Here is a 57,671-nt window from a genome sequence, read left to right as displayed (position 1 = left end):
GCAGTAAGCGCTGAGAAAGGCATCAGCCGCTCGTATTGTTCCTCGGCAGCTTTCAATTGATTGTTCAGGCTTTCAATCAACTCCGGATTTGATGTTTCTGGCAGAATTTCTTTCCTGATGAAAAACTGTAACTCTTCAAGGTAATGGGAATTTAACAGGTCATTCGCCCCTACCAAATTAACTCCTTCAAAGCGATTTAACCCGTCATTGTATTTGCTCACTACACCAATGAGCACCTTATCCCCTCCGCGAACTACAAAGCAGCCACTACCAGAAAAACCTTTTACTAGGTCCTCAGGCAAACATATTGGGCTGGATTTGGTACGGTTACTACTACCTTTAATCGTCCGCCCAGACGGGGTTTGCAGAATTCCGTCATCTTCTTCCGGTTCCAACGCGTTGACAGCTTGCGGGAAACCCCGAAAAAAATACGGTTCACCTTGGGCATACTCGAGACTCATAGTGATAAAGGGAATCTTTCGGTCTGTGATCAGCGCCGATATTTCCAGAATGGATAAATCGGCGACAGGGTCGTCAATTCTCTTTATCCCATCATTTAATTTATATTTGGTAAAGCCTTTAAGCTCAGGAGTGTACATTTCAACTGCCAGGTCAGCGATTGATTTTATGTCTTTTAAGCAGTGGGTAGCGGTAAAAAGGTAAACCAGTTCGCTTGTCTCGCTTGGTTTGACCAAAACGCAGCTTCCAACCGGATGGCCATTGTTACTCAGCCGGGCACAAAGGCTGTCGATGTTCGATGAACTTACTGATTCCATGTGTATTGGATTTGATTTTCTCGCTGGGCAGGGTAGTGACAGGTGATATTATGGTCGGCTAGCTCTTGGCTTGTGAATATATTTCTTAGAACTGGGTCGTCATAATTGAAATGAAAATTGACGGTACTACCTTCTCTGGCCTTGACAATCCTGGCCAGAGTTTCCTTATGAGGGAAATTGTGGGTGTTCTGGGAATTACTGCTGATTCCATAATGAGCACAGTCAAGCATCTGCAACAACTCGTCGCTGGTATTTGCCTTCGATCCGTGATGTGCGACTTTCATGAAATCTAGCTTCAATTTTTTTTCTTGGCTGTACCCTAATTTTTCCAAAGAAGCGATAATGACCGATGGGACACTGTCTCCTGTGAACAAACCCGTGAACCCATTAAATTCTAAGAGAAAGGCCATGCTACTACGATTACTTAGCGACTTATCCTCGGCAAATTTTTGATTACTGAGATCATTAATACTCTCGTGGTCGTTACGACCTTGGCCTGTGCCTATATCACTACCTGACTTTTCAGACAGTCTAGTCTCTTCCTTGTGCCATTTCTTTGTGAAGCCCTCGAATTGCTCCTCGTCTGGTGACAGGATGGTCAGTGCTACCCCATTGACTTCGTAGGCCTGGCCAGCCAAAATATTATTTCCAGAGGCTTTTCCCTCTCCAATCAGAAAGTCTCGTAGTATGATTCCTTCCTTGATGCTGATCTCTCCGTTTGATTCACTCAAGCGTACTGGGTTGGGTGACCAGTTGAACCAAAATTGCTTTACTGGCAGGTGACCAAACTCTTTAAGAAATGGTAAGATTCCAGAAATATGATCGCTGTCGGTGTGCGTCACCACAAATAAATCGATTGGTTTTTGCGAATCATTAATGCTCAATACCTCAGGTCTTAATGTCCTGAAGTAAGTCCTAACGAAACCTGCATCTATAAATATACAAGCGGCTTGATCTCTCGATTCATCAAAGCACTCAATCGAAATACAATCGCCTTGAAGCACTTGAAATAGCTTGATTAGAACTGTCGCCATAAGTGTGTGTAAATTTAGTTCAAATAGGAACCTTCCATTTTTTATTTCGGTTCCATGATAATATAATTTATTTTTTCTTACATTTGTTCATGCTTATACCCTTGGATCATATTGTGGACATTCAAATTGGCATGGCTTTACGCCCGGCCAAGACAGGTGAGCCTATCATCTTCTTTAATCCGGGCGATTTTGATGAGTATGGGAGGTTATTGTCGATGGAACCGCCAACCCGGCTTAGTCCCGTTAGTGATATAATGGAACGCGCAAGGATTAGGCCGGATGACATTTTATTGATGGGAAAGGGAAGTCGGCATTCGGCTATTTTCTATCGTGAAAAATATCCCAGAGCGGTTGCGTCGGCAGCCTTTTATATTCTTCGGGTAAACGAGCCCGATGTAGTTTTACCTGAATTTCTGGCCTGTTACCTGAATCAGCCCGGAACACAGACACTGCTTGATCGTCGCGTTAGCTCATCCGCAACGGTACCCACTTTGAATAAGAAAGATTTACTCGATCTGCCCATTCCGATCCCTTCAATGGATACTCAAAGGCGCTTAATAAACCTGTACAATACATTTCTAACGATCCAGGGCCTGCACCAACAGATCACGGATCACCACCAAAACCTGATTACTGAATGCTTTTCGACGACCCTATCTCCACTGCTGCCAAGGGAGACCGCCTGATCTCGGCCGACGCCATTAATGCAGCCGTATGGCGGGCCTGTGATACTTTTCGGGGCGTTATCGACCCGGCGCAGTACAAGGACTATATTCTCACCTTTCTATTTTTGAAGTACCTCTCTGACCTGTGGAAGGACCGAGAAAACTTTTACCTGGACAAATACGATGAGACGCCCGATAATTGTCCACGTACTCAACGCGCGCTTGAGCAGTTCGAACGGTTCCGCCTCCCGGAGGAATGCCGCTACGATTACCTCTACGAGCAGCGTAACGCCACTAATATTGGTGAACTGGTGGACATGGCCCTCGACCACCTGGAAGAAGCCAATCGCCTGAAGCTCGACGGCGTCTTCGGCGACATCAGCTTCAATTCCGAGAAGCAGCTTGGCTCTACTCGCGACCGTAACCGCCGTATAAAGAACTTGATCGAGGATTTCAAGAGCATTGACCTCACGCCCTCGCACCTCGAAAGCCAGGACGTTATCGGTGATGTGTATGAGTTTCTGATCGACCGCTTTGCCTCGAACGCGGGCAAAAAGGCAGGGGAGTTCTACACACCTTCGTCGGTTTCTTTACTACTGGCGCGTCTTATGAATCCACGGCCCGGTAGTCGCATCAGTGACCCTACTTGCGGCTCGGGCTCGCTGCTAATTAAGGTAGGGCAGCAAGTGGGTTCGCGCAATTTTGCCCTCTATGGCCAGGAAATTAACCGCAGTACTTTTGCACTGGCCCGCATGAATATGTTCCTGCATGGGTTTGATGACGCGGTAATCCGCTGGGGCGACACCCTCAATAACCCGTTGCTTTTGGAGAATGACAGGCTAATGAAGTTTGACATCGTAGTGGCTAATCCGCCTTTCTCGCTCGACAAATGGGGTGCCGACATAGCCGCTACCGACCGCTTCGCCCGCTTCCACCGGGGCGTACCGCCTAAGTCCAAGGGTGATTTCGCCTTTATCTCTCACATGATAGAAACTACCTACGAGGGTAGCGGCCGGGTGGGCGTGATCGTGCCGCACGGTGTGCTGTTCCGGGGAAGTTCGGAAGGGTTGATCCGGCGGAAACTGATCGAGGAGAATTTGCTGGAAGCCGTAATCGGTCTGCCCGCTAATCTGTTCTTTGGCACGGGCATTCCCACGGCCATCCTGCTGTTCAACCGCGCGCGTACCGATGCTACCAACACCGATGTCCTGTTTGTGGACGCCAGCCAGTCGTACGACGACGGCCGCAACCAGAGTATGCTCAAAAAGAAACACCTCGACCAAATTGTCGAGCTGGTCGCCTCTTTCCGCAACGAACCTCAGGGTACCACCGGCGTCGTGGTCGACAAGTTTGCCTACCGCGCTACCCGCGACGAAATTCGCGAGAACGACTACAACCTCAATATTCCCCGCTACGTAGACACCTTCGAGGAGGAGGAACCGATCGACATCGCCGCCACCCAACAGCAGATTGCCCGGTTGGAAGGTGAATTGGCCGAGGCTAAAAAACGCATGAGTCAATATCTGAGTGAGTTGGGCTTCTGAATTTATTCTGGCCGATTGAATCTAAGCCAAGATTTGGAGTACCGAAAGAATGATGAGAACGAGGTTAACCCCATCGGAAAATAATGGAACCAAAGACAGTTAATAAAGACAAAAAACTAAACTCAAGGAATGGATTCATTGGAGTCCTACCAGAGAAATGGCAGGTAAATCCTTTGGATCAAGTAGCTGAGGTTAAGCAAGGAGTTTCCAAAGGGCGTAATTTCAAAGAGAAAAAAATATTGGAAGTCCCGTATCTAAGGGTGGCTAATGTTTTGGATGGGGAATTTAACCTCAATGAAATCAAAACTATTGAAGTACTGGAATCAGAATTCGCTCTATACAATCTTAAAACCAACGATATTCTCATTACAGAAGGTGGCGATCCTGACAAGTTAGGAAGGGGAAGCATCTGGAAGGACCAGATTCAGGGTGTGGTTTATCAAAATCACCTCTTTAGAATCAGGTGCATAGGGAAGAGCTTATCAGCAGAATTTCTGGCGCAATATATTCAAGGCAGAGCGGCCAAGAATTATTTCTTGTCTTGTGCAAAGCAAACGACAGGAATCGCCTCCATCAATTTGTCGCAGATAAGAACAACCCCGATTCCCGTTCCTCCCTTACCTGAACAGAACAAAATTGCTGCCGTCCTCTCAGCCTGGGACGAAGCCATTCAAACCGCCCGCCAACTGCTGGAAGCCCGGCAGCTCCGTAAAAGTGCTTTAATGCAGCAGCTGCTTACTGGAGAGACCCGCCTGCCGGGTTTTATTGAGGCTTGGCAAGACGTGAAGTTAAACCAGGTATTCAGGAGACTAATGCGTCGAAATGATCAAGGCAATACGAATGTATTAACCATCTCAGCCAAATACGGCTTGATTAGCCAAACTGAATATTTCAATAAGGTGGTGGCTAGTGAAGAAGTTCGAAACTATTATTTATTAAATAGAGGAGAGTTTGCATACAATAAAAGTTCTTCAGCAGGTTATGATTTCGGGGCTATCAAGAGGCTGGATTTATACGAAAGAGGAATCCTCTCCCCATTGTATATATGCCTAGAAATCACGGAAGGAGATAGCGATTTCTATACCCATTTCTTCGAGGCTGGACAGTTAAATCATGGAATCTACAAAATTGCTCAAGAAGGCGCGCGAAACCACGGCCTGCTGAATATCAGTGTCATTGACTTTTTTCAAATAACATTCAAAACCCCATCCTTGTCAGAACAACGCGCGATCGCTACCGTCCTCAACGCAGCCGACGAAGAAATCCGGCTATCCACCGCGGAGATTGAGGTCTTGAAAGAACAGAAAAGCGGACTGATGCAGCAGTTGTTGACAGGGAAGATGCGGGTGCGTATTGAGGAGAAGGAGACCGCTTAAAAGTAACAAAGAGTATATGGCAGAAGAAAACGAGCAAAAACCATTTCGCATCCTGTCCATAGATGGCGGCGGGATACGGGGCATCATTCCCGCTCGCTTTCTCTGTGAGTTAGAATCTCAGGTGGGTAAGCAAAAAGGAGAGCAGGTCCGCATGTGTGACTACTTTGATCTCATTTGTGGAACTTCCACAGGCGGAATTATCGCCATCGGACTTGCCTTGGGAATGCCGGCGAGCGACATTCTCGACCTATACCGTAAGAATGCTCAGCGAATATTCGGACAATCCAACATCGTTTTCAACCTAATGCGTGGGATAAGAATGCTTACCCACGCGAAGCACTCAAACAAAGGTTTAGTAGAAGTGCTTGAAGAAGCTTTCGCTCCCTACTCTTCCGACGGCGTCACCCGACTCGGTCACGCCAAAACACGATTAGTTGTTCCCGCTTATTCGGCCGCTCAGGGAAAACCAGTTGTCTTTAAAACATCGCACCACCCGGAATTGACTCGCGATTACCAGGTACCAGCTTACAGCGTAGCATTAGCGACCAGCGCCGCTCCTACCTATTTTTCTGCCCAAACCTTTTCTTATTCTGACGTTATCACGGGCCGGAACTCTACGATGACCAATTTGGTAGATGGTGGCGTTTTCGCAAACAATCCCGCGTTGATTGGCCTGACGGAAGCCCTAAGCATCGGGATAGAGCTTCCGCAGATAAAGCTCCTCTCGATAGGGACGGGTTCGGAGAATTTTAAAGAGCCTTACGCTCACTACCCTTTGAAAATCAAAAGAGCGTGGGGTGCGGCATCGTACTGGCTAAACCCGCTGTCGGGAATGCCCCTGATCGAGATGATGATGCAGGGTAACTCCGAAATAGTTAACAATACCTTGAAAATACTGAGTGGCGGTTTGGGTCACGCTCAGCAAAATAATTTTCAATACGACAGGCTTCAGGTAAGCTTCGACGGAAAAACCAGGGTCGGGCTAGACACGACAGTCGAAAGAAAGCTAAAAGCATTAGATGAGCAGGGTAGCGAACTATACACCCGCGAAGGCTCTCGCATCGTCAGTTCTTATTTTGAGCGCAAAAGCGCTCCGTACACACCTTCATTTTCACTCTAAATAACAATAATCATGGCCAACTGCCACACACTATTTACCTCGTTCAACGATGATGAACTGAAACTCACCTCAACGAAGGAAGGCCGAATGCGGACCTCCCGTGAAGAGGGGCGTAAACTGATCAGAAAGCACTTCGCGGCCCACCATCCTGAATATAAGCCAAGGTTTTACATTCAGGGTTCGAGCAAAATGCGAACCGTCATCAGGACAGAAGAGGACACGTGCGACATGGATGATGGAGTCTATTTCTTTCCTAAACCTACGGAAAATGCCACGACCATGCAGCAGTGGGTGCTGGATGCGGTTAAAGACGCCACAGACACTCCGCCCAAACACCGTGACAAATGCATCCGGGTGATCTACAAGGGAGATTACCATATCGACCTGCCCGTATATTACCGTGACTCTTCCCTAGGCGACGAGTCGCCTTACCTGGCCGTAAAAAATGTAGGTTGGGACAAAAGTGATCCTAAGAAATTTTGGGAGTGGTACCAGCAAGAAAAGAAAGGTGAGCAGCAAGTGGTCAGCCTGATCAGGTACTTGAAAGCATGGGCAGATTACAAGAGTAAATCATTGAAAATGCCGAAGGGGGTTGCGTTGACGGTGCTTTGCACAAGCCACCGTGTTCTGAATATTCGAAACGACAAGGCTATGTATGAGACGTTGAGAGCCATTCGGGATCGCCTGCAGCGCTTTGAATGCCTGATGCCCGTCACGCCATTTGACGATCTTCTGGCCGACTTCAACGACATTCAGAGCAGTGCATTCCTGGCTGAGCTGGACTCCTTTATTGACGATGCAAATAGAGCGTTAGATGAACCCAATCAATTGAAAGCCAGTAAACTGTGGCGAAAGCATTTAGGCAATCGCTTTCCCGTAGGAGAAGATGCCGATGTTGAAGCGCGGGAAAAAGCACTGTGGGAGAAAGCCGCCCTTATCACATCGGGTGCGGCATATACATCCAAAACGGGTGTAATTACCAGTTCCTCAATCGGTTCAACCAAGAATCTCGATCATAAATTTTATGGGAACTAAAACATTAAAGGGAATAAGGGTCTCCGGCTGGCGTAAGCTGACCGTGGAAAAGGGTATGATAGAAAGTCGGTTTCCCTGTATGAAGTGTAATGAGGTCAATTTACGAACCACGAAGTTGGTATGCTTTGGCCAAATGAAGCCAACCGATGACTCTCCCATATATCGGCTTAGGCTTGAATATTCCGTTTGGGGTAAGCCTGCCATGTATATTGAGGAGCCCGAAATTATCCCCTCGGCTCTGATTCATATTTACAAAGAAGGAAATCTATGCCTTTACTATCCAAAGGAGACTCCCTGGAAAGACCATTTTCACATGAAGGACACGATGCTTCCCTGGACTGCGGAATGGCTGGTGTTTTATGAACTGTACAAGTTATATGGTGTGTGGCTTGGAAAAAGTGCCTCCCACGAAGACCAGGAAAAATCAGAATCAGATGGCCGATTGTCATAAGCTGTTTTTGGAGTTCAACGAAGCACTGAACATTTCACCAACGGTGAAGAAGAAACTTGGAAGTGCCAATAAATCCGTTCGCCAGCACATTAAGAAGCTATGCGCGGAGAAGAGGTATCCTTTCAAGCGCTTCAAGGTACAAGGTTCAAAGCAGCTAGGCACTCTGATTCGCAAATACGGGGAGGAGAGCGATATTGATATAGGGGTTTATTTCTATCCCAAGCCAGATATACTACCAAGGAGTCTAATGGCCGCCATGCATACCATTTTCGTTAATGGGCATCAAAGCCGGACTCAGCCTGAACACAAGAAAAAATGTATCAGAATCCCCTACGCAGGCAAATTTCATATTGACCTTCCCATCTATTATCTGGAAAGTTCGCGTGGTAGGGGTAAATCATTCTTAGCCACCAAGAATGGATGGGTGAAGAGCGATCCGAGGGAATTTGAAGACTGGTTCAACGAGAAAGGGGGAAACGATAAAGAGCAATTGGTTCGACTTGTTCGATATTTAAAGGCTTGGTGCCATCATATTGCAGACGACAGAAGAGTTCCCCAGGGTGTAGCCCTGACCACAATGGCGGGAACGTTCTACAGGCCCATGCTCAGAGACGACCAAGCACTGTTACATATTTTAAAGGGGATTAGCAGGAAACTGTCTAGAGAGTGGTCATGCAAAATGCCTGTTCTTCCAAAGGATGAATTGTTGCATAAATTCTCGGTGTCTGATAGAGCGTACTTCATGCAACAAATCAAGCTTTTTATTACGGATGCAGAGAGTGCTGTGAAAATGCGAAGTGTAGAGCGGGCTTCCACCATCTGGAGAAGTTACCTGGGACGTTATTTTGAAAAGTCAAATTAAACCATGAACATCAAGCGCTACCAAATCTATTGCGACGAGAGTCACCACCTGGAAAACGACCATTCTCCGGTCATGGTGATCGGCTATATAAAAGTCGAAGAGGAGCAGTACGACCGAATTCGGGAAGATCTGGAAGCCATCAAACTCCGTCATCACACGCCCGCTGAGATTAAATGGTCGAAGGTGTCGGCCTCAAGGCAAGCGCTATACGCTGAGTTGATTGCCTATTTCTTTGCCAATCCTCTTTGGTTTCGGTGTGTTCTGGTAAAATACAAAGACAAGCTGGACCACGACCAATTCAACGGCGGTTCACACGATAACTTCTATTACAAGCTGGTCTATTTCCTGCTACGTCCCAATCATGATCAGGATTGTTGCTACCGGGTTTTTCTGGATGTAAAGGATACCAGGGGCCGGGAGAAGTTGCGTAAGATTCGGGAAGTTTTTCACAATCACCACCAAGGCAACTCTCCTTTTGAGACTTTCCAACACCTGCGCTCCCACGATAGCCCGCTGCTCGAATTGACGGATCTGTTTATTGGAGCCATCGCTTACAAAGCCCTTGGAAATCATGAGAAACCGGGGGCTAATACCGCCAAAGTAGCCCTAATCCAACAAATAGAGCGGCTTTCGGGCTATTTTCTGCACTTAGGTACCGAACCATGGGAGCAGAAATTCAATATTTTTGACCATCAGCCCAAACAAAGTTCAAATGACTGATATGGGCAGACTATACGATGAGCCAGACGAGCTGGACGACTTGGAAGAAGCGGAATGGGTTTGGGACCTTCCGGAGGAGGAATGCGTAAAGGATCTTTACGATTATTTTAAGCAGGAATGGGAAAAAACCACCTTTCATTTCAAAGGAAAGCGCGTGAAAGTCAATTTGAACCGTTCCAGGGTGTATGGCTATCTCAACTACCCCGATGCTTTTGTGCATTTGATAACGCGGGAGAGTAAAATGAAGCAACGCCGGGAATTCGATCTCCCTCGGGCCTGCCGACTGCATTGGATCAAGACTATACTCAGGCATTCGGAAGATCCGCTGGTTTGGTATTACGAACACACTGAAGGGGATGGCACCCTCAAACAGTATTATTGGTATGAGCGGCGCGACTACCTGGTAATATTAAAGCCAATTGCCCCTGATCTGCTTTTGGTGACCGCTTTTTGTGTAGATAAGCATGAGAAGATCTTCCATCGGAAGCGCCATCAGCAGTATCGGGATGGGCTTAAAAAATAAAACCGCACTCGGGGTGCGGTACGCAACTTTCGGTATTGCGATTGCGTGGATAAACCACTGACCAAGTCCTTCGCCCTTTGGGAGATGACTTTGCAAAAGTAACATGTTTTGCTTGATATTTCAAGCATTTTTTTTAAAAATCTGTTTATCAAACAGTTATCCTGATGTCTGAATGCATTTTTGCGAATTTTTGATAATTCCAGGACAAGAGAAATTACCGCTATGACCAACCCATCCTTCCGCGAAAACGACGCCAGCCAGGTTCCCGCCCTGCTACTTTTGCAGGCGATGGGCTACACCTACCTGTCCCCCGAGGAAGCCACGCGGCTGCGTGGGAACGACCCCGTCACCAGGCATTCGGGCCAGGTGGTACTGGAACCAGTGCTGCGCGACCAACTGCGGAAGTTGAATAGCTTTTCGCTGAAGGGCGAGGAATACACCTTTTCGGAAGTAAGCCTGACCAACGCCATCTACGCCCTACTCGACTACCCCGTGCAACAAGGGTACCTGGAAGCCAACCGCTACGTCTTCGACCTGCTTACCCTCGGTAAGAGCTTCGAAGAGCAGATCGGGCCAGATAAAAAGAGTTTTTCGCTCCACTATATCGACTGGGAAAACCCGGAACGGAACGTCTTGCATGTGACAGAGGAACTGAGGGTGTCGCGTACAGGTCACGCTCAATCAGCGGGCCGCGACTATTCCTACCGTCCCGATATCGTGTTGTATGTCAACGGCATTCCGCTGGTAGTGATCGAGTGCAAAAGGCCCGATATGGATAAGCCCCTGTCGCAGGCCATCAGCCAACACCTCCGCAATCAGCAGAACGACGGCATCCGGCCTTTATACATCCTTAGCCAGCTACTGATGGCCATCTGCGGCAGCGAGGGGCGTTACGCCACCAACCAAACCAAAGAGGAGTTCTGGCAGCTCTGGCGGGAACGGGAGAACGACGAAAATGCCCTCCCGCTGCAAACGGTAAAGGACAGGAGCCGCAACGACCGCACCTTTGGACAGGCATTGCGTACCAACCCTGACCGCCGCGATCAACAGGAACCAATAAGTGGTACGGCCACCTGGACAGTGACCCCGCAGGATGAACTTCTGTACGCCCTCTGTCGTCCCGCCCGGCTGCTGGATATTCTTTATAATTTCATCGTTTTCGATGCCGGAGAAAAGATCGTGGCCCGCTACCAGCAATACTTCGGTGTAAGGCGTACCCTGGAACGGGTCCGGCGCGAACCCGACATCACAGGCCGACGCCAGGGTGGTGTAATCTGGCACACCCAGGGAAGCGGCAAGTCGTACACGATGGTGATGCTGGCGCAGTTGCTGGCCACCGACGACAAGATCCTGAACCCTAAGATCGTCCTGGTCACCGACCGCGTCGAATTGGACGACCAGATTTACCAGACTTTTAAGCGTTGCGGGCGCGAAGTAGTGCAGGCTACCACGGGGCGACGGCTGGTCGAGTACCTGGAAGATGATAGCGACGCCGTGCTGGCCACACTGGTCCACAAGTTCGACGCGGCCATCAAAGGGTTGCAGCACCCTATCACCCGCCCAAACGTTTTCGTGCTGATCGACGAGGCCCACCGCACCCAGTACGGTACCCTCAACGTCAAGATGCAGCAGGTGTTCCCTACGGCCTGTTTCATCGGCTTCACGGGTACGCCCCTGATGCGCCGTGAGAAGAACACCGCCAATAGGTTCGGCGGCATTATCGACACCTACACCGTGAGAGACGCCGTGGAGGACGGTGCGGTGGTGCCGCTGCTCTTCGAGGGGCGCGCCCCGTTGTTCGAGGTCAACGAGCGGCCCATCGACAACTATTTCAACCGCATCGCCGAACCGCTGAACGACTACCAGCGCGCTGACTTGAAAAAGAAGTTCAGCCGCCGGGACACGCTGACCCAGGGTGAGCAAATCATCTACGCCAAGGCCTGGGACATCAGCACCCATTTTGCCAACACCTGGAAAGGTACCGGATTCAAGGGCCAATTGGTGGCACCCGGCAAAAAGGCGGCGGTACGCTTCAAGCGTTTTATGGATGAAATCGGACTGATTACCACTGAGGTGCTAATTTCGCCACCCGACGACCGGGAGGGGAACGAAGACGCCTACGGCCAGACCAGCAGTGAAGTACAGACGTTCTGGAACCATATGATGGATCGCTTCGGCAGTCCCAAACAATACGACGAAACCCTGCGCCAGTTGTTCAAGCAGAGCGACACTGCCCCCGATGTCATCATCGTGGTCAACAAGCTGCTGACGGGATTCGATAACCCGATTAACGTGGTGCTGTACCTCTGCGCCAAGCTGCATGAACACACGCTTTTCCAGGCTATTACCAGGGTAAACCGAAAAGCACCCGGCAAGGACTTCGGCTACATCATCGACTACGATGGCGTTATCGCCGAACTCGCCAGGGTGCTGGAAATTTACGCCGACCACTTCGAGGACTTCGAGACAGCTGACCTGGAAGGCACGGTATCAGATATGCGTAGGGAACTGGCCCGCTTGCCCCAGGTTCATTCGGAAGTCTGGGATGTGTTTAAGAGAGTCACTAACCGACACGACTTGCCTGCCTACCAGAACATCTTGGCTGATGAGGCTGTGCGGGAAATCTTCTTCGAGCGGCTGTCGGCATTTAGTCGCCTGTTAAAAATGGCTTTCTCCAACCACGAATTTGTAACAACTATCCCAGAGCCCAAGCAACTTCGCTACCGGGACGATCTTATTTTCTTTCAGAACCTACGGCGAGCAGTAATCAATATCTACGCCCTGGAAATTGATTACGGTCAGTACGAACCCCAAATACAGAAGCTCATCGATACGCACGTCGTGTCCGACGAGATTGTACAACTGACCGAACAGGTTAACATATTCGACCGTGAACGGTTCGAGGAAGAAGTTGCCCGTATCGAGGGGACGGCTTCGCGGGCGCATGCCATCGCCGCCCGCACCGATCGTACGCTCACCGAGCGGATGGGGGAAGACCCGGCCTTCTACCGCCGTTTCTCTGAAATGATTCGTGAGACCTTAATGCTATACCGGGAGGAGCGCATCAGCGAAACCGAGCTATTGAAGTCCATGATTTCCATCCGCGATCAAGTGATCAACCGTCCCGTTGACAACCTGCCTCCGACTGTGCGCAACCGTCCTACCGCTACTGCTATCTACGGAATACTGCGGGATAGTTTAGGAAACAAGGGGGAAAATGGGGCCACTTCGGTTCTAGATGCCGAAGCAGCGGGAGAATGGTCAGTGCGTGCCGAAGAGGTGTTGCTATCCAATTTAGTGCAGGATGAATGCGTAGTGGTCGATTGGGTGAACCGGTCGGAAATTGTCAACCAACTTCGTTTTGCCCTTGATGACTGGGTTTGGCAACTGGACGATGAGCTGTCGGCTCACCTCACATTCGACCAAGCCGATGAGTTGATTGGAAAAATTGTGCAATTAGCTAAAGCCCGATACTAATGTCATTCGCCTTAAAAACAAATCTCGTCGAAACAAGTGAAGAAGAAATCCGCTACGGCTCCGTGGTCGTCCGCTTCGCTGTGGCTCGTAGTCCACGGAAAACCCTTTCCATTACCGTAGATACTTCGGGGGACGTAGTGGTCAAAGCTCCATTGGATGCCTTGACGGAGCAAATCAAGATAAGGGTAAGGAGCCGGGCAGGCTGGATCATCCGGCAGCAGGAACGTTTTCGCCAGCTCAACGCCCACACCACACCTCCACGTCGATACGTATCGGGCGAAACACATTATTATTTGGGCCGACAGTACCGTCTTAAAGTGGAAGAACAAACAGTTAAATCTGTTGTATTTCTTTCGGGAAGGATTGTGATTACTACGCCAGACAAAACCGATAAAAAGTTAATTTCCTTACAGTTGGGCGAATGGTATCGACAGCGGGCACGCCTTTTTATTGTCCCCCTTTTCAATCGCTGTTTGGCTAAACTTCCCATCGAGGAATACCAAAAAAAACGGGTGCAAGTAAAGCTGGTTCGAATGGAAAAACGTTGGGGAAGTTGCAGTTCTCAAAGCATTATCCGGCTAAACCCGGATTTGATCCGTGCCTCCAAGGGCTGCATTGAATACATTATTTGGCACGAATTGGCACATATTCTAAACCCATACCATCGAAAGCCCTTTTATGAGTTGCAAGATCGCTTGATGCCGGACTGGCGCGTGTGGGAAGATCGGCTTCGGCAGTTTAGACCTGACTGAGATAAAACGATTCATTGAACATATCCCTTTTTCAGTTCTTCGAGGATCGGTCCTATTTTCCGGTTACGCCAGGCCACCTTTCCAGACACCTTTTCTTGCGGTCCGCTGCCGCGGGATGAACTCGACTTTCCCCAGATTTTTCTCGTTGGCCAGGTGTAGAATGTCAGCTTTGTTTTTTTCCAGGTCCTTGTCCAGAGTGGAGACACGTAGATAGACAATATTCTGGGGCATTTTGTAGTGATTAGATGAAAACCTTATTTAAAGATTTATTTATAATAATAACGATGTAATATCAAAAGGTTTTCATCTAATTATCTATATGGTTTATATGACTGTTTATTCTATAATATTTTTGCTGTGACTTGTCCTGAAAAGTGTTGACTATTTGTTGTTAATATATATTGACCAACCCTATATCAAGGATGTATATAAGCCCACCCTTCCTGTTGTCTAATGATCAACTCTCCATTCCCACTGGGGACGTAGCTAACGAATGAATAAAGATCCTCTCTTTTGATATCTCGTTCACGCATTGTATTCTCGCACATAGCCAGGATTACCTTTTGCTGCTTTAGTTGGCGCAATAGTTCTTCGTAAGGACTTCCTATTTTAAATGCCGCTAGCCCCTTTCCGTGTACAACCAGTTCTACGTCTAGTTTATTAATTAGTCGAGAATCACTAAGAGCATTCCTGATATTCTTCAAAGTAGCTTTAATGTGAGCGTCTTCATCGGAATTAAGCTGGTAAACTACCTGATACCTTGTTTTAGTAGCTAATGCCCCATGAAAAGGAACCGTGTTCACTGTGGTCTGGGCATGTATGAACGCATTAGCAATAATAACCAGGTATAACGCGAGAAAAAGAGCCTTTTTGATCATGGTATTAAGTTCTTGTTAATAATGCATTACTTATGAAGGGAGCTTAAGTACTGGCGAAAATCATCCGTATTGTAATTAGCCATACCCTCAATACGTTGAACGATTTTCCCATCGGTATCCAGAATTAGGGTAGTAGGAATCGCCTGAGACATAAAATCCTGAGGAAAAGGACCTGCTGGAACATATACGGGAAATGAAAACTCTTCCTGCTTCACATATCGCTCTGCCTTGGTAGGGTCATCATCTAATGATAGCATGACAAAAGCTACTTTATCCTTATCCATTAATTGATATAGCTTTTCGATAGCAGGCATTTCCGCTCGGCAGGGGGGACACCAGGTAGCCCACTGATTGAGAAAAATAACCTTACCCTTTAATGATTCCATCGTTACTATTTTTCCATCAAGTGTAGTCATTGTAAAATCGTAGCCACTATGCGGATTAGCTGCGTTCGCTTTACCTGCAGCTGAGCCTTCTGTTGTCTCCCCATGATTGACTTGGCCAATATCAGGATTCATAAGACCAGTAGCTAAGATAAGCCGCTGCATCTGTCCGATTACCTGCGTATGTAAACCTGTTATGTATAGAAATCCAAAAACAAGTAAGGTGATCACCCAACCAGGTATTTTGTTCATTAGACTCATCAATTTGTTCATAAATGCTTTTGTTTGGGATATACTGGCCTCAGTACTCTGTAAATTTAAGAAGCTAAAATTTCCCTATTTGTGACTTTTGTCACAGGTAAGAGTAGAATAAGAGAGTAGCAGCCCTGGCTGCTCAGAAAAATACATATTGATTATTAGGGATTATGGAGCTACAGTTTGGTTATTCTATCAACCAGTTCCGCAAGCCTTTTCTGATTAACATCTTAGCTTTGTGTTATATAATATACCATTTCTGTCTACATGCAGCTTGGTATAAATGATGGTAAAAACCTTTTTAGAATTTTACTCTACCTACTGTATCTGTAACTTAAATCACTGAAAGTAGCTACACGTCAACCTAGTTTTGTATCGGATATTTTTTCTGAAAAACTATGTTGAACTACCTAAAAATTCCTTTATGGGCAATCCTGCTGAGTTTTATTGATGCTTCAGTAGAGGCTCAGGTGCACAGCAGCCAGCAATTTACCCATAAGGCAGAAATACCTGACTCCACGGCTGACTTACACCACTTTTTTCAGCGGGGGCACTTTCATGGCCATGCCAGGTCTTACTGGATGGGCACCGATAATAAAAAAGGTCTCAGCGACGCCTATGCCTGGGGAGTTGGGGCTGGCATTGGTTATCAGACGCCACGTATTGCCAGACACGTTGAGTTGGGGCTAAGCGGGTTTTTCATGTTCAATGTACTTTCATCGGATCTTTCCCGTCCTGACCCCAAGACAGGGTTACCTAACCGGTATGAAGTGGGTTTGTTCAATCTAAAAGACCCTAAGGATCATGAAGATCTGGATCGGCTGGAGGAGTTGTATCTTAGGTACCATTTTGGTAAAAGGTCAAAAGTCACCTTAGGCCGCCAGATCCCGCACAGTCCGTTCATCAACCCCCAGGATGGCAGGATGCGGCCTACCCTTACCGAAGGTCTGGCACTGGAATGGCGAGAACTACCTAATACCGTAGTTCAAGCTGAGTACCTATTCCGGATCTCGCCTCGTTCTACGGTAGAGTGGTATGGCGTAGGAGAGAGCATGGGACTTTATCCGGTTGGCATTGACTCCAAAGGAAATCCCTCCCAATACAGTGGACATACGGAGACAAAGGGAGTATTTCAACTAGGTGTTTCCCAGAAAATGGGTCATCTGCATGTACATATTTGGGACAACTACGTAGGGAATGTGTTTAATACCGCCTATGCTAAAGCCGAACTTACTTCACCCATTCGTAATGGGTACCAGTGGCACGTGGGTCTTCAGGCGGGACAGCAACAGGCGCTTGGAAACGGTGGAAATCCTGTTCCGGAAAAGGCCTACTTTCCCCTAAATGTCAACTCCTTATTCTTTTCGGGCCGGATCAGTTATAAAGCTCCACAAGGGTCAATTGCTCTTAATGCGACCAGAATAACAGCCCATGGTCGTTACCTGATGCCCCGTGAGTGGGGCAGAGAACCTTTTTATACGTTTCTTCCCCGTGAACGGAACGAAGGAATGGGTGATGTTACAGCTGGGAGTATAAATGTTTTTTATACTCCCTCATCTCACTGGAAATGGGAGCTTAGCTCAGGAATATACAGTCTACCCAAGCAAAATAACTTTAGGTTGAATAAGTATGGAATGCCCAGCTACAGGCAGTTGAATCTAGGCATGAGTTATCATTTTACTGGGCTATTGAAAGGTTTGGATGCCCAGCTGCTGGTCGTACGGAAAGATCGCCTACGTAAGGCTGATATACTTTATGATAGAGCTGTTTTTAATAAAGTCGACATGAACCACTACAATCTCATCATTAACTATCACTACTAATAGGTGTAATAAAAGGCTGAGGTTTTGTCTTCCTTTTGCATGGTAGAATCATATGAATCTAGAACTGCCAGACTGGAAGATGACATTTTCCAACTTATCGGAAAGGATCATTCTTTGTCTTCGGCAGGAATGTTACAAGCCTTCTCCTAGATGTCATGGGGCGCTTGGTGGATCTATTTTGCTTCAACATATCATTTAAAATGATTTACGTATAGAGGGTATCGTTCATTTGTTGACCAAAATATTTAAAATCCATGTTCAAAGCTCAAATTCTCCTCAAGGCTCTTCTGATAGGTAGTCTTACACTGGGGCTAGCTCCTTTTTTCCTGAGCCTCATATCGTGGGGAAGATACGGTGGATAGCAGGGGGAGCCCGTGGTATGCAAAGGGTTGATTGGCTGGATTTCGCTTTTCATGGAGCACCCTGGCTGGGGCTGATGGTAGTTATGTTGTACTGGCTGAAAAAGCCCAACTCCAAAATATAAACAATTAACTTTCATTCTCTTTTATTTTCAATGGCACAGGAAGACTCTTTTAAGAAGACCATCCGGTCCTTACAGCAGGCATTACTCACATTGGCAGGCCTGGTGTCTACAGCAGTTGTTATTGTCATATGGGGCGCCGGTTTACAGCTGGGTTGGTTTAGCCACTTTACTCAAAAGACGAACATGAATACTGAAATTACAGGAAGACGCACCCCACTTGCAGCAGATTCATTGTGGCGTCCACCTGCCCAGTCACTCATGAATACGGCTCAGGAAGCGGATTTGATCAAGTATGGTCAGGACCTAATTGTGAATACTGCTAAATATTTAGGCCCCAAGGGAAATGTGGTGTATAGTTCGAATGGTATGAATTGCCAGAACTGTCATTTAGAAGCAGGAGGAAAGCCCTGGGGCAATAATTATGGGGCCGTAGCCTCTACTTTTCCAAAATACCGGGAGCGCTCCGGGACCGTTGAGAATACCTCAAAGCGTGTCAATGACTGTTTTGAACGAAGCTTGAATGGCAAAGCCCTAGACACCAACAGCCGTGAAATAAAAGCTATTGTTGCTTATCTACACTTTGTGGGACGAGATGTTCCCAAAGGTAAGACGCCTCGTGGTACAGGAATCTGGCATGTTCCATATATGGACCGTGCGGCGGATCCGGAAAAGGGTAAATTGGTTTATCAGCAGAAATGTGCCTACTGCCATGGATCTGACGGTCAGGGAGTAGGAAAAGCTGGTGGGACTGGCTATGTGTATCCTCCTCTCTGGGGAAAGAACAGCTATAATAAGGGTGCTGGCTTGTATCGTATTTCACGATTGGCGGGTTACATCAAAACCAGCATGCCCTTGGGAGCGAGCTGGGACAAACCGCAGTTAAGCGATGAAGAATCCTGGGATATTGCTGCGTATATTAATTCCAGACCCCGTCCCGCCAAAGATCTTAGCCGGGACTGGCCTTCTATAGCTGGAAAACCGATAGATCATCCTTTTGGTCCCTATACAGACCCATTTAGTGAGAAACAACATAAGTTTGGTCCTTTCAAACCCATCAAACAATGGCAGGACCAGCATACATTAGCCAGAAAGAAATAACTCCAACTGAACCAATTGGTTTTTCCTGATGCTTAACCTCGCCCTTACATATTGCGAATCCTATGTGTTTGTGTGACAAACATCACTGTAGGGCCTCTGGCAGGATTGTAACTTTGTATCATCAAAAGCTGATCACCCGAATAAGTTCTTGATCATCTCATCTCATTTTAAACATTATTACTCGATTCGTTATGATAGTTAAGCAATTTGAAGATAAAGGATTAGCTCATTTTTCCTACGCCATTCTGAGCGAGTGTCAGAAAGAGGTCGTATTAATTGATCCGGCCCGGGATCCGCAGCCTTATTATGACTTTGCTGAAAGTCAAGGAGCTAAAATTGTAGGGGTGATTGAAACCCATCCCCATGCGGACTTTATAAGCTCACACGTGGAAATCTACCAGAAGACAGGTGCAACCATCTACGCACATAGTCTGGTAGGGGCTGATTACCCCCACCAGCCTTTTGATGAGGGAGCTGTACTGCAGGTAGGAAAGATCCGGCTGAAGTCCCTGCATACCCCCGGACACTCGCCGGACGGGATCAGTATTGTACTGGAACATAAAGGACAGGATAAAGCCGTGTTTACCGGAGATACTCTTTTTATCGGAGATGTAGGACGGCCCGATCTGCGGGAGAGTGCTGGAAACATTACGGCTAAACGGGAGGAGCTAGCCCGACAGATGTATCAGAGTACCCGCCAAAAGCTCATGAAGCTGGATGATGACGTAGTCGTGTATCCGGCCCATGGAGCCGGGACTCTCTGTGGCAAAGGTTTAAGCGAGGCCAACAGTAGTACCATTGGAGCCGAGAAAATCAGCAACTATGCCTTACAGCCCATGTCAGAAGAAGAGTTTGTAAAGCTCCTGCTGGAGGATCAGCCCTTCATACCTAAATACTTCGGATATGATGTGGCGCTCAATAAAAAAGGAGCACCGGCTTATCAGCCCAGTGTGGAGGCTGTAAAAAGGTTGAGCGAAAATTACAAGCCCCAGCCCGGAGCAATCATTGTGGACGCACGTCCTGAGGATCTATATAAGAAAGGCCATCTGCCGGGAGCAATCAATATACAGGATGGTACTAAATTTGAAACCTGGTTGGGAAGTATCGTGAGCCCCCAAGAACCCTTTTACCTAGTTGCTCAGACGGAGGAACAACTGGATGTGCTAGTAGCGAAAGCTGCCAGGATTGGATATGAAACACTGATCAAAGGAGCTTTTGTGCAGAACAGAGCGGCGGAGGTAGCCTCCTCAGAAATAGATCTGGCCGATTTCAAAGACAATCCCGATAAGTATACCATCGTCGATATCCGTAACAGCTCAGAGGTAGCGATTCAGTCTTATTTTGAGAAGGCCCTGAACATTCCTCTGCCGGAACTACGGGAGCGGGCACAGGAAATACCGGGTGATAAACCCGTCGTAGTCCACTGTGCAGGCGGGTATAGTTCGGCGGCCGGAAGCAGTATTATAGAAGCCGCCCTGCCCCATGTAAAGGTGCTTGACCTGAGTGAAGCAATCAATGATTTTAAGTAAATAATTACCAGGAAAGCCAGTGCCAGGCAGGCACTGGTTAATTCTGTTTTTTACGAATGGTATTTATATCTAAAATTTGGATGGAAGCTTTACAAAGAAAGGTATTTATCGAGCTGTTCCCGCAATTAGAGCCCTCACTGCTAGAGCAGATTCTGGCCACCTGTACCATTCGAAGCCTGGAGGAAGGCCAGGAGGTCCTGCGCACGGGTCAGTACATCCGCTCCTCGGTTCTGGTACTCAGTGGGCTACTGAAAGTGTGCCGGGAGGATGAGGAGGGAAACGAATTTTTGATGTACTACTTAGAGCCGGGTAGTGCCTGTGCGCTTTCCATGCTATGTACAGCCCGGGATGAAAAAAGCCCCATTATGGCCAAGGCAGTCGAAAGCTCTGAAATCGTTCTAGTCCCTGCCCACCAGTCAGAACCGTGGCTTGCACAATATAAGAGCTGGCAAAACTTTGTCATCAGTGCCTATCGCCAACGCTTTGAGGAGCTGCTCCTGACGTTGGATAGCGTTGCATTTAAAGGTCTGGACGAGCGGCTCCTCTTTTATCTGAAACGGCACGTTAAAGTGGGAAGCAGGGAAATAAAGCTCTCCCACCAGCAGATCGCCTATGAGCTCAACAGCTCACGGGAAGTAATCTCTCGCCTCTTGAAGAAACTGGAACAATCCGGAGCGGTTACCCTACACCGCAACTCTATTGAAGTGCACAGGCTGGAGATGGTTTAGAGAGTACAGTACCTCTAGCAGCTAGTAGCAAGCGGAAGGCCCGTGGCCTCTTCGCTTTTTTGTTTTTTATAATACGTATAAAGGTAAGAGTTATATATACACTGATATAACTAGGATGATCAAAATTAGGCTTTACCTACTTCTCCCCGCCAGAACACAATGGATGGCGTATCTCACCTTTTCAAATTAATCTTATTCTGAGCCTTTCCTAGATAGTTGCCTCTGTGATAATTGTCACTGTCTTCCTTCTGGCCCTATCGGACCTTTGTGACAGAATATAATCTTAATCATATCTACTGATGGAAATACTTGGTTATACCGCTGCCCTAGTGATTGGACTCTCCCTGGGGCTCATTGGAGGCGGAGGGTCCATTCTGACGGTACCCGTGCTTGTTTACCTGCTGGGACTGAGCCCGGTGCTCTCTACTGCCTATTCCCTGTTTATTGTAGGGTCTACCAGTCTGGTAGGCGCTTATAAATTTTATAAGAAAGGGCTGGTGAGTCTGAAAACAGCTCTGGTCTTTGGCTTGCCTTCCATGGCGGCCGTTTACGTAACCCGCCGTTTTATTGTACCGGCCATACCGGATAGTCTTTTTACCGTCTCAGGCATGCTCATCACCAAAGATATCATGCTGATGCTGCTCTTTGCCGGCCTGATGGTATTTGCCTCTATCAGTATGATCCGAAAAGAGTGTGAATCGTGTGGGCAGGAAGATAGTACCACTTTGCCTTCGTCCCAGAAGTTCAACTATGCGGGTATTCTGGGCGAAGGCCTGGTAGTGGGAACTCTTACCGGACTGGTAGGGGCCGGTGGAGGTTTTCTGATCATCCCGGCGCTGGTGCTGTTCAGCAAGCTGGACATGAAATTAGCAGTCGGTACTTCACTGCTCATTATTGCAGCTAAATCGCTGTTCGGATTTCTGGGTGATGTTTCTAACTATCCGATTGACTGGATGTTTCTGCTGAGCTTTTCCGCACTTTCGGTGGTCGGTATCTTTATTGGCTCCTACCTGTCTGCCCGCATTCAGGCCAATAAACTCAAAACCTCCTTTGGCTGGTTCGTGCTGGTCATGGGCCTCTACATCATGGGAAAGGAAATTTTCTTCCCCTAATCCCTTCGGTGATGAATGTCACCAAACAGCCTATCTCCACTTGCGACCTTTGTCAGGTCAAATAGGTGATAACAACAGGTAAGACTATACCATAAATCAATAGAAACCAATGAAAGTTGAACAAATCTATACCGGATGCCTGGCCCAGGGCGCTTACTACATTGAAAGTAGGGGCGAAGTGGCCATTGTTGACCCACTGCGTGAAATTCAGCCTTATCTGGATAAGGCCGAAACAGATGGAGCCACCATCAAGTATGTACTGGAGACGCATTTTCATGCCGATTTTGTATCGGGACACGTAGATCTGGCGAAAGCAAGCGGGGCACAGATTGTCTTTGGTCCGAATGCTACACCAGCCTTTCAGGCACACATTGCCTGTGATGGGGAAGAATTGAAAGTAGGTAATGTTACCATTAAGGTACTACATACCCCAGGGCATACCATGGAGTCTACCACCTATCTGCTTAGAGATGAACAGGGGAAAGACTATGCCATTTTTACCGGTGACACGCTCTTTATTGGAGATGTGGGACGGCCGGATCTGGCCGTAAAGTCGGACCTGACGGAAAAGCAGTTGGCCGAGCATCTGTATGATTCGCTTCGTAGCAAGATTATGACGCTGCCGGACGAGGTGATTGTTTATCCCGCCCATGGAGCCGGTTCGGCCTGTGGTAAAAACATGAGCAAGGAAACCAGTGACAGACTGGGCAATCAGAAACTGACCAATTATGCCTTACGGGCTACCATGACCAGGGAGGAGTTTGTCAAGGAGGTGACCGATGGGCTGCTGCCCCCACCGGGCTACTTCCCGCTCAATGTAAAGATGAACCGGGAAGGTTACGCCAGTATCACCGAAGTATTGCAGCAGGGGCAACAGGCTTTATCCCCCGAAGCGTTCGAAGCGGCCGCCAACGAAACGGGAGCACTCGTCCTTGATACCCGTGATCCGGAAGAATTTGCCAAAGGATTTATTCCTAACTCGATCAACATTGGCATTGACGGCAATTTTGCCCCCTGGGTGGGGGCACTTATTCCGGATATCCAGCAGCCCATTCTGTTTGTTTCGGAAGAGGGACGCGAGGAAGAAGTAGTAACCCGGCTAGCCCGGGTAGGATATGATCATGCCATTGGCTATCTGGAAGGAGGCTTCAAAAGCTGGGTACAAGCTGGTAAGGAGGTTGACACCATTCGCTGTATTATAGCGGAAGAGTTTGCTTATCGTTATGCTTTGGCCACTAGCATTCAGAAAAACATAAAAGTAGTAGATGTACGTAAGCCCGGGGAATACCAGGCCCAGCACGTAGAAAGCGCGCAGAACGCACCGCTTGACTATCTGAATAATTATTTGTCAGAGCTGCCCAAAGAGGAAGATATATTCCTGCACTGCGCCGGAGGGTATCGTTCCATGATAGCCGCTTCGATTCTGAAAGCCAGAGGCTATGATAATATAATCAACATCATGGGAGGATTCAAGGCCATTGCCGCGACCACCGTTCCCGTAACGGCCTACGTTTGTCCTTCCACCCTCAAGTAGTATATCAGGCAGAGCTGTATCAGTACCTGACACAGCCCTGCCTGATAGCTTTTACTTATGTAGAGTGCCAGTCTTGTGTGATCTAAGTCACTGTACTGGCCTTGTTAATTCAGGATCTTTGTATTGTAAAATGTAAATACCATCAACGTAAAACATAGAAAAGCCATGTTTAATTTATTTAAGTCCGCACCCAAATCGTATGAAGACCTGGACGGAAAATCGTTCCAGGCAAACTACCAAGCAGCCTCGAATGCCGAGCTACTGGATGTCCGCACGGCCAGTGAATTTGCTTCCGGTACTATTCCCGGTGCTATGAATCTGGACGTAAATTCACGTGAATTTCAGAAGGCAATAAACACCTTGGATAAAGATAAGGAGTACTACGTGTTCTGCCGAAGCGGAAATCGCAGCGGAATGGCCTGCCAGTTGCTTTCTGAAAAGGGTTTCAGAACCTATAACCTGGCCGGAGGCATCGGGGCCTGGCCCAGATAAAGAGTATAACCTTAATAAAGGGAGGGGAAGTGCTCCTCCCCCCATCTATTTCAATAAAACCAGTCCTTAAGTTATGTTAGAATTAGTGAGGCAGCCATGGCCGTGGTATACATCGGGCGCCGTAATCGCCTTTGTCATGGTGCTGCTGTTATTCTTTGGTAAATCCTTTGGCGTCTCTGCCAACCTGCGGACCATATGTACGGCCTGCGGGGCAGGTAAATCGGTTAAGTTCTTTGACTTTGACTGGCGCAGCCAGACGTGGAACCTCTTGTTTTTAGTAGGGGCGGTACTGGGGGGCTGGATCTCGGCGGAATACTTGACTACCGGTGAGGTGATCCAGATTTCAGATGCCACGCTTTCTGATCTGCGTGCACTGGGGTTTTCAGGTCCGGAAGGTATTCAGCCGGAAGAGATCTTTGGTCTGCAGGCACTGTTTAGCCTGAAAGGCTTTCTATTGCTGCTGATCGGCGGCTTCATGATAGGGTTCGGGGCGCGCTATGCCGGAGGATGTACGTCAGGTCATGCCATCAGCGGTTTATCAAACCTGCAGCTACCTTCGCTGATTGCGGTCGTCGGATTCTTTATCGGAGGGCTGATCAGTACCTTTATCTTGTTGCCCTTGCTTTTTTAAGGAGTAGCTATCTAGTGGTTGAATCATTAAACAAAGCTTGAAAGTGAAGAGTATAAAATTTATTCTGGCCGGCATTCTTTTCGGCATCGTCATGAGTAAGTCGGAAGCCATTTCCTGGTACCGGATCCAGGAAATGTTTCGCTTCCAGTCGTTCCATATGTATGGGATCATTGGTACAGCCGTCGTACTGGGTATCATCGCGGTTTACCTGATCAAAAGGTTTAAGCTGCGCGATTTTCAGGGAAATCCGATCGTGTTTCAACCCAAGCAGATGTCCCTGCCGCGTTACCTGATTGGAGGTACTGTGTTTGGGCTGGGCTGGGCTCTGACGGGTGCCTGTCCTGGTCCCATGTTTGTCAACATAGGTTTTAGTTACTGGGCCATTCTGGTGGCTATTGCCGGTGCCTTGGTAGGGACTTATTCCTACGGCGTCCTAAAAGAGAGATTACCACATTAATATAAATTAGTTAGACTATGTCAACGGTGGCCCCCATACAACTAGGACTTAAAGAGAACAGGAAGCAATTCTGGCTCCTGGTGCTTATCAATGGCTTTGTTGGGGCAATGGTAGGAATGGAGCGCGCGGTCATTCCGGAGTTTGCGGAAGACGTATTCGGCATAAGTGGCCATTCAGCGCTCCTTTCCTTTATTGTAGCCTTTGGGCTGGCCAAGTCAGGGGCTAACCTGATGATGGGACGGCTGACCGGACGGTTTACCCGAAAGCAACTCCTGCTGTTAGGCTGGGGCTTTGCCTTACCTGTCCCCTGGCTGTTACTATTCGCCACCCGCTGGGAGTGGGTGCTGCTGGCTAACCTTTTTCTGGGAATTAACCAGGGACTTTCCTGGTCAGCTACCGTAGTGATGAAGATTGATCTGGTGGGGGAGAAACATCGTGGATTGGCCATGGGGATCAATGAATTTGCCGGCTACCTGGCTGTAGGTCTGGTGGCCTTTCTGGCTGGGTACATTGCCTCCTCCACCGGTCAAGTTACCTATGCCTTTATACCAGGTGTTGGCTTTTCGATACTGGGTCTTTTACTGACTATTCTATTTATTTGCGATACTCATGCTCATGTGCAGACGGAATCCCGGCAATCCCACATCCCACCGCTCAAAAGTGTATGGAAAGACACTACCTGGCGCCATGCTAACTTAGGCCCAGTGACCTGGAGTGGCTTTGTCAATAACATGAACGATGGGGTACTGTGGGGATTGCTGCCCGTATTACTTACTACAAAAGGATATTCATTACAGGAGGTAGGGCTGCTGGCAGGGATCTATCCGGTTGTTTGGGGAGTGGGTCAACTGGTAACAGGAAGGCTCGGAGACCTATTTTGTAAAAAACAGCTCCTGAGTTTAGGTATGCTCATGCAAGGAGTTGCCATTGCGGTCCTATTTTATACCCAGGCTTATCTGGCTTTGGTTCTCGCTCTGGCTTTTTTAGGAGTGGGTACCGCCCTGGTGTACCCCAACTTTCTGTCGGTGGTAGCCGAGAACACGCCCCCGGATCAGCGGCCTCAAAGCTTAAGTATTTTTAGGTTCTGGCGTGACTTTGGGTATGTAGTAGGGGCCATTGCCGCCGGAATATTCAGCGACATCCTGGGAGTGAGTGCCGTATTATTGGGCGCAGCCTTGCTTACTGCTGGCGCTGGAGTCCTGACGGAGGTGCGCATGTGCTGTACCAGGAAGTGGCTGTGGCATAGCAGACGTTGCCCTGAATGTAGTACCGCATCTCTTTGAACTATTATAAAGTGAGAGAGTTTTATTACCAGTATCCACAAAATCCAAACCTACTATGAGTTATCACTTCACCAAAAAGATCCAGCTCTCCTTTGAGGAAGCCCTTCGTAAAGTTACTGAAGAGCTTAAAAGCGAAGGATTTGGAATTAATACGGAAATAGACCTCAGGGAGAAGTTTAAGGAAAAACTGGACGTTGAATTTCGAAATTATAAGATCCTGGGAGCCTGTAATCCAAAAATGGCATATCAGGCCATTGAACAGGAAAGAAATATAGGTACTATGCTACCCTGTAATGTCGTGGTGCAGGAGCTGGAGGACGGAGGGGTAGAAGTTTCTGCCATCAATCCTATGGAATCCATGTCATCAGTTGATAACCAGCAGCTGGAACCAATTGCATCACAGGTAAGTAGTCATTTAAAGGTAGTGATTGACAAGCTTTAGAAAGCCTTAACTTGTGCCTGGGAAGAGACTACCTGTTTTTTCGCTCCAAGCACACGTTTGGTTTTTAACCTTACCTGTTTGCGCAGGAAATCCCTGCTGATGGATAAACTTTTACAATTTCCATTAGGAGGTTTAAACGTCTAATACTAAGTACTACCCTTTTTCTATTCCGGCAGGATATTTCCCTGATGCGATAGTTTCTCCGGATACTTTACTAGTCGCCCTATTCTTTTGTCTTTCTTACCTGTCTGATCTACTATGGTTTAGGTTTAGTAACTAGTAGATTTATCCCCATTTTTAAACTTGTTAAATATGCCATTTCAGATTCCAACTCTTACAGATCCTCTACTTCTCTCAGAGATAGAGAAGCATGGAAAAATTCAGGTGTATGAACCCGGGCAGGCACTGATCGAGCCGGGACAGTCTGTTAAGATGGTTCCCATCATCCTGGAAGGAACAGTAAAAGTGATGCGAACCGACGAGGAAGGCCATGAGCTCTTCTTGTACTATATTGAAAGTGGGGATACCTGTGCTATTACGTTAACCTGTTGCAGCGTAGCCAATCCGAGTGACATCAAAGCAGTGGCTGAAGAAAGAACCAGGGTGATCGCAATACCTATTCGCAAGCATGAGGACTGGGGAAACGAATTCCGTCAGTGGAAAGACTTTGTCGCGCAGACATACCAGAATCGGTTTCAGGAACTGCTAAAGGCTGTAGATGATATTGCTTTTAAAAAGATGGACGAGCGCCTGTTGAAGTTTTTGGTGGTCAAGTCAAAGCAGTTAAAGACTCTTGAAGTTTCTATGACCCATCAGGAAATAGCCAGTGAGCTGGGAACATCCCGTGAAGTAGTATCACGGCTCCTAAAGCAACTGGAAAAAAGAAAACTGGTGGAACTGGGAAGGAATAAAATATATGTTCGTGACGATCTGGATGAGCTGATTAACCATTTGATGTGACTATGCCAGCCTGATGGTACTTTACAGCATTTCTGTTCTTCTTGTTGCTCCTACTTTCGATAAATCTATTATATCAGAAATATTTTCAGGTGTATCCTCTTAGGCCACGGCTTTTATTGTGGCAGGACGGCTGTTCACATCATTGGCCTTTCCATTTTCGAACTAAAAACCAAATTTAGTCGCAAGTATAACCTGGTCACGGAATGGTGCCACCGCTTCGCCAAGCAGGTTTTCGTTGGTGAACGGGCCGTAGACTTCGGCGGTATCAAAAAAGTTAACACCCCGTTCAAAAGCCGCCCGAATGAGCTTTATGGCCTCTCCATTTTCGGTAGCAGGACCATAGCCAAAGCTTAACCTCATACAATCTAAACCCAGCGCCAATACTTCCAGTCCACTGGTACCTAGTTTTCTCTTTTACTTAGTTGTTGTTGAAATGATGGAAGGTCGCTCTGACAATCCTTAGGCTGTTTTACCAGGACGCAGGCGATCCTGTGTAGCTCCTGCTGCCCTACGCGGGAGGGCGTTAAATACCTTTTTCCAGTAAGAATGGAGTTACTGACCAGGTGGACGGTTAAACTAAGCTGATGCTACTAATGCTCTATTTTATGGGTGTCCCGAACGCTGCTAAATGTTAAGGCTAACAGTTTCCAACTATTCCTTTGTTTTTTATAGACTTCGGTCACTGTAAATTCATTTACCGCGTCACTGCCCCGAACTACGGCCGTTAGCGTAATGCGGTTCCACAGGATGGCCACGTCGTCTATTATCTCTACCGCCACATCGTGTACATCCGCTTTTTTGTACCAGATACTTCCGGTTTTGATGATGTCCAGTTCCCTATCCTTCTTCCAGGATCCGCTCATGTGGACAAACTTTGCTTTATCGTGGAAGAGTGAAGCCAGTTTAACAACGTTCTTGTCCGCCATCCACCACCATTTGTCTTTGGACAGTTGGATGATTTCCTGTTCCGTATTCATACGGTTTTTTGCTGAACTACTTGCCATTTTCTGTTGTGCCCGGCCCCCCATTACAATTAGAACTAAAAGGCAAAGGGTCAGAATGGATGCTTTCATATCGGTATCAATTAATGGGTATGTGATGATAATTTATTCTCTTTTTCGAGTGGATAATTTTGAATTGTCTTTACCCTTCTCGCGGATGAAATTTTACCTTACAAAGGTCTTACCTATTATTCATCTCTATAGTATATGGATTACGGATAGTTCTACCAAGATTACTGATTCGGGGATGCTCTTTTATCAGTAATGAAATAAAGTGGTAATTTTGAATGAGTTAAAACAAAATTGCAATGGATAATCTACGTCGGTTCGAGACCATAAATGATTACAACACCTTCAACAGCAACGAGACGCTGCACCCGCTGGTGAGTGTGGTTGATCTGTCGAAGGCCAGTCCCCGGCAGGCCTCTAATATGTACTTTGGTTTTTATACCATCTTTCTAAAAGAGGTAAAATGCGGTGATCTGCGTTACGGCCGGCATACCTATGACTACCAGGAAGGGACGCTGGTGTTCATTGGTCCGGGCCAGGTAGTGAGCGTTGAAAACAGCGGCGAGACCTACCAACCAAAAGGCCACGCGCTTATCTTTCATCCTGACCTGGTACATGGCACTGCTCTGGGACGGCATATGCAGGATTATACCTTCTTCGGCTACCAGTCCAATGAGGCGCTTCATTTGTCCGAGCGCGAAAAGAGGATTGTGCTGGATTGCTTTTCAAAAATTGAATACGAACTGGAACAGGGCGTTGACAAGCATAGCAAACGGTTGATTACATCCAATATTGAATTGTTTCTGAACTACTGCGTTCGCTTTTACGACCGTCAGTTTATTACCCGAGACACGATTCATCAAGGCATACTGGAAAGGTTTGAGACCCTGCTGAACGAATTTTTCCAGACCGATAAACCTCAGACGGTGGGCCTTCCTTCCGTAGCCTGGTGTGCTGAACAGTTGAACCTCTCAGCTAATTACTTTGGTGATCTGGTGAAAAAAGAAACGGGTCATTCCGCCCAGGAGTACATCCAGTCCAAGCTCATAGAGATAGCCAAAGAAAAAGTCTTTGACCTGAGCAAAACCATTAATGATATAGCCTTCGAATTAGGATTTAAGTACCCACAGCACTTCAGCCGCTTTTTTAAGGAGCGGACCGGGCAGTCTCCCAACGAATATAGGCGGTCGCCACTACGGATGTTCCATGACAATTAACGCTCATATATATACGTATCCTGGTTAAGAAGCCAAAACCAAATAGAAAACATAGGAAAAACCCTTTTAGAAATGGCAAAATATAATCTGAAAATTAACGGCAAAACCCGGCCCGTAGATGTGGATCCTTCCACGCCCCTGCTGTGGGTACTGCGCGATTACCTGGACATGCCAGGTACCAAGTACGGCTGCGGCGTAGGACAGTGCGGAGCCTGTACGGTCCATCTGAACGGAGTGGCCGTTCGCTCCTGTCAGCTGCCTGCTTCGGCTGTAACCGGGCAGGAAATCACCACCATCGAAGGACTATCCGCCAAGGGAGACCATCCGGTACAGCAGGCGTGGCTGGAACATGACGTGGCGCAATGCGGCTACTGCCAGGCCGGACAGATCATGTCGGCCGCTTCGCTCCTGAAAATGAACCCTAATCCAAGTGATGAGGACATTGAGGCCAGCATGAGCGGAAACATCTGCCGCTGCGGCACGTATCTGCGCATCAAAGAAGCTATTAGAACAGCCGCCAAAAAATAATCGGTTCTAGGGCGTACGCCTCAACCCTAAAAGAGATCCTTACCTATGGAAAATAAAAAAACAACCTATAACCGGCGGTCTTTTCTGAAGTCTTCGGCCCTGGCGGGTGGTGGGCTCATGCTCACCTTCAACTGGTTTTCGACCGCGAAAGCCGCCGAAAAGATGCAGGAGCTGAACCTGCCCGAGCAGTGGGCAGAGCTGACAGGCTATATCAAAATCACGCCTGATAATGTCATTACTATTCTTTGTCCTAATCCCGAATTTGGGCAAAATGTGATGACCTCACTGCCGATGATTATCGCCGAGGAACTGGATGCCGACTGGAAGAATGTAGTGGTAGAAATGGGCCCGCACGACAACGTAAAGCTGGGACCGCAGTTTACGGGGGGCAGTAATTCGGTGAGGATGTACTGGAAGCCTCTGCGCGAGGCAGGGGCCGCTGCCCGCTACATGCTGCGCCAGGCCGCCGCCCAAACCTGGAAGGTACCCCTCGAAGAGGTGACCACCAAAAACGGGATCATCGTCCATCCCGGCACCATGAAGGCCGCTAAATACGGAGAGTTTGCCCAGATTGCGGCCACCCTACCCGTACCGAAAGACCTGAAACTGAAAGATCCGAAAGAGTTTTCAATTGTCAGAAGCTCGAAGAAAAATGTGGAAGGGCAAAAAATAGTCACCGGCCAACCGGTTTTTGGCCTGGATTACCGCGTAGACGGTATGTTGATTGCTATGATCCAACACCCGCCCGCCTTTGGTATGAAGCTTAAATCGTTTGATGCCGCGCAGACGCTCAAAATGCCGGGTATCAAAGAGGTGTTCAGCCTGCAACTGTACAAGGAAGGTTTTGAACAGGGCGGTTTCGATACCCGTACCTTCAACGATCTGCTGGTCGTGGTAGGCAAGACTACCTGGGAAGTGATGAATGCCCGCAAGAAGCTGAAAGTACAATGGGAGCCGGTTAGCGATACCAAAGATACCATGTCCGGACGGGGTGGAAAAAGAGAGGTGATCGTTCCGGCAGGACTGGAAAGTACCGATAGCCAGCTCCAAAAAATGCAGGAGTATGCACAAAAACCGGCTCAGCTACTACGAAGAGACGGCGATCCCGAAGCGGCATTCAAGGGAGCGGCTCAGGTTATTGAACGTACCTACACCGCGCCCTTCCTGGCCCATAACTGCATGGAGCCGATGAATTTCTTCGCCCATGTAACTCCTGAAAAAGCGGTAGTAGCCGGACCCCTGCAGGCACCGGGCTGGGCAGAACCTACGCTGTCAAAACTATTAGATTTGCCTGCTGACAAGATTGAAATCCAGATGACCCGTATGGGTGGGGGCTTTGGACGGAGAGCCTACGCTCAATACATGTACGAAGCGGCGCTTATTTCCAAGAAAGTCAATGCACCCGTTAAGCTGATCTACACCCGCGAGGATGACATGACCTACGGCATCTACCGCCCCATGTACACGGCCACGTACCGGGCAGCTCTGGATGCTAACAAAAACCTGATTGCCTTTCATGTGAAGGGCGGCGGTATACCCGAGCATCCGGTTCATGCCAACCGCTTCCCGGCCGGAGCCGTGGATAACTACCTGGCCGAAGCTTGGCAGATCCCATCCAATATTACCATCGGGGCATTCCGGGCACCGCGCTCTAACTTCAACGCCGCCGCCGAGCAGTCGTTCCTGGACGAAGTAGCCGAAGCCATGGGTAAAGATCCCATCGAAATGCGTCTGGAGCTGTTAGATCGGGCCGCTAAAAACCCGGTGGGCAAGGACAATGACTACGATGCGGCCCGGTATGCAGAAGTGCTCAAACTGGTCCGGGAGAAATCGGGCTGGGCTACCACTCAGGATGGGAAATACAGCCGGGGGGTAGCGGCTTATTTCTGTCATAACTCCTATGCAGCTCACGTGGTGGATATGGTCACCCGGGATGGAAAGCCCTACGTGGAGCGGGTATTCAGCGCGGTGGACTGCGGAGTAGTAGTAAACCCCGACGCAGCCACTAATATGGTGCAGGGTGCCGTGGTAGATGGCATAGGCAATGCTTTCTTCGGCGGATTAACGCATAAAGATGGGGTAGCTCAGCAAAGTAACTTTGACAAATACCGCCTCATTCGCCACAATGAAGCGCCCAAACAGATTGACGTACATTTTGTGCAGAATGACATTGACCCTACGGGTCTGGGCGAGCCTCCTTTTCCACCGGTATTCGCGGCCGTAGCCAATGCCTTGTACAAGAATACAGGCAAGCGGCATTATAAGCAGCCATTTTCCAATGAACTACCCGGAAAAGGAGATAAACAATTATAAGTGTAAAGAAAGAGAAGTGCAATGCTGGAGCTCCATAGGGGTTCCAGCATTTTTTATAAAGGTTGGATAGTGCCTCTACCAGGATCAACCTACTTTCAATGGGATATTTCTTAACAACCTCTTTGTATACTTCTTTAACCTACTTCCGATAAATCCATTTTAATGATTTCAGCAGTCAGTCACTAGTTCATAATAAAACTTAACCTGATACATTAGCTTGTATTATATACTTAAAGGAGCTTTTTAAATGTATTGATAACCTGCTCGGAGAAACATTGATATAAATCAGAGTTATCTTCTTCTGTAAGGACAACCTTTTGGCATAGCATTCAGCTGTACAGGTTTACATAAGAGTATCCTAGATCAATAATTTTTCCATTTATTTTTAAATAAATACTAAGAAGCCCCCATAATAAGTGCTTAGCTCTTTATAGGGAGCAATTAAAGATACAAAAGAATTCAATAGATCTATTGATTGATTGAATAATGGCTTCTATATTTGCTTAGTACCAGCAAGCATACTGTAAACTAATGGAGAAAAGAGAATTTAAGGATCGAGTATACGGAGGAATAGCACAGATGACAAAAGCCTTATCAAACCCGCATCGGCTCGAAATAATCGAATTGCTAGCGCAGGGGGAGAAAACGGTTGAAGTGATCGCGGCTGAAATACATGCTTCTGTTGCCAATACCTCACAACACTTACAGGTATTGAAGCAGTCGAAGTTGTTGAGTACCCGTAAGCAAGGACATTATATATACTATCGCCTATCCAGCCCGGAGGTGTTTCAGGCCTGGCAGGCTCTGCGTACCCTAAGTACTCGGGAGCTGCCTGAGGTAGAGAGGGTGATCTCTGACTTCCGCAAAGAAAAAGATAGCCTGGAAGGGGTATCTATGGAAGAACTGATCCAGAAACTGCAGGCGGATGAAGTAATCCTGCTGGATGTAAGACCTACCGAAGAGTACCTGCTGGGGCATATACCCAAGGCCATATCCGTTCCTCCGGGTGATTGGGAGCAACACCTGCACACCCTTCCTACCGAGAAAGAGATCATTGCCTACTGCCGCGGGCCTTTCTGTGTATTTGCCGACGATGCGGTAGCCCTGCTGAAGAGCAGAGGGTACCGGGCTATCCGTCTGGAGGTAGGCTTTCCAGACTGGAAGCTACTGGGACTCCCTGTTGAGCTAAATTAGTACTAATGAAATGTAGAAGTTAGCTGCTTATACCTCAAATACCTATGCCAATGGTAGTGCTTGAGAAATATGGTAATCTACTAATCAACTCCACCTATGGATATGCTGACTATTTGTGGAAGGAGGTGTTGAATCCGCACTGGACCAATTTCTTTTACTGGTTACTGGCGCTTTCGCTCTTCTGCTGGCTGCTTGAAATCATAGTACCCTGGCGGAAAGGGCAGCCGGTACTACGCCGTGACTTTTGGCTGGATGGTTTCTATATGTTCTTTAACTTCTTTTTGTTTTCCCTTATAGGCTACAACGCGCTCTCTGATGTAGGTGTTGAAGCCTTCAAAGAACTGATGGGGAGAGTAGGGGTTCAGCATCTGGTGGTGTGGGATATAGCGGAGTGGCCGGTATGGGCGCGATTATTAACTCTTTTTGTAGTACGAGATTTTATCCAGTGGAACGTACACCTCCTGCTGCACCGGGTCGAGTGGCTCTGGCGAATTCACCAGGTACACCACTCGGTGGAGGAAATGGGCTTTGCCTCCCATATGCGATACCATCCTATGGAGACAGTGATCTATCGCGCGCTGGAGTACATCCCTCTGGCAATGATTGGCTTTGGACTCACTGATTTCTTTATAGTCCATTTGTTTACGTTAGCTATTGGACACCTTAATCATACCAATGTATACCTGCCCCTGGGGAAGCTCCGGTACCTGCTCAATAACCCCCAGACTCATACGTGGCACCACGCCAAGGAGCTTAAGGAACGTAGGTATGGTGTCAACTTTGCCATTACCCTTAGCTTGTGGGATTACCTATTTGGAACAGCCTATGTGCCTAAAGACGGAAAAGATATAGCCTTGGGGTTCAAAGGAATTGAAGAATTTCCTCGTCGTTTCTGGAAGCAATTACGCTATCCTTTTGAAAGGATGTAGTAAAGGATAGGAAACCGAGAAATCAAAAGGTAAGCTTAACCTCTCAATTTGACAGGAACAATCTGAAGTATGGTGGATAAGTAGAGTGAGATCAAATACAGAATGGTTAAGTTATAAGTATTCTTATCGACAATTATTGACACGATTTTTAGGGCTAAGCGTTATCGGCATTCACAGAACAAAACCAGTTATATGCCTTAACAATGCCTAAATATGGCAGTAATCCTGTAGCACGAGATGCAGGTGAATGCCGAGAACGACCCGAGCGGCCAGAATTTCCTGGTATGTCTGGATCAGGCGCTGGTCATTGCGGGATTTTAGACTGGCAAAAATGCAACTTTGATCGATTAAGCAGCAATCATGGTATTATTGTTGCCTAACATGCTATAGTTAATTTAGAATAAAAGACTTGTGGGAATTATTTGGAGAGTCAAAGGTTTCTAGCCTCTGACTCTCTTTTAGTTATATCTGCTTGACACCTGGTCGTAAAACTTCTGATGATATGGCTCCTGTTTCAGAAGGGATTGAGTAAAGCAAGGCCTTCTATATTATTACTGGGGCCTCAGAGTACCGGACATGGGAAATCGTAAGGAAAAACGAGGCCTACAACTTTGCCACCTCCCATTAGCATGGATGATGATATATGACTGGATATGGATGCGGTAGGGGCTTGAAAGGAGGCAAGGATAATGCAGAGTAGATAATGCAGAGTACGTCTAGATATCCAGACATACGCCAGCTGATGATCTAAAATCTGCACTAGGTAAATCAAAGTTGTGAAAAGAAATCATTTTATTTTATAAAAGTAAAGCATTTTATAATTCTCAGGTTTTGTAACTTACCAAGCCTTTACTCTACTATAATATATGGAACAACCCATACCTGAAAGAACTGGAAATGATTTTCCTTCTTTTTTATCAGGCGGCGGAGAAATGGGCCAACGCATTCGAGAATACGATTGGTCAACTACACCGTTAGGCAATCCAGAGCAATGGCCGCAAAGTCTTAAAACCTGTGTCCGCATTATGCTTACTTCACCACAACCTATGTTTGTGTGGTGGGGGCGGGATACACTAATCAATATATATAATGATGCTTATCGATTTGTACTAGGTGGCAAACACCCGGAAATGCTTGGTAAGTCAGGTCGTAAAGCCTGGGCAGAAATATGGGATGAACTATGGGCTCGGGCGGAAATCGTTTTTACCAGAAACGAAGGTACATTTGACGACGCCCTGCTGCTGGTAATGAACCGGTATGGCTACGAGGAGGAAACCTATTTTAAGTTTTCATACAATCCAATTCCAGGTGATAAGGGCGGAACCGAAGGCTTATTTTGTGTCTGTACAGAAGAAACAAGCCGCGTTATTACCGAACGGTCCCTAACAACCCTCCGGTCCCTGGCCGTAATCATACAGACAAATAGTTTAAAAGAAATCTTTGAAGCCTCTGCTACAACAATTGCGGCAAACAACAAAGACTTTCTTTGTGCTATAATCTATACCATAGACGAAGAAAGTAAAACTGCGAGAGCAACAGCCTTTGCCGGCATTGATGCTAACCACCCCCAGCTTCCGCTTCACATTAATATACAAAACCCTGATACAATAGGTGAAAATCTAGCGGCCTGCGTGACGGAGAACAAAATCATATTATCTCCTACCAAGGGCAGGTGGCAGAATTTGCCAACGGGTGCATGGAGTATCCCACCAAAGTGCTTTGTGCATGCACCTATAAAAACTGGCAACAGGAAGTTTCCGGTGGCGGTTTTATCGGTTGGGTTAAATCCCTACCGAAAGTTTGATGAGAGCTATCAGAATTTCATTCAACTGGTAGCCGACCAAATAGCACTTGAAGCGGCCAATGCATTAGCCTACGAAGAAGAACGGAAACGTGCCGAAGCACTTGCGGAAATCGACCGGGCCAAAACAGCATTCTTTACCAACATATCACATGAATTCCGTACGCCTATAACACTCATGCTTGGCTCGTTAGAGGATCTCTTACGTAAAAAAAACGGTGTAGAAGATGAAGATACTCAGGCCCTAGAAATGACACATCGAAATTCGCTGCGCCTTTTAAGGCTGGTGAACAACCTGCTGGATTTCAACCGCATCGAAGCAGGAAAAGTAAAAGCACAGTTTACCCCCATTGATTTAGCTAAGTATACTACTGACCTTGCCTCCGGATTTCGTTCTGTAATCGAGAGTGCCGGTCTGGAATTTAATGTACAATGCGATAAGGGTATTCAACCCGTGCACGTGGATAAAGAGATGTGGGAGAAAATTGTGCTGAACCTACTAAGTAATGCGTTTAAATACACACTTGCAGGAAGTATCACCATTTCTCTATCCACCCAGGCCAAGACTGTTGTTTTAAAAGTCACCGACACCGGCGTGGGCATCCCCGGAAAGGAACTCTCAAAAATCTTCCAGCGGTTTCACCGAGTTGAAAACAGCCTGGGAAGAAGCTTTGAAGGTACCGGAATAGGGCTATCTCTGGTAAAAGAACTTGTGATGCTGCACAAGGGCGAAATTTCGGTTAGCAGTAAAGTGGGTTTGGGTTCCGAATTCAGTGTCACCATACCCACCAGAGGTGTACCATCACCCGAGGAGCAGTTTGCCCTTGCCAACCCTGTGGTACAGGATGAGCTTACTGCTGCCTTTCTGGATGAAGTCACTTCTCTTACCGGACTTCCCATCTCTCAAAACGGTACCCAGGTAAAAAATACGCCCAGAGTTCTGGTGGTGGATGATAATGCCGACATGCGGGCCTACCTCAGGAAATTACTTGAGAAAGACTATACTGTTGTTACGGCCAGCAATGGCAGGGAGGCGCTGATTCAAATAGAGGAGCAAAAACCTGATTTGGTTGTGAGTGATATTATGATGCCGGTAATGGATGGCCTTCAACTACTCACAAAAATAAAAACGGCACCGCACACTTCAATGCTGCCGGTTATATTGCTGTCGGCCCGTGCCGGCGAAGAAGCCAGAATTGAAGGCTTGAACGTTGGTGTGGATGATTACCTGATAAAACCTTTTTCGGCAAAGGAATTATTGGCAAAAGTACGTTCTAACCTTGCTATTGATGCTTCCAGAAGGAAAGCAGAAAAATTTTTGTATGATTTACTCATGCAGGCACCCGTTGCTATCGCTATCTATAAGGGGCCAAATTTTATTGTAGAACTGGCCAATGACCGGATGCTAGAGTTCTATGGAAAAAGCCGGGAAGAGATTATTGATAAGCCTATCTTTGAAGCTATCCCTGAGGTGGCAGTTGATGGAGTAATAGCACTTCACCGGAAGGTTTACGAAACCGGTGAACGGGTTGTTATCAATGAATTGCTACTTGAATATCACCGGAAGGACACCTTGTATGAGGGGTACTTTAACAGCGTTTTTGAACCGTTTCGCGATTCTAATAATACCATCACGGGTGTAATTGCCAGTGCACATGATGTAACCGAGCAGGTACTGGCTCGAAAAAAAATTGAAGAAAGTGAAAGCCGCTTTCGTACCCTGGCCGAAACCCTGCCTCAGTTGATTTGGGTAAGAAGTATGGATGGTACCATAGAGTATGCCTCAAATAGCTGGGAAGACTATACTGGTATTAAGGACATGCGGGAGGCCTGGAAAACAATGACTCATCCCGATGACTGGGAGCCTGTTATGAGCGTATGGCAAAAAGCGATAGAAGCGGGTCTGCCGTTCAGACAGGAGGTACGGTTAAAAAACAGGGAAGGAGAGTACAGATGGCAATACGCTGTAGGCGAACCAGTAAAAGATGATGAGGGAAAAGTAATAAAATACATTGGTGCATTAACAGACATTCATGTACAAAAAACGTTCTCGGAGCGCATGGAGGAACAGGTAGCACTACGAACAAAGGAACTGCAGAATACCCAATCCTTTTTGCAACAGTTAATTGATTCTTCGGTCGAATATATATCTGTATTTGACAAAGACCTGAACTTTGTTACCGTTAACAAGCGATTCGAAGAAAAGATGCAGATTGACCGGGAGCAACTTAAAGGACAACATCTTTTTGAATATAACCCTAAGGCAAAAGGTACCGAACAACACAGAAGTATTCTGAAAGCTCTAAGTGGCGAAACAGTGCATTTGGAGAAACGGTCGACGATTAAACAACCTGATATATTTGTAGATACCTACTTTTTTCCACTTGTTATTGACGGTAATGTGGAAGGAGTGATAATTATGGCAAGGGATGTCACAGCCATTGTAGAGTCAGAAATAAAGCTGGAAGAAGTTAATAGAGAACTGCAACGCTCCAACGAAGACTTGCAGCAATTTGCCCACGTTGCCTCTCATGACCTGAAAGAGCCTGTCCGCAAAATTATGCTTTTTAGCAACCGTCTCAAAACTGAATTTGGTAAAGTGCTTCCGGAGAAAGGCCAGTTGTACCTTTCCAAAGTAGAATCATCCGCCATCCGAATGTATTCAATGATTGATGGTGTGCTTCTTTATTCTTCACTTAATGCACTGGAACAAACAAAAGAAGGCATAGAATTAGAAGAGATTATTCAGAGCATAGTAAGCGATCTGGAGGTAGTAATAGCCCAAAAAGAAGCAAGTATCCTATTTAGCGAATTGCCATGGATAGAAGGTTCTAATGTTTTGATTTATCAGTTGTTCTATAATCTGATCAACAATTCCCTTAAATTTTCAAGTCCCGAGCGTAAACCTTTGATCCGCATAAGCTCCTCCACTGCCTCTATTGAAGAAATTAAGGGTAGCTGTTTAAATGAGCAAAAGGAATATGTCAAAATTAGTTTACAGGATAATGGTATAGGTTTCGGCAACGATGAAGCAAGTCGAATATTTGGCACATTTACCCGGCTCCACTCAAAAGACAAATTTGAAGGAACAGGATTAGGTCTCGCTCTTTGTAAAAAGATTGCAGAACGACATGGTGGAATCATTTATGCCCAGGGACAAGAAGGTGAAGGTGCCACCTTTACCTTATTGCTTCCTAAGTAAGAAGGAGTATAAGCTCTTTGAACAGAGATGTTTCCACTGATGGGGAGGTTGGCCTCCTGATGAATGGTTAAAAGTAAAATGAAGATTTACATAGGTAAAGTTGATATACCTTTGTTCGTTGTCTAAACAATTTAATATTATTATCTTCTTTGTAAAGTAAAGGTATAAAAGACACCTTTACGGCAAACAGTCACTTTCCGGAATGGATTACAAAACCAAGAGACTTGCGGTAACACTCAGGAATCAACTTAATTACCCTTTACAGTTCAACCCCTTTGTATTCAGCAGAATATTTTTGCTTTGGGTACTCATTGGCATCGTAGGAGGTGTCATAGCCGGTTTTTACTGGACTATACTGGAAGGATTGCTCCATTTTCTAGGGCAGGTGCAGGGGCTATATATTATTCCTCTTATGGCAGGGGCTGGGCTACTGGCAGGACTGGTCATCTACTTCCTGGGCGATCCCGGCGAAATGGATCTTATTGTAAACAACATCCGCTTTAAGGGGGGGAGACTGGAGCCAAAGAACAACCCCTCCATGATCCTGTCGTCCTGGTTGTGTATAGCAAGTGGAGGTAGTGCCGGACCGGAAGCACCACTGGTACAGGTTGTAGGCTCTACCGGTACCTGGATAGCTAAAAAACTGGGATTCAAAGGAGAGGATCTCCGTTCCCTGAGTATTGCCGGTATGGCTTCTGCCTTCACTGCCCTGTTTGGTGCACCTTTAGGCGGTAGTCTTTTCGCTGTTGAAATTCTGCATCACAAACATGTGGTGGAGTACTACCAGGCGCTTATACCCGCTTTTGTAGCCAGCTGCTCGAGCTATGTTATCTTTATACTGATTACGCACATAGGTATTGGTCCTACCTGGCATTTCCCTATGTACGCAACTCCTGAACTAAATGACTTTTTTTATGCTATGCTCTATGGTATGGCTGGTACGGCCGTGGGCTGGCTCTTTATATTTACGGTACGTCAGTCCAGAAGACTGTTCAGACAATTAAAGTTGCCTATTTATATCAACATGATGATCGGGGGAGTATTCATAGGAACTATTGCTTACCTGGTACCCCTGTCACGGTACTTTAGCCATGATGAACTGAATGTACTTTTAGAAGAGCCGTTCAGCCTTACCTACCTAGTCATCCTGCTGATTGCAAAAATACTGGCTATTGTCTTTACTGTTACATCAGGCTGGCGCGGAGGCTTTATCATCCCTCTTTTTTTTGTGGGAGCTACCGTGGGGCTAATTATCAATGCCGCCTTTCCGGGACAGAATCTGCCCCTGATTCTGGTAAGCTGTATGGCCGCCATTAATGCGTGTGTCACCCGTACTCCTATCAGTACTACCGTACTACTCTCTACACTAACGGGCTTCCACTATTTCATCCCGATCATGTTTGCCAGCCTGACCGGCTTTTTCCTGGCCCCCAAGACCCCTTTGATTAACGCTCAGCTGGGGGTAAAGGAAGTTGTTTAAGAAGGATAAAGCTGTTTTATAATCAACTTTGTTGATACTCATGGTAAAGTGAACACAGCATCGTTTACATTTAAACTACTGATCGTTACCACAAAATAATAACAGCAGCAACAGCAGGAACAGTAGAAAGTATTTCGCATATACGTTGTAGACATTTGGGTCCACTTGACCTCATAGGAGCGTCAATGCCTTGGTGGAATAACTTTTTTATATAAATTAATATAGCAACCTATTGATAATGAATACTCTATCGAAAATTTGCTACTGATTGATCTTGTAAAAATGTTAAACTAAAAATGATGCGATTATGAAACAGTTATTAAAAGTATTTATTCTTCTCCTGGCCTTTGTATCGTCACCGCTCTTAGCCCAGGATTATAAGGTTACTTCGGATAAGGATATATCAGCCCCTTTTGATCAATATAAAACCTATTCCTGGGCTAAAAATATAAGCCTTGAAACAAGTCTTGCAAGTGCCCTTAATGATGCTATCCTTAAGACTGCCATTAGAGATGCTTTAGCTCATGAGCTTGCAGCGCGTAAATTTAAAATGGTAACCCAGAATCCTGATCTTCTGGTCAATTTCCGGGTCTTTGACGAGCCCGTTGAAATGACAGCCTATGAAGGGTACTTCCGTGATCCAGAATACTGGGGAAAGAACGAAATAAGCCAGGAGAAGCTAGGGCTCATCCTGCATGCAGATGATCCCGGACGTCGTGGTAAAAAGTACTTTTTTGATAAAGGGACAATTATTGTTCAGCTGGTAGACGCTAAAAAAGGAGTGGTAGTGTGGCAGGGGTATGCGAGTGGTATCACCAATGGTAATGTTTTCGATAAGGATCCAGACCACGTAGCTAAAGCTATAAATCTTATAGCAGAAGAGTTAGACCTGGTTCTGAATGAATAGCAAGAGGAAAGGTTTAATTAGGAGTCATTTTCAAGAAAACGCCTTCCGGCTGTTAGGAGCTCGTTCCATTTGGAATGTTTATCCAGACCGGAAGGCATTTTACTATACATATAAAAAGTAGCTTTCACAATAGGTTAAGCTCTTTCCACTTTGACCTTATAAAGGTTATCTTTAAGATTTATTACAAGTGCACGGAAGCGTACTTCTTTCCGAAGACAGTCTTGTAATTGGTCTATATAGGGAGACAGCAGGTAATCACAAACTTTATCATTGCTGTTGATTGCTATAACTCGGCACGAATGGCTGGTAACTTGTAAAAAGTCACCTAGGAAGACCTCTTGAAGCGCCACTTCGTCAACTATTTCGAGGGTACTAAAGAAAGTTAGCTTAGAACAATCATCCCCACATATTGAATAGGCTCTATACCGGATGAGTTGACACCAGAATTATGATTTTTATCTTCCCTACAAGTTCTGAGATTTCTAATAGTAGTAGGTGTGATTGTGATGACGCTATATTTCTTAGCCTTTTATGATAGTATAGTCGATATTCCGTACGGAAAGCAGTAAATTATCAATCTGGTAAAGAAGCAGTTTGTTATTTCTCTCACCAGGTAGTACCTCTAAAGCTGTACTCACCTGATACGCATCGCATTGGAAGAAAGAATACCTGATGGTCAGCCTATTTGCCTGGAATCTGGGTAAGAATAATGAATCAACGTCTCGCCTTGTGGTGATTACAGCTATGGAATTACTATATAAGAATAAGAAGATTTGGGAAAGACTTCGTATTTCAGTGATCGTCATTCCTTTGCTGATCATGCTAAGAAGTCCGAAGCAGCCAGCAAGTACTACCCAGGCGAATGTACAATCAGCAACTATGTCATCATTGGTAGCACTAGTCGTTCAGAAGACAAGAAGCACCTTACTCTTTCCTTCAAGTTTCAAAACAATTCATGTAAAGTTACTGAGAACAGGTGACAGTGGCTCTGTTTACTATAAGGCTACTATTATATATAAAGCCCGTAACCTGTTTACAGGTATTGTGGAGGAAAGCCGTTGCTTTACCCTTTCCAAAGCAGGAATTATTACAGATACTTACCTCTGTAATGAGAAAAGAGCAGAATAATTTATACTGCTTATCCATTTAATAGTTCGTATGTTAGAATGAATGTTATTGGTGATAGAAAGCTATTAACAGGCAAAGGGTTTACTAAGACCTCTTGATGAAAATAACCCCTTACTTTATCCTACAGTAAACAAGAATAATGTTCAGGGGTTAATATAATATACGGTTGTTCACTTCTAATAAGGTTCGACATGGTACGTTCTCCCACTGGTACTTACTCGTGGGAGATCTTGTGTTGGTATAGATACAACTTTTAATTTAAAAGTTAAATATCCTACTATACCAGCGGATTTTCACGATTATTTGTTGTCCTGACTAGTCACTACAGTAGAGTGTTATCTGAAAGTGGACAATTTGAGTCGAAGCGCTAAAAGATACATTTCAATGACGATTGTCAGAAAACTTTTTCTGATGCAGCTGCTTAAGAAGAAGTAGCTACTTATGACTATGGAAGAAGCCAATAAATCCGTTGAAACATTTTGGAAGAAGCTGTATACCTCCCTTGATAGCTATTGGGATAGCTTTATTGCTGCCACGCCCCGTTTAGCTCTGGCCCTTCTGATTAGATTATAGTGGTGGGTATCCTAATTGCCCGTACCGTTGGAGGCTTTACCCGTAGCCGCCTGGAAGCCCGTTCGCAGGACCCACTTATGAGCAATTTCCTGGGGAACACCATCAAGTTAGTATTTACCCTGGTTGCCACCATGCTGGCTTTGCAGACGGCGGGTCTTAGTGGGGTAGCGGGTGGACTACTTGCCACCGCCGGAGTCTCAACGTTAGTCCTTGGGTTTGCCTTCAAAGATATAGGTCAAAACTTTATAGCCGGAATGATCCTTGCTTTCAATCGTCCTTTTCACATAAATGATACCGTCCAGGTGGGGGAAGTAATCGGCAAGGTGAAAGCCCTCAAGTTCAGATACACGCATATCAAGACCTTTAACGGGCAGGACGTACACATTCCCAATGCCGATGTACTTAATAAACCGGTAGCTAACTATACAAAGGATGGTTTTTTTCGCTGGGAATTTCTGGTAGGCATTGCCTATGAAGAAGATATTGACACAGCCAGGCAAATTATTCAAAGCGTTCTAGATTCTCACAAGAGTGTAGTGCACGATCATATCCACGAAAACTTTGTTGCCGAAGATGAGCTGGCTACCAGCACCGTCAACCTGAAGGTATTCTTCTGGGTTGAAACGCTTGATTTCAAAAGAGCGGCCCTGGTGACCAGGGGAGAGGTGATGCGGGACATCAAGGTATCTCTTGAGCAAAAGGGCATTAGTCTACCGGCCGACATCGTTGAGCTCAAACTCTATGGTAAAGAAAAGAATTTCCCTGTTGCATTGCTAAATAAGCGTGAATGGTAAAATGCTCCTTTTGTGTCGACTTTGGTAGGTATGTAATACTGTCATTATCCATAGATAGCTTGATTAGGTCGGTTATGTTTCCTCACACCAGTATGATAAATACCATGTTGAACAAGATCAGGTATCAAGGGAGGTCCTATTTTGAGCTGCGTGATGGAGAAGCCATGTATGCCGTTGAATCTCTGGTGAACCTGCTGCTGCCCCTGGAAAATGAAATAGCCAATGATCCAACGGGACAAATTTATATAGAATCACCTGATTACTTTTACATCACCGGATTTCCAGAATCCATAGCTCAGCTAATCACTGCGCTTACTTATACCTGGCCAGCGAAATAGCTATCAAAAGAGCAATGGCTAGCAGCTTGAGATAAAGTCAAAAGGCTAAAATACATGTTTTTATTGCTACCAATTGATGGGATAGTAAATTACCTAGTAACTTTGCGGTACGACTGAATATGAACTTCTCGTGAATTCAAATAGAACTTTTAAACCCGCTTTAAGCTTACTTCTTGCTGCCCTGGTAATGGCAGCATTGTGGTCGCTGGTAGGGGTTGAGAAGGCATCAGTCAATCAATCGCTGGATTGTCAGTCTAATCTTTTATTGAAGAGAAGTACGTACAAGGTATCTCAGGCTGGGAAGGGGAGTGAGAGTTCTTCGCCTCTACCTTTTCTAACTACATTGGATAAGCTTCAAAATAGCCAGATTTATTTAAAGGTTAATTATAAGAAGATACCTTCACGACGGCCAGAGGCAGGCAAGTCGGCTGCGCACTTGTCACTTTACGCTCTGGTTACACCTACGCTTTCTCTCTATTCACCTCATTACTACTATTTTTTATCTCGTTTACTCTGGATAGCTTTCCCCTTTGCACGTCCTGTGCAACCTAATTTACATACTACTGACTTTGTGTTTTCAACCTTTCAAAGAATATGTGGAAGGTTCATAGTCACCAATGCTCCGTAAACTAACTATTTGTTAGTCCATGTGCCTGATTTAATGGTCTGTTGACCATTTTAAAGCTGACCTGTCAAAGAGGTCACGGCTCACTATGTCTTTATACATCGTCCAATCAGATTGTTTGTAATACCCTGAGGGAGAACCAGCTAATTTTTACTTTAAGCCACTCCCCCTATGGTTTATTATAGGCTACTCTAACCATCCACTTTACTGCTTAATATTATGAACACAACCCGGAATGAGAGAAAACTCAGAGATATAATACTAATAGTTCTAGGCATTCTTAGTGCAGGTTTTGGCCTTGAGGGTTTCCTGCTGTCCAGCCATTTCATTGATGGAGGAGCAACGGGTATATCTATGTTGATTTCTAAGTCAACGGGTCTTTCATTAGCCCTACTTATCCCGCTGATCAACCTCCCGTTTATATTTATGGCCTACCGATTAATCGGTCGTCGGTTTGCTATAAGAAGCACCCTGGCCATTGCCGGACTAGCCTTTTGTCTGGCCGTCGTTCCATTTCCCGATGTAACTCCCGATCTGTTGCTGACGGCTATTTTTGGTGGATTCTTTATAGGAGCTGGTATAGGACTGGCTATGCGTGGTGGGGCTGTTTTAGATGGTACAGAAGCCCTGGCACTCCTGATAAGCCGCAAGTCCCACCTCTTGAAAGTCAGTGATGTAATCCTGCTGCTGAACCTGTTTATCTTTTCAACGGCGGTATTTCTGCTCGGCGTGGAACCCGCTCTATATTCCATGATCACTTACTTTGCCGCCTCTAAAACCATTGATTTTCTGGTTCATGGTATGGAGCAGTACACGGGAATCCTGATTGTGAGTGAACACTACCAGGCCATTGAATCTGCTGTTTCTCAAAATGGCTGGGGTATCACGATCCTGAAAAGCGGCATGGGATTTGGTAAACGGGGCTATCAGGAGAAGCCCGGTGATGTACTCTATGCAGTAGTCACCCGTCTGGAAATAGGCCGGCTGATCAATGTTGTTCAGGAGATTGATCAACAGGCGTTCCTGGTTCAGTTTAACATCAATGACGTCCAGGGAGGGAAGATCAGGAGCCGGGCGGTTCATTAGCTTTTATCACTGGCATTACCAGTTGTCTACTACTGTTTATAACTCTATTACTAATTGATATTTATCCGGGAAGAGAGATCTTCTGTGATTGTCTAACTACTACTGCTTGCTCATGTTATTCTGGCATACGTTATCCAAATTTATCCTCCGAAACCGCGCCTGGCTGGCTGGCCTGGTGATCCTGACTACTGCTTTTATGGGATACAAAGCCAGCAGTATCCGGCTATCCTACGAACTGGCCAAGATACTGCCCGCTACTGATCCTAATTTCAAGTTGTATGAAGAGTTCAAAGGGCGCTATGGCGAGGATGGCAGTGTCATGGTTATTGGTATCGAGACGGATAGTATGTACAGCCTTCCCCTGTTTACAGAGTGGTACGAGCTAAGCCGGGAGATCAAAGCCATAGATGGCATCAAGAATGTACTCTCCAACGCAGACCTGTTTCAAATCGTACGCAACGACAGCCTTAACCGCTTTGACTTTAAGCCACTGACGAGTCAGAAACCTACTACCCAGGCCGAGGTGGATACTATTGCGGCTAAGATAGCGGCCATGCCCTTCTACCAGGGATTTGTGGTGAGCGAGGATGGGAAGGCGCACCTGATGGCCGTAACCTTCGACCAGAGTAAGCTCAACAGCAAGAGCCGCATTGATATTGCCAGGCAGATCAAGGCCATAGCCCTGGCTTTTGGTGAGAAGAACGGGCAGGAAGTACACCTGTCGGGTATGCCTTACATCCGTACGGAGTTTATGTCGAAGGTAAGCAAGGAGATGAGTCTTTTTATGGTACTGGCTTTTGGGGTAACGGCGCTGATTCTGCTCTTGTTTTTCCGGTCTATAGTAGTAGCACTGGCGGCAGTCTTTGTCGTGGGGCTGGGGGTTGTGTGGTCGCTGGGACTAATAGGTATCTTTGACTTTCGCATCACGCTGCTTTCGGGCCTGATTCCCCCGCTGCTGATCGTGATAGGTATCCCTAACTGTATCTTCCTGGTCAACAAGTACCACGAGGAGTACGCCCGGAGTGGCGATAAATTCCAGTCGCTGGCACTATCCATCGAAAAGATCAGCCAGACGACCTTTTGGGCCAACGTTACTACCTTCATTGGCTTTGGTGTATTCTGCTTCACCGGTAGTGCCTTCCTGTCGGAGTTCGGGTTGGTGTCATCCTTGTCGGTCATGATTACCTACGCCCTGTCCATGATCATGATTCCTATTATTTTCAGCATACTTCCTCCCCCTTCGGCCCGCCAGATGGGGCACCTGGAATCGCGCCGGATCAATGCCTTCCTGTCGCTGGTAGGGAGTATTGTACGGGATAGACGGCCTGTTATATATACCCTGGTAAGCCTACTGGTGCTGACCTCTCTTTATGGTATGACCCGCATCACTGCTGTGGGCTACGTAGTAGATGACCTGCCTCAAAATGATCCCATCTTTACCGATCTTAAATTCTTTGAAAAGCATTTCAAAGGCGTTATGCCCTTTGAGGTAGCCATTGATACGCAGCGTCCGGGCGGCGTACTTGACCCTACTACCCTGACCAAGATTCGCCTCATGCAGCGGGAGTTTGAGAAGTACCCCGAGATCACCCGGCCGCTCTCGCTGGTGGAGGCCATCAAGTTTTTCTACCAGTCGTATCGGGGAGGCGATCCCAAGTACTACCGGGTACCCGGCGCACTTGAGCTCAATAAGCTGGCCAGCTACGCCTCTACCTTTAAGGGCAAAGAGAGCCAGTTTAAGGGATTCATGGACAGTACCCGTCGCTACACCCGCGTGAGCTTCCAGATTGCCGACGTAGGTACCCGCCGGATCACGGAGTTGTATAGCCAGCTGCAGCCCCGGATGGATACGATCTTTAACTATGACCAGGCTACCGGCAGATGGGTACCTAAGGAGGAGCGCATAGAGGCGCAGCTAACGGGTAACAGTGTGGTATTTACCAAAGGCAACGATTACCTCAAGCAGAACCTGCTCGAGAGTACCATCCTGGCCATCGTGCTGATATCGCTAATCATGGCCTTCATATTCGGAAACCTGCGGATGATCCTGATCGCGGTCATACCCAGTACGGTACCTCTCATCATCACGGCGGGACTGATGGGCTTCTTTGATATTCATATCAAGCCATCCACGATCCTGATTTTCAGTATAGCGTTTGGTCTGTCGTCGGATGGTACCATTTACTTCCTGACCAAGTACAAGGATGAGCTCCGCAGCGGGCGTTACAGCATAGCCGACGCCGTAGCCAGAACTATCCAGTCGACGGGTATCAGTATGTTCTATACCGCCATCATCCTGTTTGCCGGGTTCTCTATCTTTGGCGCCTCTACCTTCCAGGGTACTGTAGTATTGGGTATACTGGTGTCCATAACGCTGCTAATGGGTATGACCTCTAACCTGATCCTGCTGCCGGCCTTCCTGATGTCGCTGGACAAGCGGATGCAGCGCAGAGAGGCCCGGAAAAAGGCAGTGATTTAATGGTTGTAAAACTTACTACTATGGAAGATTCACTGTCTCGGTTGCTATTCCTTTTGCTAAAGGTAGTATTAGGGTTTGGATTCCTGTATTTCTTTTACCGGCTATACAAAGCAGGTCGAGCACAAAAACGTTCATTGCCGGTCCAGAGGGAGGAGGAGGAGTTACTAATGTATAAAAATTGGATCAAGCCGATTCACTATAAAAATGTAGAAATAATGGGGTTGTACCATTATAAATACGAAATGGCAAAAAGAAAAGGATATATCCATGAAGATTCCCCGTTCACACTTCGGAGAAGTTTTAATATAAAACAGGACTCTTTTGCAGTCGAGGTCTATGTGAATGAGTACAAGCTAGGGTATCTGCCTGATACCATTGGAAAGGAGATAGCTCTGAAGATGGAGCTAGGAGAGACATTTAAAGTAAGGATGGTGGGGCATTTTCCCAAACGGCAGTTTGGACAATTGGAAATCGATATCGTCAACGAAAGGCTGGAAAACTAAGGATCAGACGGGAGATTCCTATATATCTATTTGAGGGGTTATTATCTTTCTATATCTGGTAAATCAACAAGCAAAGGTGTCTTCTGAACCATGGTGTAACATCCTAGTGGTCTTGATGCCATAAATGTCTTAGCCTGAAATAGGTTGTCATTTTAGTGTGAAATTATGACAACCTATTTCAGGCTAAGACTGTATCTTTGGTTTTACCTATCCTTGTACATGCAGGCACTGGACAGACAAACTTCGGCTGAACCCGAAAAGCTATCGGGCATCGTCAAGCGCGTGACCTTTCATAGCGCTGAGACAGGCTATACTGTGCTGAAGGTAAACAGCTTCCAAAGGCCCCATGAAGACCTCACTGTCCTTGTCCACCAGTCCAAGGTCTTCGCCGGGGCCACCGTTGACTTTTACGGTGAGTGGACCACGCACCCTAGCTATGGCCTGCAGTTCAAAGCCTCCAGGGGCATCGAAAGGAAACCTGCCACGGCTAATGCGCTGGAAAAGTACCTGGGCTCGGGCTTAATCAAAGGGGTAGGCCCGGTGACGGCCAAAAGAATCGTCCGGCATTTTGGGGACAGTACCCTGGATGTTTTTGAGAGCAGCATCGAAAGGCTCACCGAAGTTGAAGGCATTGCCCGGCTCAAGCTGGAGATGATCAGCAAAGCCTGGGTAGAGCACCAGGAGATAAGGAATGTGATGCTTTTTCTGCAGTCGCACAGTATTTCCACCCTTTTTGCCGTCAAAATATACAAGACCTATGGGAATGACGCCATTGAGATAGTCAGGAAGAACCCTTACCGCCTGGCCGCCGATATCTACGGCATCGGCTTCTTCTCGGCCGATAAAGTGGCCCTGAGCCTGGGCCTGGCCCAGGACTCCACCCAGCGTGTACAGGCAGCCATTGCCCATGTGCTGCAAAACGCCAGAGAGCAGGGGCATTGCTACCTGACCCAGGAGCAGATCATTCAGGCAGTGGCTGAACTGCTGTCCCTGGCGGATACCGCTGCCATTGAGGCTAACCTTCTTGAGATGGGGAGAAAAGAAGAGCTTAAAATCAGGTTGCTGCCCGATGAGCAGGGAACGGCCCAGAAATGCTTTTACGCCCACTCGCTCTACTATGATGAGCAGTACATCGCCACCAAGGTCAGGCAGCTGGCCAGCCGCCCAATCAGCCTTAACCGAGCGCATCTGCTAGGGGACCTGGAGGAGTTCTGCCAGCTGCACCAGATTACCCTCAGCGAAGAGCAGCGCCTGAGCGTACTGCAAATAGCCACCAGGCACCTCTCCATCCTCACAGGGGGGCCGGGTTGCGGGAAAACCACCACCACCCGGGCACTGGTAGGAGTCCTGCAGATGATGGGCAGGGAAGTCATGCTGGCCGCCCCTACCGGCAGGGCTGCCCAACGCATGAGTGAGGTCATCGGCGTGGAGGCCAGGACCATTCACCGGCTGCTGGAGTGGGACCCTTCCAAAGGGGGCTTCAAGCGAAATGAACAGGATCCCCTGGAAACGGACGTGCTCATCGTGGATGAGTGCTCGATGCTCGACGTTCACCTGGCTGCTTCCCTGCTCCGGGCAGTGCCTGCTGACGGCCAGCTGGTACTGATAGGGGACGCCGACCAACTCCCTGCCGTGGGGGCGGGCAATGTGCTCAAAGACATGATTGCATCCGGAGTGGTCCCATGCCAGAAGCTGACGAAAGTATTCAGGCAGGCGCAGGAATCGCTTATCATCTCCTATGCCCACCAGATAAACAGCGGGGAAGTACCCCGGATAGAGTCTCCCTTTCACAAGCCCCTGGTCTGGCAGCAGAAGAAGGACTGCCTATTTATTGACTCAGAGGAAGCCACCAGTGAGCAACTCAGGTTCATCTCCAAAGTCAGGAGAATGATGGGTGAGCCGGCCGGCAAGGCAGCGGATGAAACAGGAGGTGCCACAACGGGAGGTGCCACAACGGACGTTGCGGCAGCGGATCCCTATCAGCAGGGCTGCGGCCTGTCCATCCCCCAAAAGTTCAGCCATGTGGATCTGGAGGCCCTGCTGCAGGCCCGTAGGCACAGTGAAGAGCTCAGGGAAGTCCTGCTGCGTGTCCACCCCTGGTCCTCGCTGCATTACGGCCTTTCAGCGGTGGGAATGGTCGAAAAGCTGTATGAGTCAATCATTCCTAAATACCATGGCAATGAGGTGGAGATACAGATTCTCTCCCCCATGACCAAGGGCAGCCTGGGAACCACCAACCTCAACAAAGTCATTCAGGAGCGGATCAACCCGGCCAGGGAAGGAAAAGCACAAATCCTGATAGGAGGCAGGATCCTGCGGGAGGGGGACCGGGTGATACAGAAGCACAACAACTATGACTTGAATGTATTTAACGGGGACATCGGCTCCATCACGAAGGTAGACAATCAGGAAATGGAGCTATCGGTGAGCTTTAAGGCAGGCAAAGAGGTGAAGGAAGTAAGGTACACCAAGGAGCATTTGCTGGAGTTGGATCTGGCTTATGCCATCACCATTCACAAGTCCCAGGGCAGTGAGTTTGAGAGCGTGATTATCCCTGTGGTCACGCAGCACTTCGGAATGCTGTTCCGGAATCTGGTCTACACTGGTATCACCCGGGCCAAGAAGCTGGCCGTGCTGGTGGGGACACGAAAGGCGTTGGCACTGGCGGTCAGCAAACAAAGCACCGCCACCCGGCAGACAGCCCTGGCCTATTTACTCAGGCAGGATATGGAGTAATAATTGGGTTTCTCTACATCATTCTGGACCTTTTAGGTCTTGGCGGTTCAGCAATAGGTGTAATCAAACTCTGTAATTCCACCACTTTTTGAGTTTCTTAGATTATATATGGAAGGTTTAAAGGCCTGATCGTATACACGTGTCAGGCAACTCTCAGTAGATTAAGCTATATGGGATAGACCTTTATTATCAGAAGTAGAATTTTGGCTATTTGATTTCTTCTTAGGAACTATGGGACCGACTTCAATCTTCATTTAAATGAGAGCTGGTAATATAACAATAAAGGTACTTCCTGTACCAGGTGTGCTGGTCACTGTGATACTACCTCCATGCAGCTCGGCCACCTTTTTGCAGATAGACAGTCCCAGTCCACTACCCGGATACTGGCTCCGGCCGTGCAGGCGAGCAAACAACTCAAAGATCTTTTTCTCGTTAGCCTGCTCCATACCAATGCCATTATCCTTCACCCGAATGGCCAGATACTTGACCTCTATATCAAGTCCCGACTGCATGATTTCTTCCTCCGTTGCCTGCTCTGACTCGATCGTGATTTGTGGAGGTCTATCAAGATGGCAAAACTTTAAGGCATTGCTGATCAGGTTCTGGAACAGCTGCCGGAGTTGAATAGGGTTACCTTGTATTTGGGGCAGTTCAGCTACATGTATATCCGCCTTTTTCTCGTCAATCCTGCTTTCAAGGTCTGACAGGATGTGCTGCACGAGCAGAGATAAGGAAACCGGCTGATGTGGCTCCTTCTGAGTAGAAAACTGGGAGTAGGTTAGCAGCCCATCTATCAGGTCCTGCATCCGTATACTGGCTGACTGCATTCTTTGGAGTAAGTCGACTCCGGCCGGTGGCAGTACCTGTGCATACTGCTTCACCACCAGATTCGAGAAAGAACTGATCTTACGCGCTGGTTCCTGTAAATCGTGAGAAGCTACATAGGCAAATTGCTCCAGGTCTTTATTGGACTGTCTTAGTTCCTCCAGAAGTAGTTCCTGTTTTTGCCGCATGAGTACCTGGTCAGTGGTTTCCATAAAGGTGAGAATGACCAAGCCCCTACCAGGATCGAGGTCTCCTACTGTACTGATACATGAGTAAGTTTTTTTTCAAGAATTCTTTGTAGTTTGATGGCAAGCAATAAACAAAGTGATTACGAAGCCCTGCGTCGACGCTGTATTGAGCTCCATGAAGCAGGTAGTGGTAATTTAGGGGGTGATTTTTTATATTTGCCTCATGATCAGCGAAACTATAACTTATAGATGCCAACGCTGCGGCAGTTTGAACTTACGGAAGAATGGTCATTCAACATCCGGTTATCCTAAGTACCACTGTAAGGATTGTAATAAGTATGGCACTATCAGCAATGTGGCCCAGCAACGAGTCGAACGTTACGAGCAGGTAGAAAAGCTCTTACTAGAGCGCACTTCTCTGAGAGGTATCCAGCGTGTTACAGGCGTAAGCCGTCCTACTATCATAAAACTAGCGAAAAAAAAGCGGCCGCCGCTGCGGTAGATCATTACTTTCACGTCCAGGTGGATACTAGTGTTATCAAGCCTGTCATAGAAGTAGATGAAATGTATTCATTCGTTGGTAGTAAGCAAACTAAAACCTGGATCTGGTTAGCAATTGAGCGCAGTAGTAGACAGATTGTAGGTCTGGCTACAGGCGACCGGAGCGAGTACTGTGGACGGCTTCTATGGGAAAGCTTACCAGAGTACTATCAGCAAAATGAGGTCTTTTATACTGACCTGTATCCTGTCTATGAAGCGGTTATTCCTACAGATAGGCATTTTCAAAAAGCAGGTGGAACAGCCCATATCGAACGCTTCAATAACACGCTTAGGCAGCGCCAGCCCCATTTAACAAGAAAAACATTAGCTTTTGCCAAAACGGATGATAGCCACTTTGGCAGAATCCTCAACTTCATCAACTACTATAATAAATCTAAATCACCTTAGTGTTTACCACTACCATGAAGCAGGTTAGAATAGGATTACGGAAGCGACATACACTAACTGCTTTTGCGTTAGGCCGCTGGAACTGTCGTTAAATCACCGAAGGGCAAAAAAAATTATAGCCTCCTTTTTCAAAAATATGAGATTAGAATTTATAGGTAATTTAAATTATTAATAAATACAAAAGATGAAGAATAGAATAATCTTTCTTTCTCTAATACTTCTATCACTAATTATAAGCTCTTGTCAAAACAAAGATGAGGTATATGTGTGTAAACCTTGCAATTTGGAATGTGATAAACTAACCTTTTCAGAAGGCGGGATTTGTCCGCATTGTAAAATGGAGCTAATCAAGAAAGGTGATTTTTCCGAAGAGCCAGCCCTGAATGAAATCAAAATTAATGAAGGTTCAGGTGCATTTCTCATTGAAGGAGGAGTTGGAAATGAAGGAAAAACAATTAAAGTCTTTTATCATAGACCTAAAAACTTCAATTCAACATCTAAGGTTCTAATCGTTATACCAGGGGCTGGCAGAAATGCCGATAGCTATAGAGACACGTGGATCGCAGAATCAGAAGAGTATAGCCTTTTAATTCTTTCTCCCATGTATTCTAATGACGAATATGGATTTGAGGACTATCATTTAGGTGGACTAATAACTAATTCAAACTTAAAAGCTAACATAGAATACATTGATAATACGAATACTGCAAGATTAGATGAGGCTATGCTTAATTTTAAAGTCAACTCAAATTCCAACGAATGGATTTTTAACGACTTTGATAGGTTATTTGATTTAGTTGTAAATGCTGTGGATTTAAAGCAGAACTCATATGATATATTTGGACATTCTGCGGGAGGACATATTTTACACAGGCTCGCTATATTTCAAAAAAGTTCTAAGGCAAACAGAATCTTAGCTTCCAACTCAAGTTTCTATACATTACCAACGTTTGAAGCTGATTTTCCTTTCGGCTGTAAGAATATGCCTATCACTCAAGAATCTTTAAAAAGTACTTTCAAAAGACGTTTAGTTGTTCTTTTGGGTGAGTTAGACAACGAAAATGAAACAAGAGGTACTTTCCTGCAATCAAAAAGTGCAAATGAACAGGGACTTCATAGACTCGAGCGTGGAACAAATTTTTATAACAAGTCTAAAGCCATTGCAGAAGAACTTGGATTTGGTTTTAATTGGGAGTTAGTAATAGTCACAAACGTGGGTCATGACCATCTGAAAATGGGAGATGCCGCAGCTAATTATTTATATAATATTGATTAGTGAATAAGTCTATACTATTGGTAACTTGCTGTCACGGTCTTAGCCTGAAATAAGTTTTCCTATTTTCACTACAAACGTTGTCTCTTCCGAACTTTATTAATGAATGAGCAAATCTGTAAAGACTCTGTGCAGTATTGCAGCACTTTTGCCCTTATCACCTCCCCCGCGGCAGCCGTCTCATTCTCTCCTTAAAGGAGGAAAGCTTTACAACCAACCAATTCACATATCTATAGTTGGCCTCAGTTAGTCAGGTATATAGCTGCATATACCCATTTATTTGAATCTCCAATTAATGTACAATAGTTGTTCTGAAATTAGAATTCCACGTTCAAAGCCCCAATTTCATGGCGGCATTGTGCCGGACCACCTGCTGCACGCGGGTATAGCGGTCGATCATCGTGCGGGTGCGGTGCTTGGTCTGTTGCATGATCTGGGAATCATCGGCTCCATTGAGTTTAGCGATCGTCACGAAAGAAGCCCGCAGGGAATGGGCCGAATATTCCTGACCCAGGTACGTTTTGGTGGTGCGGGCCACCTGCTTGTCAGTGAGCCGGTCCTGAGTAATCTGGTTGCCCTTCCGAATACGGACGAAAAGCGGCCCAGCCGAACGATTTAATAAAGTGGTGTAATCCTGCAGGGCCCGGACGGGACAGGTCTCGGGGTCCGGGCTGAAAAACAGCGCCTTCTGCTCGGTTTTTCCGTACTGGTTGGTCTTACTCCCCTGGTAAGAAACCACCGCTCCTTCCCGGGTAAACTGAATACTTTCTAAATTCAGGGCGACCAGCTCCGAGCGTCGGAAGGCCCCCACAAATCCCACCAGGAGCAAGGCCCGCTCGCGCAGTCCGACGGGGGTGCGGGGGATAGACCGGATCTTTTCCTTGAATTCTTCGATTTCAAAGGCCAGGGCCTGGCCCGGCTCGGTGCCCAGGCTGCGCTTGATGCCTTCCAGCACCGTCTGTACGGTCTGGTCCAGGGCGGGATCGGGATGCTGGTGGAGCCGGTGCCACTTGCGGATGGCGGCCAGTCGGCGGGAAAGGGTAGCCCACTTATGTCGGGTGGCCTCATCGGAGAGGTAAGCTGTATATTCCGGAGTAAACTGAGCCACTATTTCGGTACAAACTGAGCCAGCATTTCGGAGCAAATTGAGCCACTTGGGATGTTTGATTT

At 46.8% G+C, this 57,671-nt stretch carries 50 protein-coding genes (1 of these 50 running past the window's edge); 41 read left to right on the top strand and 9 right to left on the bottom strand.

Annotation, left to right across the window (positions count from 1 at the left end; translation table 11 throughout):
• Positions 1–776 carry the 5' end (the start) of a PIN domain-containing protein gene (locus JUB14_RS26695; protein WP_207509935.1) on the bottom strand. 3,253 nt of this gene lie to the left of the window's left edge, so only the first 776 of its 4,029 coding nucleotides appear in the window; its start codon is at positions 774–776; its stop codon lies off the left edge, out of view.
• Positions 764–1,810 carry a ComEC/Rec2 family competence protein gene (locus tag JUB14_RS26690; RefSeq protein ID WP_207509934.1) on the bottom strand — a complete coding sequence of 349 codons (1,047 nt, stop codon included), beginning with the start codon at positions 1,808–1,810 and terminating at the stop codon, positions 764–766. The genes JUB14_RS26695 and JUB14_RS26690 overlap by 13 nt, the downstream gene beginning before the upstream one ends.
• A gap of 101 nt (positions 1,811–1,911) precedes the next feature.
• Between JUB14_RS26690 and JUB14_RS26685 the strand changes: the two genes are divergently transcribed.
• The 11 genes from JUB14_RS26685 (at position 1,912) to JUB14_RS26635 (ending at position 14,335) form a co-directional block, all read left to right on the top strand.
• The gene (locus JUB14_RS26685; RefSeq protein ID WP_207509933.1) at positions 1,912–2,496 is read left to right on the top strand and encodes a restriction endonuclease subunit S; all 585 of its coding nucleotides are present in this window, start codon (positions 1,912–1,914) and stop codon (positions 2,494–2,496) included.
• Entirely contained in the window at positions 2,448–4,019 is a 1,572-nt protein-coding gene (locus JUB14_RS26680) for a type I restriction-modification system subunit M (RefSeq protein ID WP_207509932.1), read from the top strand. The genes JUB14_RS26685 and JUB14_RS26680 overlap by 49 nt, the downstream gene beginning before the upstream one ends.
• Before the next feature lie 83 nt (positions 4,020–4,102).
• Positions 4,103–5,395 (top strand): restriction endonuclease subunit S, encoded by a 1,293-nt coding sequence (locus JUB14_RS26675; protein ID WP_207509931.1) that lies wholly within the window; start codon positions 4,103–4,105, stop codon positions 5,393–5,395.
• A gap of 16 nt (positions 5,396–5,411) precedes the next feature.
• Complete coding sequence (locus JUB14_RS26670; RefSeq protein WP_207509930.1) at positions 5,412–6,515, top strand: CBASS cGAMP-activated phospholipase; 1,104 nt, start codon at positions 5,412–5,414, stop codon at positions 6,513–6,515.
• A gap of 12 nt (positions 6,516–6,527) precedes the next feature.
• Positions 6,528–7,550: a CBASS cGAMP synthase gene (locus JUB14_RS26665; RefSeq protein WP_207509929.1), complete on the top strand. Its 1,023-nt coding sequence runs from the start codon at positions 6,528–6,530 to the stop codon at positions 7,548–7,550.
• Positions 7,540–8,001 carry a type II CBASS E2 protein gene (locus JUB14_RS26660; protein WP_207509928.1) on the top strand — a complete coding sequence of 154 codons (462 nt, stop codon included), beginning with the start codon at positions 7,540–7,542 and terminating at the stop codon, positions 7,999–8,001. The genes JUB14_RS26665 and JUB14_RS26660 overlap by 11 nt, the downstream gene beginning before the upstream one ends.
• Before the next feature lie 7 nt (positions 8,002–8,008).
• Complete coding sequence (locus tag JUB14_RS26655; RefSeq protein ID WP_207509927.1) at positions 8,009–8,863, top strand: CBASS cGAMP synthase; 855 nt, start codon at positions 8,009–8,011, stop codon at positions 8,861–8,863.
• Positions 8,864–8,866: 3 nt separating this feature from the next.
• Positions 8,867–9,583, top strand: coding sequence for a DUF3800 domain-containing protein (locus JUB14_RS26650; RefSeq protein WP_207509926.1), 717 nt, complete (start codon positions 8,867–8,869; stop codon positions 9,581–9,583).
• A gap of 1 nt (position 9,584) precedes the next feature.
• Positions 9,585–10,106, top strand: a complete 522-nt coding sequence (locus tag JUB14_RS26645; RefSeq protein WP_207509925.1) for a hypothetical protein — start codon at positions 9,585–9,587, stop codon at positions 10,104–10,106.
• 222 nt (positions 10,107–10,328) lie between these two features.
• On the top strand, positions 10,329–13,583 hold the full coding sequence (locus tag JUB14_RS26640; RefSeq protein WP_207509924.1) for a type I restriction endonuclease subunit R: 3,255 nt from the start codon (positions 10,329–10,331) through the stop codon (positions 13,581–13,583).
• Positions 13,583–14,335 (top strand): M48 family metallopeptidase, encoded by a 753-nt coding sequence (locus JUB14_RS26635; RefSeq protein ID WP_207509923.1) that lies wholly within the window; start codon positions 13,583–13,585, stop codon positions 14,333–14,335. The genes JUB14_RS26640 and JUB14_RS26635 overlap by 1 nt, the downstream gene beginning before the upstream one ends.
• A gap of 63 nt (positions 14,336–14,398) precedes the next feature.
• Here the strand turns inward: JUB14_RS26635 and JUB14_RS26630 are convergent, their stop codons facing one another.
• The 3 genes from JUB14_RS26630 to JUB14_RS26620 all read right to left on the bottom strand — a co-directional run bounded on the left by JUB14_RS26630 (position 14,399) and on the right by JUB14_RS26620 (position 15,848).
• Positions 14,399–14,566: a hypothetical protein gene (locus JUB14_RS26630; RefSeq protein WP_207509922.1), complete on the bottom strand. Its 168-nt coding sequence runs from the start codon at positions 14,564–14,566 to the stop codon at positions 14,399–14,401.
• Positions 14,567–14,751: 185 nt separating this feature from the next.
• Positions 14,752–15,213 carry a DsrE family protein gene (locus JUB14_RS26625; RefSeq protein WP_207509921.1) on the bottom strand — a complete coding sequence of 154 codons (462 nt, stop codon included), beginning with the start codon at positions 15,211–15,213 and terminating at the stop codon, positions 14,752–14,754.
• 26 nt (positions 15,214–15,239) lie between these two features.
• Positions 15,240–15,848 (bottom strand): TlpA family protein disulfide reductase, encoded by a 609-nt coding sequence (locus tag JUB14_RS26620; protein ID WP_229368346.1) that lies wholly within the window; start codon positions 15,846–15,848, stop codon positions 15,240–15,242.
• 401 nt (positions 15,849–16,249) lie between these two features.
• Here JUB14_RS26620 and JUB14_RS26615 point away from each other — a divergent pair, with 401 nt between their 5' ends.
• The 12 genes from JUB14_RS26615 (at position 16,250) to JUB14_RS26560 (ending at position 28,424) form a co-directional block, all read left to right on the top strand.
• Complete coding sequence (locus tag JUB14_RS26615; RefSeq protein WP_207509919.1) at positions 16,250–17,674, top strand: OprD family outer membrane porin; 1,425 nt, start codon at positions 16,250–16,252, stop codon at positions 17,672–17,674.
• Positions 17,675–18,188: 514 nt separating this feature from the next.
• A complete protein-coding gene (locus JUB14_RS26610) occupies positions 18,189–19,256 on the top strand; it encodes a c-type cytochrome (protein WP_207509918.1) in 1,068 nt (355 codons plus the stop codon).
• Between the two features lie 191 nt (positions 19,257–19,447).
• Complete coding sequence (locus tag JUB14_RS26605) at positions 19,448–20,785, top strand: MBL fold metallo-hydrolase (protein ID WP_207509917.1); 1,338 nt, start codon at positions 19,448–19,450, stop codon at positions 20,783–20,785.
• Between the two features lie 80 nt (positions 20,786–20,865).
• Entirely contained in the window at positions 20,866–21,513 is a 648-nt protein-coding gene (locus tag JUB14_RS26600; protein WP_207509916.1) for a Crp/Fnr family transcriptional regulator, read from the top strand.
• A gap of 299 nt (positions 21,514–21,812) precedes the next feature.
• Positions 21,813–22,625, top strand: coding sequence for a sulfite exporter TauE/SafE family protein (locus JUB14_RS26595; protein WP_207509915.1), 813 nt, complete (start codon positions 21,813–21,815; stop codon positions 22,623–22,625).
• Positions 22,626–22,734: 109 nt separating this feature from the next.
• Positions 22,735–24,159, top strand: a complete 1,425-nt coding sequence (locus JUB14_RS26590) for an MBL fold metallo-hydrolase (RefSeq protein ID WP_207509914.1) — start codon at positions 22,735–22,737, stop codon at positions 24,157–24,159.
• A 165-nt stretch (positions 24,160–24,324) separates the two neighbouring features.
• Positions 24,325–24,651 carry a rhodanese-like domain-containing protein gene (locus JUB14_RS26585; protein WP_207509913.1) on the top strand — a complete coding sequence of 109 codons (327 nt, stop codon included), beginning with the start codon at positions 24,325–24,327 and terminating at the stop codon, positions 24,649–24,651.
• A gap of 73 nt (positions 24,652–24,724) precedes the next feature.
• Positions 24,725–25,282, top strand: a complete 558-nt coding sequence (locus tag JUB14_RS26580; RefSeq protein WP_207509912.1) for a YeeE/YedE family protein — start codon at positions 24,725–24,727, stop codon at positions 25,280–25,282.
• 43 nt (positions 25,283–25,325) lie between these two features.
• Complete coding sequence (locus JUB14_RS26575) at positions 25,326–25,739, top strand: DUF6691 family protein (RefSeq protein WP_207509911.1); 414 nt, start codon at positions 25,326–25,328, stop codon at positions 25,737–25,739.
• Positions 25,740–25,756: 17 nt separating this feature from the next.
• A complete protein-coding gene (locus JUB14_RS26570) occupies positions 25,757–27,022 on the top strand; it encodes an MFS transporter (protein WP_207509910.1) in 1,266 nt (421 codons plus the stop codon).
• Between the two features lie 55 nt (positions 27,023–27,077).
• Positions 27,078–27,464, top strand: coding sequence for a DUF302 domain-containing protein (locus tag JUB14_RS26565; protein WP_207509909.1), 387 nt, complete (start codon positions 27,078–27,080; stop codon positions 27,462–27,464).
• Between the two features lie 312 nt (positions 27,465–27,776).
• Complete coding sequence (locus JUB14_RS26560) at positions 27,777–28,424, top strand: Crp/Fnr family transcriptional regulator (protein WP_207509908.1); 648 nt, start codon at positions 27,777–27,779, stop codon at positions 28,422–28,424.
• Between the two features lie 162 nt (positions 28,425–28,586).
• Here JUB14_RS26560 and JUB14_RS26555 read toward each other — a convergent pair whose 3' ends face one another.
• Both JUB14_RS26555 and JUB14_RS26550 read right to left on the bottom strand, forming a co-directional pair.
• Positions 28,587–28,784, bottom strand: coding sequence for an aldo/keto reductase (locus JUB14_RS26555; protein WP_207509907.1), 198 nt, complete (start codon positions 28,782–28,784; stop codon positions 28,587–28,589).
• A gap of 230 nt (positions 28,785–29,014) precedes the next feature.
• Positions 29,015–29,497 (bottom strand): nuclear transport factor 2 family protein, encoded by a 483-nt coding sequence (locus JUB14_RS26550; protein ID WP_207509906.1) that lies wholly within the window; start codon positions 29,495–29,497, stop codon positions 29,015–29,017.
• A gap of 236 nt (positions 29,498–29,733) precedes the next feature.
• On the opposite strand from JUB14_RS26550, the gene JUB14_RS26545 reads away from it, so the two are divergent.
• The 15 genes from JUB14_RS26545 to recD2 all read left to right on the top strand — a co-directional run bounded on the left by JUB14_RS26545 (position 29,734) and on the right by recD2 (position 53,267).
• The gene (locus tag JUB14_RS26545) at positions 29,734–30,651 is read left to right on the top strand and encodes a helix-turn-helix domain-containing protein (protein WP_207509905.1); all 918 of its coding nucleotides are present in this window, start codon (positions 29,734–29,736) and stop codon (positions 30,649–30,651) included.
• Between the two features lie 72 nt (positions 30,652–30,723).
• Positions 30,724–31,179 (top strand): (2Fe-2S)-binding protein, encoded by a 456-nt coding sequence (locus tag JUB14_RS26540; RefSeq protein WP_207509904.1) that lies wholly within the window; start codon positions 30,724–30,726, stop codon positions 31,177–31,179.
• A 45-nt stretch (positions 31,180–31,224) separates the two neighbouring features.
• Complete coding sequence (locus JUB14_RS26535; protein ID WP_207509903.1) at positions 31,225–33,492, top strand: xanthine dehydrogenase family protein molybdopterin-binding subunit; 2,268 nt, start codon at positions 31,225–31,227, stop codon at positions 33,490–33,492.
• Positions 33,493–34,023: 531 nt separating this feature from the next.
• Positions 34,024–34,686, top strand: coding sequence for a metalloregulator ArsR/SmtB family transcription factor (locus tag JUB14_RS26530; RefSeq protein WP_207509902.1), 663 nt, complete (start codon positions 34,024–34,026; stop codon positions 34,684–34,686).
• 44 nt (positions 34,687–34,730) lie between these two features.
• On the top strand, positions 34,731–35,615 hold the full coding sequence (locus tag JUB14_RS26525; protein WP_229368343.1) for a sterol desaturase family protein: 885 nt from the start codon (positions 34,731–34,733) through the stop codon (positions 35,613–35,615).
• A gap of 866 nt (positions 35,616–36,481) precedes the next feature.
• Positions 36,482–40,618 (top strand): ATP-binding protein, encoded by a 4,137-nt coding sequence (locus JUB14_RS26520; RefSeq protein WP_207509901.1) that lies wholly within the window; start codon positions 36,482–36,484, stop codon positions 40,616–40,618.
• A 202-nt stretch (positions 40,619–40,820) separates the two neighbouring features.
• The gene (locus JUB14_RS26515) at positions 40,821–42,098 is read left to right on the top strand and encodes a chloride channel protein (RefSeq protein ID WP_207509900.1); all 1,278 of its coding nucleotides are present in this window, start codon (positions 40,821–40,823) and stop codon (positions 42,096–42,098) included.
• A 307-nt stretch (positions 42,099–42,405) separates the two neighbouring features.
• Positions 42,406–43,005 carry a DUF4136 domain-containing protein gene (locus JUB14_RS26510; RefSeq protein WP_207509899.1) on the top strand — a complete coding sequence of 200 codons (600 nt, stop codon included), beginning with the start codon at positions 42,406–42,408 and terminating at the stop codon, positions 43,003–43,005.
• 672 nt (positions 43,006–43,677) lie between these two features.
• Entirely contained in the window at positions 43,678–44,133 is a 456-nt protein-coding gene (locus JUB14_RS26505) for a hypothetical protein (protein ID WP_207509898.1), read from the top strand.
• Positions 44,134–44,708: 575 nt separating this feature from the next.
• Positions 44,709–45,500 carry a mechanosensitive ion channel family protein gene (locus JUB14_RS26500; protein ID WP_310586206.1) on the top strand — a complete coding sequence of 264 codons (792 nt, stop codon included), beginning with the start codon at positions 44,709–44,711 and terminating at the stop codon, positions 45,498–45,500.
• 104 nt (positions 45,501–45,604) lie between these two features.
• A complete protein-coding gene (locus tag JUB14_RS26495; RefSeq protein WP_207509897.1) occupies positions 45,605–45,838 on the top strand; it encodes a hypothetical protein in 234 nt (77 codons plus the stop codon).
• A gap of 844 nt (positions 45,839–46,682) precedes the next feature.
• The gene (locus JUB14_RS26490) at positions 46,683–47,549 is read left to right on the top strand and encodes a YitT family protein (protein WP_207509896.1); all 867 of its coding nucleotides are present in this window, start codon (positions 46,683–46,685) and stop codon (positions 47,547–47,549) included.
• A 112-nt stretch (positions 47,550–47,661) separates the two neighbouring features.
• The gene (locus JUB14_RS26485) at positions 47,662–50,028 is read left to right on the top strand and encodes an efflux RND transporter permease subunit (RefSeq protein WP_207509895.1); all 2,367 of its coding nucleotides are present in this window, start codon (positions 47,662–47,664) and stop codon (positions 50,026–50,028) included.
• Positions 50,029–50,048: 20 nt separating this feature from the next.
• Positions 50,049–50,531 (top strand): HIRAN domain-containing protein, encoded by a 483-nt coding sequence (locus tag JUB14_RS26480; protein ID WP_207509894.1) that lies wholly within the window; start codon positions 50,049–50,051, stop codon positions 50,529–50,531.
• A 219-nt stretch (positions 50,532–50,750) separates the two neighbouring features.
• On the top strand, positions 50,751–53,267 hold the full coding sequence (recD2, locus tag JUB14_RS26475) for an SF1B family DNA helicase RecD2 (protein WP_207509893.1): 2,517 nt from the start codon (positions 50,751–50,753) through the stop codon (positions 53,265–53,267).
• 254 nt (positions 53,268–53,521) lie between these two features.
• Here recD2 and JUB14_RS26470 read toward each other — a convergent pair whose 3' ends face one another.
• Positions 53,522–54,304 (bottom strand): sensor histidine kinase, encoded by a 783-nt coding sequence (locus JUB14_RS26470; RefSeq protein ID WP_207509892.1) that lies wholly within the window; start codon positions 54,302–54,304, stop codon positions 53,522–53,524.
• A gap of 199 nt (positions 54,305–54,503) precedes the next feature.
• Between JUB14_RS26470 and JUB14_RS28240 the strand changes: the two genes are divergently transcribed.
• The 3 genes from JUB14_RS28240 (at position 54,504) to JUB14_RS26460 (ending at position 56,504) form a co-directional block, all read left to right on the top strand.
• Entirely contained in the window at positions 54,504–54,782 is a 279-nt protein-coding gene (locus tag JUB14_RS28240; RefSeq protein ID WP_445515046.1) for an IS1/IS1595 family N-terminal zinc-binding domain-containing protein, read from the top strand.
• Positions 54,783–54,802: 20 nt separating this feature from the next.
• On the top strand, positions 54,803–55,228 hold the full coding sequence (locus JUB14_RS26465; protein ID WP_207509891.1) for an IS1 family transposase: 426 nt from the start codon (positions 54,803–54,805) through the stop codon (positions 55,226–55,228).
• Between the two features lie 283 nt (positions 55,229–55,511).
• Positions 55,512–56,504: a hypothetical protein gene (locus tag JUB14_RS26460; RefSeq protein ID WP_229368341.1), complete on the top strand. Its 993-nt coding sequence runs from the start codon at positions 55,512–55,514 to the stop codon at positions 56,502–56,504.
• Between the two features lie 328 nt (positions 56,505–56,832).
• On the opposite strand, the gene JUB14_RS26455 is transcribed toward JUB14_RS26460, so the two are convergent.
• On the bottom strand, positions 56,833–57,669 hold the full coding sequence (locus JUB14_RS26455; protein ID WP_310586205.1) for a site-specific integrase: 837 nt from the start codon (positions 57,667–57,669) through the stop codon (positions 56,833–56,835).
• Positions 57,670–57,671: the final 2 nt, after the last annotated feature.

The sequence above is a fragment of the Telluribacter humicola genome (genome assembly GCF_017355935.1).
GTDB lineage: Bacteria > Bacteroidota > Bacteroidia > Cytophagales > Spirosomataceae > Telluribacter > Telluribacter humicola.
Note: the sequence above shows the minus strand (reverse complement) of the source record. Positions and strands in the feature narration are given on the sequence as shown.

Bases quoted from the DNA above. Each gene is read 5' to 3' on its own strand.
- JUB14_RS26540 (WP_207509904.1), top strand. From the start codon at position 30,724: ATGGCAAAATATAATCTGAAAATTAACGGCAAAACCCGGCCCGTAGAT.
- JUB14_RS26560 (WP_207509908.1), top strand. From the start codon at position 27,777: ATGCCATTTCAGATTCCAACTCTTACAGATCCTCTACTTCTCTCAGAG.
- JUB14_RS26470 (WP_207509892.1), bottom strand. From the start codon at position 54,304: ATGGAAACCACTGACCAGGTACTCATGCGGCAAAAACAGGAACTACTT.
- JUB14_RS26515 (WP_207509900.1), top strand. From the start codon at position 40,821: ATGGATTACAAAACCAAGAGACTTGCGGTAACACTCAGGAATCAACTT.
- JUB14_RS26555 (WP_207509907.1), bottom strand. From the start codon at position 28,784: ATGAGGTTAAGCTTTGGCTATGGTCCTGCTACCGAAAATGGAGAGGCC.
- JUB14_RS26605 (WP_207509917.1), top strand. From the start codon at position 19,448: ATGATAGTTAAGCAATTTGAAGATAAAGGATTAGCTCATTTTTCCTAC.
- JUB14_RS26565 (WP_207509909.1), top strand. From the start codon at position 27,078: ATGAGTTATCACTTCACCAAAAAGATCCAGCTCTCCTTTGAGGAAGCC.
- JUB14_RS26570 (WP_207509910.1), top strand. From the start codon at position 25,757: ATGTCAACGGTGGCCCCCATACAACTAGGACTTAAAGAGAACAGGAAG.
- JUB14_RS26675 (WP_207509931.1), top strand. From the start codon at position 4,103: ATGGAACCAAAGACAGTTAATAAAGACAAAAAACTAAACTCAAGGAAT.
- recD2 (WP_207509893.1), top strand. From the start codon at position 50,751: ATGCAGGCACTGGACAGACAAACTTCGGCTGAACCCGAAAAGCTATCG.
- JUB14_RS26610 (WP_207509918.1), top strand. From the start codon at position 18,189: ATGGCACAGGAAGACTCTTTTAAGAAGACCATCCGGTCCTTACAGCAG.
- JUB14_RS26690 (WP_207509934.1), bottom strand. From the start codon at position 1,810: ATGGCGACAGTTCTAATCAAGCTATTTCAAGTGCTTCAAGGCGATTGT.
- JUB14_RS26495 (WP_207509897.1), top strand. From the start codon at position 45,605: ATGTTGAACAAGATCAGGTATCAAGGGAGGTCCTATTTTGAGCTGCGT.
- JUB14_RS26525 (WP_229368343.1), top strand. From the start codon at position 34,731: ATGCCAATGGTAGTGCTTGAGAAATATGGTAATCTACTAATCAACTCC.
- JUB14_RS26530 (WP_207509902.1), top strand. From the start codon at position 34,024: ATGGAGAAAAGAGAATTTAAGGATCGAGTATACGGAGGAATAGCACAG.
- JUB14_RS26595 (WP_207509915.1), top strand. From the start codon at position 21,813: ATGGAAATACTTGGTTATACCGCTGCCCTAGTGATTGGACTCTCCCTG.
- JUB14_RS26480 (WP_207509894.1), top strand. From the start codon at position 50,049: ATGGAAGATTCACTGTCTCGGTTGCTATTCCTTTTGCTAAAGGTAGTA.
- JUB14_RS26535 (WP_207509903.1), top strand. From the start codon at position 31,225: ATGGAAAATAAAAAAACAACCTATAACCGGCGGTCTTTTCTGAAGTCT.
- JUB14_RS26615 (WP_207509919.1), top strand. From the start codon at position 16,250: ATGTTGAACTACCTAAAAATTCCTTTATGGGCAATCCTGCTGAGTTTT.
- JUB14_RS26550 (WP_207509906.1), bottom strand. From the start codon at position 29,497: ATGAAAGCATCCATTCTGACCCTTTGCCTTTTAGTTCTAATTGTAATG.
- JUB14_RS26590 (WP_207509914.1), top strand. From the start codon at position 22,735: ATGAAAGTTGAACAAATCTATACCGGATGCCTGGCCCAGGGCGCTTAC.
- JUB14_RS26635 (WP_207509923.1), top strand. From the start codon at position 13,583: ATGTCATTCGCCTTAAAAACAAATCTCGTCGAAACAAGTGAAGAAGAA.
- JUB14_RS26640 (WP_207509924.1), top strand. From the start codon at position 10,329: ATGACCAACCCATCCTTCCGCGAAAACGACGCCAGCCAGGTTCCCGCC.
- JUB14_RS26520 (WP_207509901.1), top strand. From the start codon at position 36,482: ATGGAACAACCCATACCTGAAAGAACTGGAAATGATTTTCCTTCTTTT.
- JUB14_RS26680 (WP_207509932.1), top strand. From the start codon at position 2,448: ATGCTTTTCGACGACCCTATCTCCACTGCTGCCAAGGGAGACCGCCTG.
- JUB14_RS26545 (WP_207509905.1), top strand. From the start codon at position 29,734: ATGGATAATCTACGTCGGTTCGAGACCATAAATGATTACAACACCTTC.
- JUB14_RS26490 (WP_207509896.1), top strand. From the start codon at position 46,683: ATGAACACAACCCGGAATGAGAGAAAACTCAGAGATATAATACTAATA.
- JUB14_RS26660 (WP_207509928.1), top strand. From the start codon at position 7,540: ATGGGAACTAAAACATTAAAGGGAATAAGGGTCTCCGGCTGGCGTAAG.
- JUB14_RS26505 (WP_207509898.1), top strand. From the start codon at position 43,678: ATGGTCAGCCTATTTGCCTGGAATCTGGGTAAGAATAATGAATCAACG.
- JUB14_RS26485 (WP_207509895.1), top strand. From the start codon at position 47,662: ATGTTATTCTGGCATACGTTATCCAAATTTATCCTCCGAAACCGCGCC.
- JUB14_RS26625 (WP_207509921.1), bottom strand. From the start codon at position 15,213: ATGATCAAAAAGGCTCTTTTTCTCGCGTTATACCTGGTTATTATTGCT.
- JUB14_RS26650 (WP_207509926.1), top strand. From the start codon at position 8,867: ATGAACATCAAGCGCTACCAAATCTATTGCGACGAGAGTCACCACCTG.
- JUB14_RS26585 (WP_207509913.1), top strand. From the start codon at position 24,325: ATGTTTAATTTATTTAAGTCCGCACCCAAATCGTATGAAGACCTGGAC.
- JUB14_RS26645 (WP_207509925.1), top strand. From the start codon at position 9,585: ATGGGCAGACTATACGATGAGCCAGACGAGCTGGACGACTTGGAAGAA.
- JUB14_RS26670 (WP_207509930.1), top strand. From the start codon at position 5,412: ATGGCAGAAGAAAACGAGCAAAAACCATTTCGCATCCTGTCCATAGAT.
- JUB14_RS26630 (WP_207509922.1), bottom strand. From the start codon at position 14,566: ATGCCCCAGAATATTGTCTATCTACGTGTCTCCACTCTGGACAAGGAC.
- JUB14_RS26665 (WP_207509929.1), top strand. From the start codon at position 6,528: ATGGCCAACTGCCACACACTATTTACCTCGTTCAACGATGATGAACTG.
- JUB14_RS26600 (WP_207509916.1), top strand. From the start codon at position 20,866: ATGGAAGCTTTACAAAGAAAGGTATTTATCGAGCTGTTCCCGCAATTA.
- JUB14_RS26510 (WP_207509899.1), top strand. From the start codon at position 42,406: ATGAAACAGTTATTAAAAGTATTTATTCTTCTCCTGGCCTTTGTATCG.
- JUB14_RS26620 (WP_229368346.1), bottom strand. From the start codon at position 15,848: ATGAACAAAATACCTGGTTGGGTGATCACCTTACTTGTTTTTGGATTT.
- JUB14_RS28240 (WP_445515046.1), top strand. From the start codon at position 54,504: ATGATCAGCGAAACTATAACTTATAGATGCCAACGCTGCGGCAGTTTG.
- JUB14_RS26580 (WP_207509912.1), top strand. From the start codon at position 24,725: ATGTTAGAATTAGTGAGGCAGCCATGGCCGTGGTATACATCGGGCGCC.